Genomic DNA, 48,649 nt, shown 5'->3' with positions numbered 1-48,649 from the left:
AATCGAAGAATAGTACCTGTTTTTCGTTTTTACCCTTTATATACTTTATTTATAAATCCAGACATGTCGAAAATACGAGAATTTAAATAGATAACAAACATAACAACCAGCTGTTATTATACTCATCCACTTCATATCTATCCTGTACGACGAAAGGTCGCATAGGATAGTGATAGAATGGAAAGAACGATCACGATGAGGGGCAGGGCTACGGTCACCGCCCCTTCGGACATAACTGTTGTATCGATGAGGGTCTCCGGCAAGGAACAGACCTTCGAGGGCGCCGTGAAGGCGATGACGGAATCCACCGTGAAGCTAAAGGATGCCGTCGAGGATGCGGGGATCCCCAGGAAGTCATTCAAGACCTCGGAGCTCTCCGTGGACCTTGCATACCGCAAGGAAAGGATTGGGAAGGACAAGTACGGAGACGACAAATACAGAGATGTGCCAGATGGCTTCAGTTACAGTCAGAAGGTCTTCTTCGAATTCAAGAACGACAACGAGAAGCTCTCCAAGGCCCTGTCGAACATCATGGACTGCGGGGTGACCCCGAGGATCGACTTCTACTTCAAGAGCAGTAACGTTGAGAAGATGAAGAACAAGGCGCTCGCAGAGGCATGCAGGCACGCTCAGGAGGAGGCTAGGACAATAGTAGAATCCGTGGGCGCGAAGCTCGGGAAGCTCATCCGCGTGGACAGGAACTTCAGCTACAGGGATTACGACGAGGAGGAATGCGACTGCAGGATGCCCACGGTCGAATGCTGTGCGAACACGGCCCTCGACATCGATCCCGAGGACACCTCTGTGGAGCAGTCGGTCACGATGGAATGGGAGATAGAGGGCTGAGCGCTGCGCTTATCTCTCCGTCGTCCCATTAGGTGGCATGGGCCCGATGACCGATTTTGAGAAGAGGATGATGTGCAGGATTGCAGGATACGAGCAGCTGCGCATAGCGGTGGACGATGCGGTTGTATCGCGCATCGCTTCCCCTTCATCATGGTTGGATACGGGCTGCGGTACCGGGGGCTCCATCCGCCTTTCCGTCGAGAGGCATCCCGGTACCCGTTTCACCCTTGCGGATCCGTCCGAGGACAATCTAGCGAAGGCGAAGGAGACCATCGGTGCATACGGTTACGCCGCCGGTCCGACCCATCTCCTAGACTTCCCCGATTCATCCTTCGATGCGATCACATCGATCCTCTCTCACCACTATTATTCCGATAGGGAGCAGAAGAGGAAGGCGGTATCGAACTGCTTTAGGATGCTCAGGGAAGGCGGCGTATACGTCACTGTAGAGCATACGGTCCATTCCGGGGAACAGGACTCCTACGACAGGGAATGGGCCTCCTACATGAGGGGGAGGGGACTCCCCGAGGACAGGATCGAGGAGATGTTCGAAAGGAGGGATACGGTGTATTTCCCCATGTCCGAGGATGAGCTAAAAGCATTGATCCTCTCATGCGGTTTTTCGGAAGCGGAGGTATTTTGGAGGTCCTGCTCCGACGTAGGGATAGTCGCTGTCAAGTGATTTTTCCCTGTTCTAGAGAACCGGATTTTTCATGAAATTTTTTTATTGAAAAATTGCCAAAAATGACCTTGAAATAAGCATTTTAGAGAGGCATTCCGAACCCCTAATTTTTCTTCTCGAAAAATGTATTTTTCTGCCTTTTGAAAATTCGATTTTCACAGTCATTTCTGATATGTGAAAAACCCTTTTGGATCGATGCAGAAAATGTACATCCAGCATATTTTATGAAATGTATTTTTCAACGGTTTCAAAAATTATATTTCTGACATTTTTAGCAAAGAAAAAAATGTGCAGTTTATGACCCTTGAATTTTGTATTTTTTACCCTTGAAAAAATTGATTTTCCGAGCACTTTTTTTCATGAAAAATATGACCCCGAAAAAATAGTAAGTAACGGTGTTTTTACAACCTGTTCTTCGTAATTTTTCATTCTCGGAAAATTCAGATTTTTCAATCCTTCTTCTCGTATGCGAACCTGTATCTGTATTCGGTCTCCTCCGGTCTGATGAAGATGAACTTCACCCATTCCTTCAGCGGGGGCACCTTCCTCATGGGAGGGGTGTGATACCTTCTGACGCTCGGAAGGAACATGATCCCTATCGATACGGACATGATGATCAGGAGCACCCACGGGCTGATGAAGAAATAACCGAATTCGAAGACATAGTAGATGACTGTCATCGGTATCAGTATTATCAGCGTCCTGACCGTCGACCTCCACGAATATCTGTCCGATGACGGTATGCCTATCATCGCCCTGATGGTCAGTGTGGTCATGGCGATCACGATCACTATGAGGGCTGTGTTGCGTACCCAATTATCTCTCCAGCCGGAGACCTCGAGATAGTAGAACAGATTCATGTTGCGGATCAGGACGTATGTGAGGATGAATTCGACCACGTACAGTATTGCGGGCATGTTGAACGCCTTGACCCGCTTAACTATACTGTCGAATAAGTTCATGAATGCGCACATTTTTCTATTTCTATAAAGGGTTCGGTCAATCATGGCGATTCCGGGGGCGGACAGATTCCTCAACTGCGTGCTCAACCGCAGCAAGAAGGACATCATTCTGAAGATACTGGTCCTGCTGCTGGTCGTCCTGGGTACGCCCGCCTACATGCTCAACGGGATAGTGAGCTATCAGCTCGGCACAGAGTTCGATCTTTCCCAGTTCTTCAATGTCGTGCTCTTCATGTGCGTGGTGGCAGCCTATGTCATGTACAGCATCGTGAAATCGCTGGTGCAGCACAAGGAACGCGATGTCGAGTGGATGTCCGCGCTCATAGAATATGCATCGTATTTCGGAGGGGATACGCAGAAACTCTCGGACATCAGGGACGATCTCCAGGGTCTGGTCACCAGGAATTATCAGAGGGGGCGTTCATCCTATTCGTCGCCATATCTGTAGCGATCGTGATCCAAGCAGTATTGGATATGCTATGGCTGATCCAATTCGAGCAGCTCGGTATCTTGGAGGTATTCGATATGGCGTTCATATTCGTGATATTGAGCATCATATGCCTCATCGTGCATGACAGGATATCCATGATCGACGTTCTGCAATACAGATTCACCCTGGTGTTCTCGAAGATGATGAATGACGAGGATCATCATTTGGACCCGATGCCGAAGATCGTCTGGAGGAGCAAGCCTCTGAGGCACATGTTCCTGATGATGGCCACCTTGGGATTCTACTCCATCCCGTATGCGCTCTGGACGGTGCACCAGACGAATCTGCATATCAAGCGTCAGTGGACGTACGAGAGGGCCGCGTTGGAATGGATGGCCCGCAGGGACGGTGCAGTAGCGGTGGAGAAGTTGGAGACCGTGACCAGGAAAGGTATACTCCACAATTTTAAACGCGTCATATGATACTATCCCAGTCTCGCCACATGAGCCGTCTTCTCTTTCAGGCTTCGTAGAAATGTCAGTTTTAGACACGTCCGTTCAGCAATCGTCAACGATATATCATTCTCAGCAGATGTCGGCTTCATGGCAAAAGGAGTCCTTGGGATCATCATATGCCCGATGCTGGATGACAATCTCGTCTATAGTCTCAACAAGGATCCGGAGGAGAAGGACATCGTCCTTGCCGACTCTGGGAATCAGGGCCCTATCGCCAGGAAGTTGGAGAGGTTCGGAATTCCCTACCGCACATCCAGTTGGGATGACATAATTTCAGGGAAAACCGCACTCGATCGGAACAGATATTCTGTATTAGTGTACGCATTGAATCTCGGGCTCCATGCAAGACCCGATGTACTGAGGGACAGAGTGGAGAGTCTCTCCAAGCAGATGCAGCCTGTCGTGGACGCCATAGGTTTCTACCTCGGGTCGTGCGGGAATGAAAAATGGGACATTCCTGCATGGTGCAGTAGCATGGGATTCAAACCGTCCGCAACATTCCGCGACCCGCAGAGGAACCCTTGTCCCGACTGTGTAGGCGTCAACATCGCCGGGGGCCCGAAATATCAGGATCTGTTGAAAAGGTATCCTAAGCACATCTATGTCTTCCCTGCATTCGCAGTGAACAAGGATGAATTCAATGAAGCCAACCGCATGGGGTCCGAAGAAGCCTTGGGCGGTCTGGACGAGGAGATGTTGAAGGAACTGGGAATAGAGCCGGGACCTAACGCCTATGAAAGATGGCTGTTAAAGTCCGGGGGCTACGAACATTATCTCAGGATTGATACCGGTCTCGGGGACAGGGATGAATTCGAAGCCGCCCTTAAGGAGTTGCAGAGGACCTCTGGACTGAAGGAAAGGGTTCCCGATGAGAATTGGGGAAGCCTTCAGCCTACCGACGATCTTTATTCCGAATGCAAATCATTCCTCGGATGATCGGATAATACAATCATGAATTCCGCAGGGGCCATTTGCATTCGGCCAATAACCATTACTAAAGCGGCGGGTTAGGATATAATTTCATAAAATGAAGAGGGGTTGTGCCCCCTCGTTTATCAGAAGATCTTGATCTTCTCGTTCGTTACGCTTACGTACTCGGCGCTTCCGCCCTCGAGTGTGAAGAATCCTAACGTCCAGCCCATCTCCTTGTACATGGCTGCGAGCTGGGGCATGACGTTCTCGACGACAGCCATGAGCCTTGCATCGTCGCTGAAGACCGCCTTTCCGTCCCAGCGGATGAATTCCTCTCCGACGTATGCGAGGATCTCGCACTTGGGGTTGGCCTGGAGCTGTTTGTATACGTCCTTGAAGGTTCCCACTGCGAAGTAGATCTTTCCGTCCAGGAGGATCTTCAGTCCGAGGACCCTCATCCTGGGCTGGTCGCGGCAGGTGGTAGCGAGGGTGAACACTCCCGCCTTGTCCAGGAATCCGTTGATGTACTGCATGGGGTCGATCTCGAGCTGGAGAGGTTCGATGAGCTGCTTGATCCATTTCTTCTCGTCCTCGGTGATCTCTCCGTCGATGCCGCAGACCAGGAGACAGATGAGGATGATGTCGTCCTTCAGCTTCTCGTCCACCATTCCGAAGATGTCCACCATGAGGTCGATGACCTTCTGGTATGCTCCGGGCTTGTTGAGGCCCATGGCGTTGAACATCTCAATTCCGTCCTCGTAGGTCGTCTCCTTCTCCGCGATCTGGTCGAAAATAGGCTTCAGCAGGAGGTACTCGTTGGGGGACAGCTTTCCGTCCGCAGAGACGGATGCCAGGATGAATTCCATGTAGATGGATACTCCGTCCTTTCCGTCGGCCGTCAGGCTCGACAGCTTGGATATGACGTCCACGGACTTCTCGTTGAACAACTGAGCGAACTTATCGGGGTCCATCTCCTCGATTTTCTTGCATAGAGTGTCGAAACTGCTCATGGACGATGTAACCAAGTTATTCGGTATTAATGGGTTGCTAATTATGTGTTGGAAAGGGTTTTTTAAAGTTATGTTTGAGGGACCGTTTTTCTTATTAAGGGTGGACAGAACTGCCCAGTCTACAAGATTCCCGTTTGTTGACCGCAGTATGCATGTTTTATATTGCGTTCAAAAGCGTAGCCATCTGGTGTTAGATTTTGAAGAACGATGCCGATGAAGAAAAGAAGCAGCTGTATTACGATCAGCCGTTCAAGAGGATGATGGCAAACGGGGTGTTCACATCCAATATCCTGGGCGGATTCATCGAGGAGTTGGAAGGGAAGGATCCCGAGTTCATTATGTCATGTCTAGACCTTACTGACGAGAAGATGATCAGGATGAGGAATTCCGAATCCTCATCAGTTAAGAACGGGGCAATCTACAGGGATGTGATATTCGACCTCACCGTCCCCGGCGAAGGCGACATCAAAGTCAAGTCAATCTGGAGGCGCAGATAGACCCCCGTCCGAAATATCCTCTTGAGGCGAGGGCCGCATACTATGCAAGCAGGGCACTGAGCGATCAGAAGGATGAGATAGGAGACAGGTACGGAAAGCTCTGCAAAGTCTACTCAATATGGATAGTCATGCAGCCTCTGGCCGATTTCAGGAACACTGTATGCAGATACAAGATGGAAGGTCTGTATGATCCGGACTATATGGGGACGCAGCCTATTCCGCCATGCGATTACATGGAGATCGTGATGATTGGTCTTGGTGCTCCGGGTGAGAAGGGATGCACCGCTTTGGGCCTTCTCAATACGGTCTTTTCAAAGGGCTTGGACCTGGACGAAAGAAGGAGACGCGTCGAGGAAGATTATAAAATCAAAGTCGGTCAATCTTTCTATAAAGACATGGAGGCGATGACCACGAACCTAGATGAGGAACTTGAGGCCTATTACAGAAAACTAGGTGCGGAAGACCGTGATCGCAAATGGCTAGATGGTTCTATGAATCTGATATCAAAGGTCATGGAAGCCTGTTCCGTATCTTTCGAGGAAGCACTCATTATGTCTGGATTTGATGATGAAACAAGTCAGTTGCTGAGAGAAGAAGCTAAGAAGAGAACCTCATATTGAGGAGATAATATGAACCTAGATGAGGAACTTGAGGCCTACTACAAAAAACTCGGAGTGGAAGAGACCATCCCCATGTTGGCTAACATCATCATAGGCATAATGGAACGTGATTCAATCTCTTTTGACGAGGCTTTTTCTCTGGGATTTGACGAGGAGTATCGTGATCTCATCAAGTTGGAAGTGGAACGCCGTAACCTCAATCGAAGGACGAATTACAATGAGCGAAAAGGTCCCCGTATATGACAACCACATTCACATGAGCCCGTCCGGCAGGAACGTCGACGCTCTGAAGGAATATCAGGCAGCAGGAGGGACCGGTCTCACTCTGGTGACACTTCCCCATAAGGAGGTACCTATCGCATGCGGGAAGGATTTCGCGAGATCCTACGAGGTCACCTACAGTCTGGCCGATAGGGCGAAGGAGGAGACCGATCTAGAGATCAACATCGCTGTCGGACCCTACCCCATTCTTTTGATATCTCTGGCAGAACGGTACGGCCTGCAGAAGGCGGAGGAGATCATGATCGAGGGCATGGAATATGCCGCGAAGGATGTCGCAGAGGGCCGTGCGTGCGCCATAGGTGAGATAGGAAGGCCCCATTTCCCTGTCGACAAGGAGATATGGGACGCATCCAACAGGGTCCTGCTCAGAGGCTTCGAATTAGCAAGAGAGAACGATGTGCCAATCATCATACATTGCGAGAACGAGCCCGACACGAATGAGTCCCTCGCGCAACTAGCCGACAAGGCAGGTCTCGACCGCGGTCTCGTCGTCAAGCACTCCTCCCCGCCCCTTGTCGCCCCCGAGGAGACTCACGGCGTCATGCCGTCCATTCCCGCATCCAAATCCAATCTCAAGGAGGCCCTGTCCAAAGGTACCGACAGATTCATGATCGAGACGGATTACATCGATGATCTGGAGAAGCCCACTGCAATAATGGCGGTCACCACCGTCCCGAAGAAGGTGTCCGCATGGGTGGCGAACGGCCAGGTCCCCATGGAATCGATTTATAGGATATGCAAGGATATACCGGACTCGCTATACCATCGCTGAGGGAAGGAAATGACCACGAGGATCACATGCGTTTACGACGAGGGCTCCCAGCCCTACACCAGTCTGATCGGGGCCAAAGGCACGGCGCTCCTGGTCGAGAAGGACGGCAAGAGGGTCCTCTTCAACACCGGTCTACGCGATAGATACCTTATCCATAACATAGAGCATCTGGAGCTGGATTTCGATTCGATAGATGCAGTCGTGGTATCTCAGAGCAATCCCTGCGATTCCGCAGCCTTGAACGGTCTCCTGAAGAGGAGGGAGAAACCCGTCGACGTGTACTGTCCCGAAGGACTGTACGGGGACAGATCGTTCTTCTCCAGGGGAGTCGGTCTCTCCCAAGAGCACAAGGACAAGGCGGTCTTCCACCCGATAGGTTCCTGGCAGGAGATAATCCCGGGGATCTTCATCACGCCTTTCTACAAGGATGAGAGGGGGTACGGTGAGACGTTCCTGGTCGTCACTGAAGGCAACAAGGCCGCGCTTCTCAGCGGACGCTGCTCATGCTATCCCGATGCGGTCATCGCGGACGCCAAAGGCATGACGGGTAAGACCCTGAAGGCGTTCATCGGCCCGGTCTGTCTCGAGAAGAGGAAGAAGCCTGTTGCGAAGGCATACTCTGAGATGCTGGCCGAGATTCCGGATCTCTACATCAACCACTGCGTCGGCAGGGACGGCATCGTGAATCTCAGGGTGAACCTCGGTCTCGAAGGCGTGAAGGACTTCTACGTCGGCGACGTGTACACCTTGGAATGATACGATTCAGTATTCGAAGGCGTAGCGGTATCTCTTATCGTTTCTTATCGAGAAGATGTACAGCGTCCAGTGCTTGATGTCAGGCATCTCCACCAAGGGCGGGGTGTAATACCTCCTGATCTTCGGCAGGAACATTATCAGCAGGCTGACCAGGCACAGGCCGGCGATCGGCAGTTCGGTAGGCAGGATCGTTCTTATGAATGAGAATCTCAGCACGAATTCGTTCACCATTATGAATGCGATCTGGATCAGCATGGTCCTGCAGACCAGTCTCCATGATTTCTTCTGGGCGGAAGACATGTTGATCATGGACCTTATGCTCATCTCCGCGGATATCATGTTGGAGATCAGGATGAAGATGTATCTGGCGGCAAGCTCGGGTGTGGACAGGTTGAAGCTCACCGCAAGGGAGGAGTATGCGAAGAGGTTGGTCGACAGGTTGTAAGCCAGCATGACCTCTACCAGATACAGTATGACGGGCATCTTCCCGTTCTTGGCCCTCTCCTTGTCCGTTAACTCGGGCTTCATCATCGATAAGGGTTATAATTCGGCTGATTATAATCTGTTCTCATGGAGAATGCGGCATTAGATAGGTTCCTGAACTGTGTTCTGCAGCGTTCGCGGAAGGATAGGTTTCTGGATCCGTTGGTCATACTCCTCATTATACCGGGATCCCTGTTCATGGAGGGCATCATCATGCTCTCCATCTATCTGGATTGGGGGGTCGTTCCGAAGCTCTCCGTTTCTGGCCAATTATGTTTGGTGATGTTCCTGGTGATGGAGGTGTCATTCATTCTCTATATCCTGATGAAATCGATGACCTTCCATACCAGACGCGATGCGGTCTGGACGGAATCCCTCACAGAATATGCCGAGGGCAAGGGGAAGGATGTTTCGGAACTCAGGAGGCTCTCCGACGATATGGTATCGAATGTGATAGAGAGAGGGAGCCTTGTGGCATTCTTGGCATTCTTGGCAATCTCGTTTTTCATGTTATTGATTTTCTTCCTGATAGATCTCATAAGAACCCCTGAGGACACCCTACTGCTGATAGAGAACATCTTCATCATCGCGGTAATAGCTGAGGCCCTTGTCATCTTCATGCTCATCACTTTGAAGATGGACAGGCTTGACAGCACTCAATGCAGATTCACCGTTCTGTTCGAAGAGCTGATGGGTGATGAACTGATGGCCGGATGCATGTACCTCAAAAGAAGGGATATCAAGAAGGTCCAGGCGGTACTGCTGGTCCTGTCCTTCCTACTTTTCTTGACTGTGATAGTGACCCATGATATCCTGGAGGATTACGGGATAGTTCTGTACCATACGTCCTCCCCGATAGTTCTGTTCCTGATGATCTATTCTGTCCTGCTGTTCTTCTACACTGTCTACGTGATGAACAGGCATCTCAGGGCTCAATGGGGGTACGAGAGCAAGCTGCTGGCGATGATCTCCGTACACGAAGGCGTGAAATCGGTCAAGAGGGTCCAGACAGTATACGATGAGGACGATCAGGGGGACCGTCCAGCGGGCCGTTTCATCAAAGTGAAAAGAATGTTAAGACGTCTAGTCGACGAGATCTGAGAGTAGTATCCGGACAGGATTCTACATGCGGCGTCGGTACAGCGGAATCATCCTGATGTTTAGTTTCTATCTGGATAGCGTCGCGTTATATAGTATCAAAAAGATAGTATGTGCATGTCATCAACTATCGAGACTAAGATGAGCATCTGCGATAAGTACATCAGAGTCATCGCGGACCAGAGAGAGGACGGGACCATAGGGATCAAGGTGGAATCTGACTGCGATGCCCTACAGGGTTTCGCCGAGAATTTGACCATGGTCACCATGGACGATATCCTCAACTTCGAGACCAGCAACATTAACAAGGAAGAGGTGCGCGGGAACATGTCCATGATATGCGTAGCGCCGATCATGGTGTATCAGGCGGCATGGATGGAATGTGGGATGCTGTCCAGGAGGATATTCCCCAAGACTGGACCTATCATCATCGACATGGGCAAGGACGAATGATCGTCCTGTCCCTTCTCCCTTAGTAATAAATCATCATAGTTTGCATTTGCAGCAGTTGAGCTTCTCGCAGGGCTTGTTGTCTATCTTCCATTTGAGCGCCCACATCTTGATATCCAATATGATGTCCGTGAGTTCGAACCCGGCCGGGGTGAGACGGTATTCGCTCCTGATCGGTACCTCGGATGAGTCCACCCTGTGCTCGATCAGCTCCTCCTGTTCCAATTCCTTTAATCTCTCCGTGAGCACCTTGGGGGTGATGCTGACCATCCTCAGATGGAGTTCGGAGAACCTTATCCAATCACCGGATCTCCTCATTTCGAAGAGGATGACCATGGCCCATTTCTTTGAAAGGTAATCGAGAGTGTTGTACACTGTGCAGGTCTCGTGCATGCTTTCTGCTTAGAAACTCGGTGCTATTTATAGTCTAGTATCTATTTGAAATCTAATATCAAAAAGATATCGGAGAATGAGAAAATGAAATGCATGCAGTGTGAGGAGAGCATCGCCGGTACGGGATGCACCAAGAACGGTATTTGCGGAAAGAGCGGAGAACTGGCGGACAGGATGGATAAGCTGATCGCCTCCCTGATAGAGCTGTCATCGGCCACCATCGGCTGCAAGAATGAGGGATTCATCATGGAGATGGACGAGCACGTAGTGGATTCGCTGTTCATGACCCTGTCTAACACCAATTTCGATATACAGAGGATCGATGCCGCCATATCTGTCAGCGATTCCCTGATGAAGAGGGCGGGAAAGCAGTATTCGCTCTTCAATGGCGATTATTCCGTCGATACCTATGATTCGAATGAGGATCTGAAATCCCTGAAGCAGCTTCTCCTATTCGGACTGAAGGGACTTGCCGCATATTATCATCACGCCTACGTTCTGGGCGCATCAGACGCATCTGTCACCGCATTCATCAGGAAGGCGCTGGCGGCGATCAAGAAGGACCTGTACGCAGAGGAACTGATCGCACTGAACATGGAGTGCGGAGAGGTCGGTGCGAAGGCCATGGCCCTTCTGGACGAGTATAACGTTAAGTGCTACGGGAACCCCGAGATCACCCAGGTCAGGACCGGAGTGGGAAAGAACCCCGGTATCCTGATAACCGGACACGACCTAAAGGACCTGGAGCAGCTCCTGGAGCAGACCAAGGGCACCGGGATCGATGTCTACACCCACGGAGAGATGCTCCCCGCCCATGCCTATCCCGCATTCAAGAAGTATGACAACCTGGTAGGCAATTACGGTAACGCTTGGTACCTCCAGAAGGACGAGTTCGAGAAGTTCAACGGACCCATCGTCGCCACCACCAACTGTGTCCTCACCCCCAAGGACGGATACAGGGATAGACTGTTCACTACCGGCACCGCCGGTGTGGAAGGCGTCAAGCACATCCCGGAGAAGGATGGTAAGAAGGACTTCTCGGAAGTTATTGGCATGGCAAAGGGATGCTCCGCACCCACCGAGATAGATGACAAGGTCCTCACCATCGGATTCGCCCATGAGCAGACCCTTGCACTCGCTGGAAAGATCATAGATGCTGTCAAGACCGGGGCGATCAAGAGGTTCGTCGTCATGGCCGGATGCGACGGAAGGGAGAAGGGAAGGGAGTACTATACCAGATTCGCTCAGGAGCTCCCCAAGGACACAGTCATACTCACCGCAGGATGCGCCAAGTACAAGTATAACAAGCTGGACCTAGGGGACATCGGAGGCATCCCGAGGGTCATCGATGCTGGACAGTGCAACGACTGCTACTCCCTCGTGGTCATCGCAAACGCCCTCGCCGAGGCATTCAGCACCGATGTCAACGGACTCCCCCTGTCCTTCAATATCGCATGGTACGAGCAGAAGGCCATCCTCGTGCTCCTCGTGCTCCTGAAGCTCGGTGTCAAGAACATCATGCTCGGCCCCAGGCTCCCCGTGTTCCTTTCACCCGGAGTGACCAGCGTCCTGGTGGAGAACTTCGGCATCAAGGCTAACAGTGAACCTGCGGCCGACAGGATCATCCTCAACATAGAATGAGTCCATACCAGACAAAGACAAACCTTTTCCCGCAGTCAGACGGCTGCGGATCTCTCTTCTCCCGTCACGAGTTTTAACGGATTTTTGCAACAATCGTTCTCAACACCTAAATACAGGGACGATTAGTTGACAGTCGTGATAACATGCGTGCATGGCGTTTCAGAACTGCTGTGATGTTCGTTGCGATGACAGGCCTGCTTGTTGCCTTGGGTTCGATCGTAGGATACATTTTCAAGAATGTATGGACCGGATTCTACATCATGCTGGCCCTGTCACTGGTGATCACATTCGCATCGTTCTTCTTCTCGAAGAAGATGGCCCTCGCGGCCAACAAGGTGCATCTGGTCACACGCGAAGAGGAGCCCAGGCTCTACAACACCGTCGAAAGACTGGCCAACAAAGCAGGCCTTCCGATGCCTGAGGTAGGGGTCTCCGAAGTGCCCATGCCGAATGCGTTCGCAACCGGGCGCGGTCCGAAGGATGCCGCAGTGGTAGCTACAAGACCGCTTCTCAACCTGCTCAGCGATGAGGAGCTGGAAGGGGTCCTCGCCCACGAGCTCTCACACGTGAAGAACAGGGATATCTTGGTGATGTCCGTGGCAGCCGCCCTGGCATCGATCATATCGTTCGCGGCCAGGATGGCAATGTGGTCCGCCTTGTTCAGCGATAACAGGAATGCAGCGGGATTGGTGCTCCTGATCCTTGCCGACATCACCCTGCCCATCGCGGCGATGCTCATCCAGCTGGGTGTATCCAGGAACCGCGAGTACCTCGCGGACGAGACCGGAGCAAGGCTCACCGGCAAGCCCATGGCATTGGCCAGCGCACTGATCTCCCTCGAGAGGGGATGTTCCTCATCACAGAACACATACGACAATCCCTCATGCGCCAGCATGTGGATCTCGAGCCCTTACGGTAAGAAGAAGAGTTCCCTGACTGCCGCCCTGTTCAGGACACACCCTACCACTGAGGACCGTGTCGCCAGGCTCAAGCAGCTCGATGAGGAGATCAACGGAGTCCGTCACGCTTACTGAACGGGCTCCCATTTAGACAATTCATTTACCTTCGAGAGAGTGGATCCGCGTTTGATCTCCTCTCTCGTACGGTTCTCCCTTTCATGGACATCAAGCGAACGGTTCGCGACCTCCACGGCCACTTCCTTGGGAACGACTACTATTCCGCTCTCGTCCCCTATGATCCAATCCCCGGTGCGGACCCTCTGCCCGCCCACGGTGACCTCTATGCCGATTCCGCCGTAGCCCTTGGGCTCTCCGGCGCACGGAGCGACGGTCCTTGAGAATGCGGGGAACTTCAGGTCCCTTATGTCATCGATGTCCCTGATGGCCCCGTCTATGACGATACCGTGAGCGCCCATTACCATCGCCGAGCATGTTGCGAGCTCTCCCCAGACCGCTACGGGTGCGCCTCCGACATCCACGACGATGACGTCCCCTTCCTTCACCTTGTCGATGGCCTCGACAGGCTTCGCCCAGTCCCCGTTGGTGGTCTGGACGGTAAGGGCGCGCCCGACCATCCTCTGCCTGTGCTGGAGGGACTGGGGGACGATACCTATCATGACTCCCTGCTTGTGGAACGCATCGGATATGTTGCATGTGGACACCTTGGAGAAAGCCTCGAACAGCTCGTCCTCGGTGTACTTCTTCGAGATACCGGTATCGATCTTCGCTCCGGCCATGGCCTTCTTCACGTTCTCGGCGGCACCTTTGATGTCCCCGGTCTTGATGATGGCCCCGCCGACGATGATGTCCGTTGCACCAGCTTCTGCGTAGAGCCCGGCGTTCTCAGCGGTTATGCCTCCGGCGACCGCTACGGGTATGGAGACGGTCTCCACGACCTTTTTCAGGATGTCTATGGGGGGTTCCTCTCCCTTCATCTGCGTGTCTATGCCCATGTGCAGGCAGATGTAGGACACTCCGAGCTTCTCCACTTCCTTGGAGCGGGCGACCTTATCGGGCACGTTGATCATGTCGACCATTACCTCTGCGCCGTATTTCCTTCCGGCCATGACTGCCTCCTCGATGGTGGAGTCCTCAGAAAGACCCAGCACCGTGATAATATCCGCTCCGGCCTTGGCCATGATCTCCACTTCGACCCCTCCGACGTCCATGGTCTTGGTGTCGGCGATGATCTTCCTTCCGGGGAATTCCCTGCGCAGAGTGCGCACCGCCTCGGCACCTTCGCTCTTGATGAGGGGAGTACCTACCTCCACCCAATCCGCTCCTCCGTCCACGGCCTCGTGGGCGATGACAACGGCTCTGTTCAGCTGCATTAGGTCCAAAGCGATCTGCAATACGGGCATGTTCCATGATTAATCGATGCACCCTATATACCGATTGGGTTCGACATATTATGAACATGTTAGCAAAGAAAGCCACTCAGCTCGCCCGTCTATCATCACATTCAGCTCGATAAAACGATCATCATCGTGGCGGACCATCATCGTCATGTCCGCTAAAAAGCTAACCGCGAAGGATGGTCGGCAAATCCTTTAAGAATGGGAGCACATGACGTGACACCCGTCACGGCACAGCCCGGAGGACCTAGCATGTTCGGTTTGAAGAAGGAAGCAGAGAAGACAAGTCAGATGACAGCCGAGGAAGTCTATTCCATGGTCAGGTCAGCCTTCGACAAGGCCGAATTGAAGTACGGAGTCATCCCGGAGAATAAGATCATACAGACAACCTTCATGGGCGATGACCTTCCCATCAAGATGAACATCATCGTCGACGACATGGTCATCCGCTTCGTATGCCTCCTGGATTTCAGGGCAGCCTCTGAGAACTTCAGGGAGGTAGCATGGCAGCTCAACTGCATCAACAAGGAGCTGGTCTTCGGAGGATTCTATCTCGATCCCGAGGACGGTTTCGTGATGTTCGAGGATGCCTTCCCTTACAAGGAGGCCAAGGTCTCCGAGGAATTCATCCTCGCATTCTCCAAGCTCATGGGGCAGACCGTGGACAAGTACGACGGCGACCTGAAGAAGATAGCCGAGAAGGTTCAGCGTCCCTTCGACGACGCCATGTACGGATGATTTCTGGTGATGATGATGTTCGGTAAGAAGCTAGACAAGAAATTGCGCATACTCTTCCTCGACAGGAAGAACGATTACGTCTCGCAGGTCGCCGAGTATTTCGCCAACGAGATGTACAGCAACACATACGAGGTCTATAGTGCCGGTTTCGAGCACGATATCATAGACTGCGACCTCATCTCCGTGATGTATCAGAACGGGGAGGACATGAGAAGGCAGATCGCCAAGGACCTCAAGGACGATGAGCATCTCCCCAAGGACGACAACTACGATTACGTCATCTATCTGGAGCAGCCGATCTTCGACGAGTTCTCAAAGAAGTCCCCCTGGCAGGGACATCAGATTATCGCACCCATGAAGCTGAGGAAGGATTTCACCGCCACCGACGATGCCGAGCTCTACGACGAGTACGTCGAGGTCATCAATCAGGTCAAGGAATGGGTGAAGGAGAACCTCAGGGATCCCGAGAACCTTGCCAAACTGGTATCAGCATGATCCCGGTGATCATCTACGACAAATGTCAGTGCGACCCAAAGAAGTGCACCGCGAAGAGGATGATGAAGTTCGGCCTCGGAAAGGAGGCCAAGACCCTCTGGGCGATCCCCAAGGGATCGATAGTACTCTCTCCATTTTCGGATAAGGCAATGTCTCCGGCGGATATACATCACGCAAGGAAGGGGCTCGTCGTCATGGACCTCACATGGACGAACATCGACGAGTTCCCCAGGCTGAAGAATGTGGAAGAGAGGGCACTGCCGTATCTGCTGGCATCCAATCCGATCAACTGGGGCCGTCCGATGGAGCTGAACAGCGCTGAGGCCGTCATGGCCGCTTTGTATATCCTGGGCGAGAAGGAGCAGGCCGCACAGTTCTTAGAGAGATTCAATTGGGCACCGGAGTTCATGCGCCTGAACGGCGAGATGCTCGAGGATTATTCCAAGGCAAAGGACAGCACCGAAGTGGTCCGCATACAGAACGAGTATATCGAGGCCGTGACCAGACAGCGATCAGTCGCTCGACAGTATCGCATACAGCCAAAGATCGCTGAACGTCCCGTTGGGATTGCGCTGCGCATCGCGCATCACACCCTCGAACTTCATCCCGATCTTCTCCAGCACTCTTTTTGATGCTACGTTCTCAGGATGATGCGAAGCCTGGACCCTGTGAGCGAAAAGACGGTTTATCGCGAATTTCACCACAGCTGAAGTGGCCTCTGTTGCATATCCGTTGCCCCACCATTTGCTCCCAACGCTGTAACCTAGCTCGCAGGATTCCGATTCGTGGTCGATATCGAACAATCCTATCGACCCTATCACTTCGCCGTCGAGCGTTATCGCCCACCCGTAGAAATCCAGATTGTTGTCGTATTCCCACAGATGGCGCCGTATGAACTCGTATGTTCCTGCCAATGTCTCGCACGGACTGAAACTGATGTACCTGTTCACGAGAGCATCCTTGCCATAGTTCTCGTAGGTCTGTTCGGTGTCCGATTCGCGGAAACGCCGAAGCACCAGTCTGTCAGTGACTATATCCATAGTTCCTAGACGTCTCATCGTCATCCCCTCCAGATGACTATTGGAAAATTATCGTCGTCTCGGTTATATAGCCGTTTTGCGAAAAGTGAGATTCGCAGACGCAGGTTGTCATTCCTTGAATCTTGACCGAACTTTTTCTCTAATATCGGAAGGTATCATCTGAATACTTTTATCAAGAGTCCATCCATCGGCAATCATTCTTTTGACGATTTCAACATTGCTTTCAATCAGAAGCTCCTTTTGTTTAGACATCTGTTCAGCGGTATAGAGCTCTCCGGATTCCAGCATCTTTTGTATCTTTTCCTCCACCCTGTCCTCGATGATGGCCTCTCTGAGATCGCTGCCCATGCTCATCTAATCACTTTCCAGATTCCTTCTTTCACTCGCTTATGATCCTTTTTCTGACTTCGCCCTGGTATTCTTCAGGGATGTATTGAAGACTCTTGTCTAAGGCTATTCCGTCATCCATCATCTTTTTGACGATTTCGATATCATTCTCAATTTGTTCCTTTCTTTTTTGTTCAGCGGTATAGAATTCCCCAGCTTCTATTCTTTTCTGGATCGCTTCCTCCACCCTGTCCTCGATGATGGCCTCTCTGAGATCGCTGCCCATGCTCATCCTTATTCGCTCCTTATTCGCAAACAACAAAAAAAGATCAATTGGAATCTGTAATCCTCTTTTCAACTTCCTCTCTGATGTCGGAAGGTATCATCTGAAGACTTTCATCGATAGGCATCCCTTTGTTGATCAGTTTTCTTACAGTCTCGGCATGGCTTTCGATCAGAAGTTCCTTTTGTTCAGCCATCTGTTCAGCGGTATAGAATTCCCCAGCTTCCAGTCTTTTCTGGATTGCTTCCTCCACCCTGTCCTCGATGATGGCCTCTCTGAGATCGCTGCCCATGCTCATCCTTATCCTCTCCAGGCTTTCGGATAATTCATTGTCGATTCTGATTTTAAAAGCGTCGGCGATACGATTTTCGCGCTCCTTCTTCCCCAGTTCGTCTGTGAATATGGTGTTGAGGATGCCCAGCATGTCATTCGGGACCTCCGAATCGGGGCTCCCTATGTTCACGAACAGTATATCGACGAGATCCATCTCCGGTATCCTGATCCCGGTGTCGGATGGCCATTCGCACACACCTTTCATTTTGTATCTGATTATTTTGTTCCTGTAGTCCGCATTAGGATGCAGCATGATCCATACCGCGTACACCTTCTTCACCTTCCCGTACTCCTGTTTCCTGAAGTCCTTGTCCTTCTGGTCGCTGAGCAGGTATGAGGCGTAGACCATGGCCCTGTTCGTAATCGGATAGCCGGGATTGCTCCTTCCCTGCCCTTCCACACCGAGTATGAGCCCCACCCTGTCCTCCTTCGAGGGGAACCTGATGTCGAAGATGCAGTCGGCGTTCACCATGCCCATATGGCTGTTCCTCAGCTCGGTCTCCCTTCCGGTGATGTACTCCATCCCATCAGGCGAGAGGCATCCCTTGATGTAGTCCAGATCTTTGTCCTTCAGTTCGGGGATCCAGTCCCTCACGAGTCTCGCCAGAATATCGGTTCTGTGCATCACCGATTTGAATGCCGCGTCGAATTCGTTCTCGTTCTTGTCAATCGTGTCGTGTTCCGTGTTTTTGTCCATCGAAGTCACGGACACATGTTGTTGTTCTTCGGAATATAAAGGGCCGATACTGCGGTCAATATGACAATTATTAACAGTGTTAATAATCGGTGTGAAAAATGCGTGTTCCGACCTCATCCGATGCATTCTTAGGTTACCCTTTCCGACGTCGGAGACAACGTATCATATACTTCGGCGATGTATTCCGAAGGGCGCATGAACGACAGCACTCTAGAGATGATATGGGAAGCCCTGGGGAACGAGAAGATTACCACCAGGGATGCCAGCGAAAGGCTCGAGAATCTATTCGGCTACCGCTGCCCTGACGATCTGGCCAAGACCCTTTCCAAATACCGCAAGGAAGGGACCGTGAAGGGAGAGATCTCCATGGACCTCGGCGGATGGGTCTGGTGGGTGGATGACGAGTGCCGTTCAAAGGGGGGATTGCAGTGACATACGAGGACAGCGAGATAGCGAAGGTATGGGAGACGGTGCTCTCATCCGACAAGTACCGTGTTATGATAGCGGATATCAGCGATAACTATCCCCAGAAGAAGAGCGTGAACGTCGATTACGACGACGTGAACATGTACGACATCTCCTTCGCATCGTATCTCCTCGAAGAACCCGACAGGTGCCTCGAGATCGGAAGGAAGGCCGTCATGGACCTTGTCCCCAACATAGACCGCCCCGGCCACGGCATAAACGTGAGATTGTTCAACCTTCCGAGGGACGCGAAGGTCGACATCAGGAATCTTAGGGCGGACCATCTCGGAAGGCTAGTAGCCGTGGAGGGATTGGTCAGGAAGGTCACCACCGTCAAGCCCCGTATCACATACGCTCTTTTCAGATGTGCCAGATGCGGTTCGGAGATATGGATGGAGCAGACGGGGATGATCCTCAAGGAACCCCTCATGTGCAACAATCCCGACGGGAGCTGCAACAAGCAGGCGACGCGTTTCATACAGGATCTGAAGCAGTCCACCTATACCGATACGCAGAAGATCGAGATACAGGAGAGGCCTGAGGGTCTCAGGGGAGGTTCTCAGCCCGAGAGGCTGGTCGGTTACGTCGAGGACGACATCGCAGGAATCGTCACCGCGGGTAACAGCGTCACGCTCAACGGTGTGCTTCGCTCGGTCGAGAAGTACGAGAGGGACAAGTCCACAGTGTTCGAGACCTATCTCGATGTCATATCCGTCGATTTCGAGCAGCACGAGTACGACGAGATACAGATCACGGAGGAGGACGAGAGGAACATCATCAGCATGTCCAAGGACCCCAACCTCTACAACAACATCATCAAGTCCATCGCGCCCTCCATCTTCGGTATGGAGGAGCAGAAGAAGGCCATCGCACTCCAGCTCTTCGGCGGATGCCACAAGGAGATGGACGACGGTACGAATCTCAGAGGGGACATCCACATCCTCATGATCGGAGATCCCGGAGTCGCCAAATCGCAGATCCTGAGGTATATGAGCAGTCTTGCTCCCAGAGGAATCTACGCATCCGGTAAGTCCGCATCGGCGGCAGGATTGACGGCAGCGGCGGTAAGGGATGACTTTGGAGACGGAAGATGGACGTTGGAGGCGGGTGCGCTCGTCCTGGCCGATAAGGGTTTGGCATGCATCGATGAGTTGGATAAGATGACGGACCAGGACAGGTCGTCGCTGCACGAGGCGATGGAGGCCCAGAGGATATCCGTCGCGAAGGCGGGAATCAACGCAACCCTCCAATGCAGATGCTCCATGTTGGCAGCCGCCAACCCCAAATACGGAAGGTTCGAGGAGGAGACCAGCATCTACGACCAGATAGACCTGCCCGCACCTCTGGTGTCGCGTTTCGATCTGATAGAGATCCTCACTGACAAACCCGATAAGAAGCACGACCAGCAGCTGTCCTCACATATCCTGGACACCCAGAGGAGAGGAGAGGCCAGGATGCTCCCTGAGGGTACGGAGATAGAGGACCTCGACATCAACGACATCATGACCAGGACGAACATCCTGAAACCAGTGTACGACATCGAGACCCTGAGGAAGTACGTCGCGTACTCCAAGCGCATAGTCCCCGTCATGACGGAGGATGCCCAGAGGATCATACAGGAGAGTTTCCTGAGGATCAGGGGTCTAGGGAGCGGAGGGTCCGTCCCCATCACCGCCAGGCAGCTCGAGGGATATGTCCGTCTCTCCGAGGCATCTGCCAGGATGCGTCTGTCACGCACGGTCACCGAGCAGGATGCGAACAATGCCGCGGAGCTCATCGAGGCCTATCTGAACAGGATCGCAGGGAACGGTGACGGAACATACGATATTGACAAGATCGCCAGCGGTGTTTCCACCAAGGACCGCAACAAGCTGGACATAGTGCGCGGAATCCTGAGGGAGTTCGGAGCGGACGGTCTGACCACCGAGGAGATAATCCGCCATGCCGAAAGTCAGGGACTCCAGCCCAGCGAGGTGGAGCGCACGCTCAAGACGCTCAACGACGGCGGGGAAATATTCAAGAGTCCCTCAGGCATCTATAGGATGGCCTGATAACATGTTCGCGAAGATCCACAGGAACGAGAGGGACACCATCCTTGCTGCATGCGACGAGGAACTGGTGGGCAGGTCCTTCAGGGACGGCACAGCCAGACTGGATGTCAGCGAGATATTCTACAAGGGAGAGGTCCTGGACAGGACCGGTATGGCGGAGCGTATGAAGAACGTCTCCATCATGAATCTGGTCGGATCCGAGGTCGTGGCGATAGCCATCGAGGAGGGATACGCCTCCGCCGAGGACGTCATCGAGATCGACGGCGTCAAACACGTTCAGGTAGTGTTATTGTGAGCTTCTGCGTCAAGTGCGGCCGCGACTGCGAGGAATCCCTGAACGGGATGTGCATCGACTGCTGGCTTGACGGCCGTAAGCTCACCGAGCTCCCGCACCATGTGGACCTGAAGGTCTGTACGAACTGCGGGGAGTTCCTTTTCGGTGACAGATGGGTAAAGAAGGAGCTCACGGAAGCGGTCCAGGATGCGGCCGCGGACAGCCTGAGCGTCATACGTGATGCGAAGGTCGTCGGGGTCAGCACCGAATACGAATGTCAAGACCCCTATGTGTATGTGGTCAACGTCTACACCGAATGCGACGTCATGGGCTACATCGCTCAGGACAAGGCATCTACGATCGTCCGTATCAAGAATAATGTCTGCAAGAGGTGCTCCAGACAGCTGGGCAGCTATTACGAGGCGATCCTCCAGATACGCACGGGGGCCAAGGGAGGTCTGAAACCGGAGCAGAAGGAGGAGGCGCTGGCCTTCACCGAGGAATATGTCGCAAGGGCGGTATCGACCAACAAATCACTGTTCATCACGAAGATGGAGCTCGTCACCGGAGGTGTCGACGTCTATCTCTCATCAATTTCTCTGGGAAAGAATCTGGCGAAGGAGTTCTCGGAGGTGTTCTGCGCAGAGACCAAGGAGTCCCCGAAACTCGTCGGTCAGACCACGGATGGGCAGGACATGTACCGCCTCACCTATCTGGTCAGATTGCCGGAGTACCATGTCGGGGATGTCGTGATATTCGAGAACAGGTACTGTAAGCTCACTCGTGTCTCCGGGAGCGGAGGACGTGTGCTGGACCTCATGAACTTCAGGGAGAGGTCTGTGAGGAAGTCGGATATGCCGGACATTAAGCTGTACGAGAAGGCAGACGATCTGAAGGAGGCCACCGTCGTCAGTCCAGGCGCAGGGGAGATACAGGTACTCCATCCCGACAACTATTCCACCGTAGATCTCAGGATCCCCGAGGGATACGAGGTCGGGGAGACCGTCAGGACTGTCGTCATCGACGACGTTCTCTACCTGGTCCCTTGAAAATAATATTTTTCTACTGAATAGTGTTACCACCGATCATGAAGGTAGGCATCGCTCTCTTGATGGCGGCGGTATTGCTGGTCTCGGCAGTGTCGTTGGATGATCAATCCGATGCCTCATCTATCATAGTGACCGATGGAATCGGGAACACCCTCACCTTGGACCACCCGGTGGACAGGATAATCACCGTCGGTACGGGGATCACAGCTACTGTGATCGGCATAGGTTCGCTCACGAAGATCTCCGTATGCGACAACTATGCTTACAACAACAAGGATCCGATCTTCGACGGGTTGAGGGAGCTGGTCGCAGAAGGAAAGGTTCTGGCAGGAGGGAACATCTACTCCAGCGGAATTGATCAGCTGAAGAAGGATATCATATATGTGGCGGATCCGGAATCCGGGAACTTCGACAGGGAGAATGATGTAGTGGTCGTAACCGGCTCCGAGACGTACCGCAATAACATCGTCCCTTACCTGAAAGAGAACAAGTTCAGGAATATCATGCAGTGGTCCGATATCACTGAGTATGACGACATCATAGGTTTTGCGGAGACCGTCTCCATGGTCTGCAGCGGAAAGGTCGTCAAGGCCGTGGACGATATGCGTTTTGTCACGGAATATGTGGAGGACACGCTCGAGCGCGAGAAGCCCGTGCAGAAGAATGCTTTCTATGTGACGTTCTCAGCGAACGTCTTCAAGGTCGGGAACAAAGGGTCTCTGGCGACATCGATGATAATCGAGGCTGGAGGGAACGCATTCACAGTGGATCCCTCGCAGAAGGCCAGCACATACGAGGCCAACATCACCGACCTGGTATCCAAGCATCCCGGATGTCTGGTGTTCGTTGACAATTCCATCGTATCGGATCAGGATAAGCTCAAGATGCTGACCGCGCAGGTCGGCGACAGCGCGAAGCTGGTGCCCCTGCAGAGCATTTGGAATAACTACACCCTGAAGAGCTCAGAGGGCCTTTGGACTATGGCTTGCGCCATGTACCCCGATCTCTTCGAGGGGGATGTGCCTTCGATAGACGATTACGACGAGGTAGGGATGACAGGATACTTCCTTTCCGGATTGGCGATGGTCTGCATCGTCATCGGGGGTTCGTATCTGCTGATCTGGAGGAGGCCCTGACATGGATGTGAGGATGAAGACCGGGATTGCATTGGTCGTCCTGATCATGGCTGCGCTGTTCTGCATCTTCAAGGACCTATCATGGGTGTCCGCCAACATCTCATACAGCTTCCAGGAGGTCTGGGATGCCCTTATCGGGAACGGATCGTGGGCATCCGAGAGGATCATTCGCGATCAGAATGCGCCCCGTGTCGTGGCCGGCATCCTCGTCGGTGCGGGACTGGCGGTCACCGGTTCCGCGATGCAGGCAGTGTTCAGGAACCCGCTCGCTTCGCCTTACATCCTCGGACTGTCATCGGGAGCCTCCCTGGGAGCCGCGGCAGGGATGATATTCACGATTCCGTTCATCCCCGCGGTACTCGTATCGCCGATCCTGGCGTTCGTGACCTGCTTCCTCACCATGATATTGGTCTATTCCATGGCCCGTGCCGGCGGGAGCGTGCGCACGGAGACCCTCATCCTTTCAGGAGTTGCAGTATCGGCCCTGATGTCCGCTCTGGTCTCTTTCATGACATTCATCGCCGGGGACAAGCTGGAGGGTATAGTGTTCTGGTCGATGGGTAATCTGGGCAACGCAGATTGGAATGAGATCGCATTCATGATCCCGGTGATCATCGTCTGTCTGATATTGCTGATAACTCAGGCCAAGCCCCTCAACGCCATGATGATCGGCGACATACACGCTATGGACTTGGGAGTGGACGTGAAGAAGACCAGGCTGTTCGTCCTGATCCTTTCCACGCTGATGGTGGCCGCTGCGGTATCGTTCGTCGGTGCGATTGGATTCATCGGTCTGGTCATTCCGCACATAATAAGGATACTGATAGGTCCCGACAACCGCCGTATCATGCCCCTGAGCATCATCGGGGGAGCATGTTTCATCCTCATCTGCGACTACATATCGCATGTCATCGCACCCCAGTTCGGTACCCTGCCGATAGGGGTCACCACCGCACTGATAGGAGCGCCGATCTTCGTCTATCTCCTGATCAGAAGGCGCAGGGAGGTGGGTTGGAATTGAGTTTCGAGGTCAAGGCACTCAGGTACGATTACGGGGACCATATGGTCCTCGACGGCATCGACCTGCCCATAGTGGAGGGGGAGATCATAGGCATCCTAGGTCAGAACGGATGCGGCAAGACCACCCTGCTGAAGAACATGAACAGGAATATCAGGCCGCTGAGCGGATGCGTCATGCTTGACGGGGAGGATATACAAGACCTCACCAAGAAAGAGATCGCGTCCAAGATAGCTGCTGTTCCGCAGACCAACGAGATACATTTCGCATTCACCGTCAGGGACATAGTCGCGATGGGCAGGATGCCCTTCCAATCGATGATGGGAGGGGAATCCGCAGAGGATTCCCGCATAATCGATGAGGCTATAGAGAAGACCGGCCTGACCGCTTACAGGGACAGGCACATCAACACGATGAGCGGAGGGGAGAGGCAGAGGGTCATCATCGCAAGGGCCATCGCCCAGACACCGAAAATCCTGCTTATGGACGAGCCCACCCTGCATCTGGACATCAGCATGCAGATAGACGCGCTGAAGCTGGTGCATGCCCTTTCGAAGAATATCGGGATGACCGTAGTCATCGTCTCTCACGATCTTCCGTTGGTCTCCAGGTACTGCGACAGGATCGTCATGATACACGACCACAAGATCTTCGCCGTGGGAACGCCCGAGGAGGTGCTCACGCCGGAGAACATGCGCACCGTCTTCAACGTGGATGCCGAGTTGATGAAGGACAGCAAGACGGGCATGAACACCGTGGCCATCCATGACTCCCTCAATGAGCTTTGATAGTTCAGTATCATCTGAGCGACAGATAAAATACAGGCAAAATTGTGCAGTGTATCATGATAAAACTGCCTGAGCCCGTAGAGGACGTCGTATACAACCTCCTCCGTCTGGCGAACACCAAGCTTCCCGAGGACATCGGATGGGCCATGGAGGCCGCCTCCGGATGGGAGCAGAATCAGATCGCGTACACTCAACTCGGTGCGATCATGGATAACGTGAAGAAGGCCGAGCACGCCGGAATCCCGATGTGCCAGGATACCGGTATCCCAGTGTTCTATGTCAGGGGAAAGTTCGATTCTTCCATCGGAAAGGATATCGCGAAGGCAGTTGAGAGGGCTACGAAGGATATCCCCCTCAGGCCCAACACGGTCGACCCGATCACTCGTGAGAACTGCGGTCTCAATCTCGGTCCCGGCATGCCGATCATCCATTACATCCCGACCGACGACGATTTCACAGAGATCACCGTGCTCCCCAAGGGAGCAGGCTCGGAGAACATGACCCGTCTGGCCATGCTCAATCCCGCCGACGGTATCGAGGGGATCAAGAAGTTCATCATAAACTCCGTACTTGACGCCGGAGGGCGTCCCTGTCCGCCTACGGTCGTGGGCGTGGGCATAGGAGGGACATCCGATGTCTGCGTATCCATGGCGAAGGAGGCTCTGCTCATACCGATAGACGAGGAGAACCCCGATCCCGAGCTCAGGAAGCTGGAGGAGGACATCTTCATAGCATTGAACAGCTCCGGTCTGGGCCCCATGGGCCTCGGAGGTTCCACCACATCCCTCGGAGTGAGGATCAAGAAGTGCGCATGCCACACGGCAAGCCTGCCGGTCGCGGTCAACATCGGATGCTGGGCAACCCGCCGCGCATCCGCCAAGATCACCGACAACGGTGTGGAGTACTCGCAGGGGGTGAAGTTCTGATCGGACTCACAGCCCCTCTCTCGGAGGATGCCGTCAGGTCCCTGAAGGTCGGGGACACTTGTTATCTCAACGGCCCCGTCATCACAGGGCGCGACGAGCTGCATATCAGGGCACTTGAGTACGATATGCAAGGCAAAGAGGTGCCTAAAGATCTGGACGGTTCCGTCCTGTATCACTGCGGCCCTATCATGAGGCAGAGGGAAGACGGTTCCTGGGCGGTCGTCGCGGCAGGACCAACAACATCCGCCAGGATGAACAAGCTCGAGCCTGATTTCATCAGAAGGTTCCATATTCGTGCGGTCATCGGTAAGGGAGGCATGTCTAAGGAGACCATCGACGCCATGAAGGAGGTCGGATGCGTCTATCTCGCAGCGACCGGAGGCGCGGCGGTCAGCCTCGCAGAGGGTCTGCGCAAGTGCACCGGAGTGGACTGGCTGGACCTAGGCATGGCAGAGGCTATGTGGAGGTTCGACACCGAGAAGCTTGGACCGTTGGTGGTCGCCATAGATGCGAACGGCAACAGCCTCTACGATCAGGTTAACAAGAATCTGGTAAGGCCTTAATCGTCCTTCTCTTCTTCGCGCTCTTCCTCGATGGTGACCACAGGGAGGTCGTTGATGACGGCCAGACCTTCGACTTTTGTGGGCTTCCTTATCAGGTAGACCGCAAGGATGGCGACCATCAGAAGTATGAGGAGTCCGAAGAGCTCCAGCGTGTGCGCCAGATCGAGTCCGAAGATTAGGATGTGGCTCTTCTCCTCGATGGAGATGTTCATCGATTCCTTGGAAGGTTCGATACCTTCTTCCGTCCAGGTCACGAATCCGGATGCGGTGACCGTCATCTTGTAAGAGGTACCGCTGGGGCAGCTGATCGAATAGTAACCGAACTCGTCCGTCTTGGTGGTCAGGATGGATGTGGACGATTCCAGCGTGACCGTCGCATCCTCGATAAATACCGTGCTTCCGCCGATCTGACTGCTGACCGTTCCGAACATCGTTCCGATGGTACGGGAGACAAGTGCGGTGTATCCTGAATCGTCGTAGAGGCGATGGCGGCCGTCCACTGTATGATTGTCGATGAGCTCCAGCCTGTAGAGGTCTGAATCCCCGGCCTTATTCAGTTCCGAGCTCCATCCCTTCACCGTGAAATCATCGATGTTGAACGAGATGTATTGGATTGAGGGGTCGTATCTGATCTCGAAGTATCCGTCATCCTTAGTGAATGTGTGCGCGTAGGGCTGACTCATGGAATACCAGACGGTGACCTGGACTTCGGCGATGGGTTCGCGTTCCATCTGCGGAGGGATGTTGAAGACGTATCCTACCAAGTAATCAATCGGCTGAGGATCGTCCTCGTCGCCCTCTTCGGCATCGAAGGAGGCGGCCGCTGCGAACGAAAAGACCATCGCCACCGCTGCAAGCAGTGCCAATGTGATGCCGCACACCTTCGTATTCATGAGGTTCCGAAGCATTTTGTTAATATTTATGTGGCTCGTATCGCGGAATCCGTCAGATGTCGACAGTGAGGTGCACCTTCTCTTTTCCGAAAACCGTGGAAAAAACGGTCAAAAGCTAAAACGGTGATGTTATCAAAAAAGATGCTGGCTTAAGGTTCTAAGTCACAGTTTTTTAGGGTTGACTAATAAAAGTTTTTATTCTAGCTCGTATTGGGTTAAACGATTGTTTCCTATGGTTGACAGAGTAGACAGGACATATTCAAAAGACGAGGTCATGAACATGATGGAGCCTCTGATCTCCACATGGTTCAATGAGAAGTACGACGACCTCACCATACCTCAAGCGAAAGCCATACCTGTCATCCATCAGAGGCGCAACGTCCTTGTTTCTTCCCCGACGGGGTCCGGAAAGACCCTGACGGCATTCACCAGCATCATCAACGAGCTGACCCGCTACGCCAGGGAGGGCACGCTGGAGGAGCGCGTCTACTGTATCTACGTATCCCCGCTGAAGGCTCTCGGTAACGATGTCAACCGCAACCTGAATACACCTCTGGCCGAGATGAGGGAGGTCGCCGAGAGGCACGGTATGAACATCCCGAACATCACCGTGGCCGTGAGGTCCGGGGACACTTCGCAGGCGGAGAGGCAGAAGATGGTCCGCCATCCGCCGCACATCCTCATCACGACACCGGAGAGTCTCGCCCTGATCCTCGCCGCTCCTAAGTTCAAGGATGCGTTCAAGAAGGTCGAATGGGTGATCCTGGACGAGATCCATGACATATGCGATTCCAAGAGGGGAGCGTTCCTCTCGCTGACATTGGAGCGTCTCAGGAACCACTGCGAGAACGATTTCGTCCGTATCGGACTGTCTGCGACCTTAGCGCCCATAGAGGAGATAGCAGCGTATCTCGTGGGATGCAATCCGGACGGCACCCCGAGGGACGTAGCATTGATCGAATCGGGTTCAAAGAAGACACTGGACCTTCAGGTCATCTGTCCGACGAGGGACCTCACCGCACTGTCATCGGACATCGTCAACTCGATGATGTACGACACGCTCAAGGAGCTCATAGACGCCCACGACACAACACTGGTGTTCACCAACACGAGGTCGGGAGCCGAGAGCGTCGTATACAAGCTGAAGGAGCGCGGACTGGAGAACATCGAGGTCCACCACAGCTCCTTGGGAAAGGATATCAGATTGGACGTGGAGGAGCGTCTGAAGCACGGGGAGATCAAGTGTGTGGTTTCGTCCACATCCCTTGAGTTGGGAATTGATATCGGTTCCGTCGATCTGGTCTGTCAGATCGGATCCCCCAAGTCGGTCGCCAAGGGACTCCAGAGGATTGGAAGGAGCGGTCACAGCTTCGGAAAGGTGGCCAAGGGAAGGCTGCTGGTGTTCGATCCCGACGATCTCGTCGAATGCGCAGTGATGTGCCGTGCGGCGCACAGGGGCGACATCGACCGCGTGGGGATACCCGAGAACTGTCTCGACGTCCTCTCACAGACCGTCGTCGGTATGAGTCTGGACAACAGATGGGACATCGATGAGGCATACGACCTGATCAAAGGTTCCTATTGCTATCGCAACCTCCCGAAGGAGAGCTTCATGCAGGTCATCAGGTACCTGGGGAGCAAGGATGACTTTGAGGGAGTGTATTCCAAGATATGGTATGACGAGGAGGAGAACCTGTTCGGTAAGAAGAAGGGTTCCCGTATGATCTACTTCATGAACCTCGGAACGATCCCGGAGGAGGCCAACTACCGTGTCATCAACAACCACGGAACTGTCGCCGGGGAACTGTCCGAGAAGTTCGTCGAGAGGCTGTCGCCCAGGGACGTCTTCGTCCTGGGAGGGAGGTCCTTCGAGTTCGTCCGCTCCAAGGGTATGACCGCCTATGTGAAGGAGGCCAACGGAAGGAAGCCCACCGTTCCCTCATGGGCGGGAGAGATGCTCCCCAGGTCTTTCGACCTGTCCATGGACGTCGCCATCTTCAGGAGGGAGATGTCGCAGAGGATCCTCCAGGACGAGAGGGAGGCGATCAAGGCCATATCGGAGGAGTTCGATGTGGACGAGGGTTCCGCAAGGAGCGTATATTCATATTTCAAGGAGCAGGACGCCGTCGCAGGCTTCATACCCGACGACAAGAAGCTTGCAGTCGAGGAGTACATCGACCCTTCGGGCAACCAGAAGCTCGTGTTCCACTTCCCGTTCGGACGCAGGGTCAACGATGCGCTGTCCCGTGCGTACGCCCACAGGCTCACAGGGATGCTGGGGGCCAACGTTTCCGTTACGATATCCGATGACAGCTTCATGCTGGGATGCCCCAGGACTTTCGATCTGGACAAGCTTCCGGGATTGATCAAGGCCAACGAGCTGGAGACCGTCCTCAGGAAGTCCCTGAAGGATTCGGAGATCTTCAAGCTCAGGTTCAGGCACACCGCCGCCAGGAGCTTCATGATCCTCAGGAACTACATGGGCCGCCCCATATCGGTCAACAGGCAGCAGATCCGTTCCACCTATCTCCTGGAAGCGCTGGGAGGCATGGAAGGCGTCCCTGTCATCGAGGAGACCTACAGGGAGGTCATGGAGGACGACATGGACATCAAGAACGCCAAGTACGTCCTCAATCTGCTGGATTCCGGAGATATGCAGCTCAACCTCATCCGTTTCTCAGGTACGCCCTCCCCGTTCGCACATTCAGCCATCCTGTCGGGATTCTCGGACATCGTGCTGATGGAGGACCGTTCCGCACTGCTCAGGGAGCTCCACAGGAAGGTCCTGTACCGTGCCCTCGGTGACAGCGTCAGCGAGTTCGAGTTCGACGAGGACCAGATTGTACCGTATTATGCCCAGAAGCCCACGCGTATAACATGCAAGGACGACATACCGAAGCTCCTCATGGAGACGGGTCCCCTGCAGGCTCTGCGCGAGAGGGGGAGGAACATCTACTCCTACACTGACGAAGACAGGAAGACCGTCGACGGCTGGGTTCGCGAACTTATGCATTCCGGCGAGATAGGCACCGTGTTCCTGGACGACCCCCACATCATGGTGGCCGACGAGCTTCCGTTCTATGCCGCCGCTACCAGGAAGGAGCGCGAGCTCAACGAGACCGACAAGGACGTCTACGGCGCCATAGACATGGACACCCCGATGAGCGAGATCGTGGAGAAGCTGGAGATCAGCGAGGATATGACCGTCAGGTCCCTCAGGAAGCTGGAATCCATGTATCTGATCACCAGGTCAGACCTCTCCGGAGGGAAATGGCTGTTCGGACGCGTGGAGTATCCCGAGATCGACAGGAACGACGCCACCGACCGCATAGTCATGAGGTACCTGGACTGCTTCGCACCCGCGACAGTCCAAGAAGTGGCATTCTCATTATCAATTACAGAAGAACAGGCCAAGGCATCGCTGGAATCCCTTGTTGCCAACGACGATGTCGTGAAGGGCAGGTTCCTGGTATCCGAGAACGACCAGTACATGCTCAAGATCGACCATATGAGACTTAAGGCCGGTCATGACAACATCTACAGCTACGAGGCTGTGGAGCGCTACAGGCTGACCAAGGGCCAGCATTTCAAGACTATCAAGGAGTTCTTCGACTTCCATGGCTCCGCGGGCAACGAGCTGGACGTCTACAACAGGGTGGACGGGTTCGACCTCAGCGAATGGTACGAGATGAGAAAGAACGGAGACATACAGCTGGGAAGGTTCGTCAGAGGCAAGGTCAGGTTCGTGATGAGCGACGATGCCGACAGGTACGCCGCCATCAGGACCGACGAGACATCCCCCGGCGACGAGGAGCTGCTTGATGTCATCGACCGCATGGGCACCGCCACTCTGAGGCAGCTGGTGGCGGAGACCGGCAAAGAGAAGGATGTCATCCGCGACACCGTCATGCGCCTCGACCGTTCCCTGCGTATCATCCGCGCCTTCAGCGAGAAGGAGGACTGGGGTACCGAGAACACCTACGCCGTGTTCTATCCAGGCGATGTGGAGGGCGATCCCGCCAAGGACCTCATAGCGAAGGCCATCAGGGCGTACGGCCCGCTTCCCGCTTCCGCTCTGCGGTACATCGTCGGTGTCCCGCTGGACGTCATAGAGGAATGCGCCGCGGACATAGGCGCGAAGGTCGTGAGCGTAGGGGAGGGCCAGAGTCCCATGTACATCATGGAGGACGAGATCCCCGCATTGGAGCACGTGGAGGAGCAGGAGTACCCCATCAGGCTGCTTTCCCTGTTCGACCCCGACCTCGGTTCCAAATGGGCCGAGATCTCCGCGCGTTACGGCGACAGATGGATCTTCCCGCTGGTCAAGGGCAACAACATAGTCGGAGCGCTGGAGATCTGGGAGATGTCCGGTGTGATCGAGATCCGCTCCATGGACCTGGACGACCCCGCGATGCTTCCGGAGGTCCTCGATGCCGTGGACGGAATGATGGGATTCTACAAGCAGAAGAACATCGAGATCGTCCGCATAAGGGAGGTCATGGGCACCGACACCGAGAAGCTGGAGGACGACGTCAGCAAGGTGATGGAGGATCACGGATACGTGCTCGTCAACGGATTCTACGCGAAGGGACGCTTCGATCCCTGGACGATGACCGAGGAGCAGATGATCACGTACGTCTTCACCAAGCAGAGGGTGTCCAAGGCCAATAAGTATAGGACCGTGGACGAGTGTGTGGAGGTCCGCGGATACATCAGGGGCGACCAGGAGGTCATGACCCGTGTGGCCGAGAAGACCACCATGAAGAAGCAGATCGAGAAGGGCAACCTCATGAAGATGACATTGGTCCCCGGATACCAGGGATACACTAATGCGGAGCACGGAGCCATCTTCAAAGCCATGAAGGCATATGAGCCAGATGATGACGCGAAACTCATGATGAAGCTCATCGCCAAGATGCAGCCCGTGTCCAAGAAGAAGATAGTGGAGGAGTCCCCGCTGTCCCTCGAGAGGACCAACGAGTTATTCTCCGAGTTCAGCAAGAACTCCGTGATCTACCAGGGAGCGGATTCGACCTACAGTCTCGTCCCCGACAACGGTATGGATCAGCTCGAGGCCGCCAAAGAGGTCGCCAAGATGCATTTCCGCGATTTCGGAATTTTCTCCGCCGAGGACATGTCCACGTTCCTGTCCAGCAGGATGGGGTTCACCAGAGAGGTCCTGAGGGCGCTAGAGGACGACGGATTCGTGAAGAAGGGATTCTTCGTCAAGGACGATCCCACGCTCAGATGGATGCTGGCCGAGGATATCGGTAAGATGATGCGCAGGGCAGGGGAATCCCTTATCATCAATTCGCAGGACAACCTCAACCTGTACTTCCGCGATATGTTCAAGACGGAGACGGGAACGACTAGGTCCGTCATCATCGCGAACAACAAGGTCATAGGATCATTCATCGGCAAGATCACCGTCGCAGGCGCGAAGGTCGAGGAATTCCAAGGCAACGAGCGCGCCGAGCGTATGATGAAGGAGGCCGCGCAGTCGGTGGGGGCTAGGCTAGACACGCAGCGTCAGAGAGAGGACGAGGATTGGGACGTATCCGAGTTCTACACCAAAGTGAACACAGGAGCCTGACCAGTCAAGTGTCAGACGGATGAAAAAAACTTTGGCCAGGTTAAATTAACCAGTGTTATTGCCAATGTCTATATACTGACATTTTGTGCTCGACACCATGAAGATTCCCTGCGAGATTATCGTTTGGTACGTTCTTCCGATTGTTAGGAGGGAGGTGGCCAATGAATTGGTCAACGTCCACCATATGTCGCAGGCCGAAGTGGCTAGGAAATTCGGTGTAACCGATGCGGCGATCTCCCAATATCTGAAGAAGAAGAGAGGAGACAGCGCCATCATCGAGAATTCCATCAAATATCCTGAGTTCATCGGAAAGATCAGGGAATCCGCGAGCGCCATCGCTGAGGGTAAGAGCACCTTCGAGATGGAGATGTGCAGGGTCTGCCGCACCGTCGGTGAGATGGGAATCATCGATGAGATCTATCAGCAGCTGTTCGGTACGAATGCCATCAAGTGCGAAGGCATGTGCCGCGGCGTACTGCCCGAGATCTGAATTCATTCTATGAAGTCAGCGTGATAGAGGAACTCCTGCGCGTATCCGGCGTATTTTCCGAACAGTCCGCGTCCGTATGACGACACGGTCTTGTAGCTTCCCGTAACTCCGTATCTGGTCTCCATGACCTTCGATATGCGTGCATCTATCGGGAATGCCTCCATGTGCTCGAATGCGAACAATGCGACGCAGTCCGCCACCTTCGGTCCTACCCCGTTGATACCCTGAAGGTTCTGGATGCAGTCCTCGTAATTCATTTCAGAGAACGCTTCCACGTCCAGATCTCCCGATTCCACCCTTTCGGCGAGGGTAATGAACCTCTGTTCCCTGAATCCCAATCTGCATTCGGATATGCATCCGCAGTTGTCCAGGATCTGTTTTGGCGTGGGGAAGCCGTGTCTCCTTCCGAGATCCTTCCCGAAATGATCGCAGACGGATTCCACCATCTGACCGATGCGTGCGACGTTGGCGTTCGTCGCCAGAAGATATGTAGCGAGGCATTCCCAATGGTCCTGGCGCAGGATGCGCATCCCGGGACATCTTTTTGCGAGACCTGCGACGTATTCGTCGCGCTTGGAGATCTTCGATATGATCGCATCGAGATCGTCCTCTCCGCCCAGGTATCTTGTGATTCCTTTGCGGTCGTCGGTCCCTTTGACCTCCACGGATCCCGGCGACAGCTGCCTCATGGTGATGACCTGGTCCCTCCACACTCCCTCCCAGTCGCCGTTGTCCAGCTTATGCCACCTGTGTGCCTGGCCGCATCCCAGGGTAGGGTCCAAAGAGACTTCCAGATCGATTCTCATCAAATCGGACATGCGTTTCCAGATAATCATTTATTCGGTCATCCCCATCACGCGGTCATGATGAGATTCGGTCCCGCAGGATACCCCTCGGCAGGAAAGACGCCCGAGGGTTCGTTGGAATACACTAAGAACCTTGGCCTGAACGCCCTGGAGGTGGAGTTCGTCCGCGGAGCACGCATCAAGCCCGAGAGGGCCCAGGAGGTCGGAGCGAAGGCGAAGGAGCTCGATATCAGGCTCAGCTGCCATGCGCCGTATTTCATCAGTTTCAACTCGGATACGATGGAGACCCGCGAGAAAAGCATCGATTGGGTGATGGATACCGCACGTGCCGCACACAACCTCGGTGCCTACATCATAGTCATCCATGCTGCCGCTTATGGAAAATCCCCAGAGACCGCCCTACCCAACGTCATAGACGGGCTGAGGAAGTGCAAGGACCTTCTGGACGACGAAGGGATCAAAGATGTCACCCTCGGAGTGGAGACCATGGGAAAGCTCGGTCAATTCGGTACCCTGGACGAGATCGGGAAGGTCATGGACGAGGTCGACGGTGTCCATCCGGTGCTCGACGTTGCACATGTACACGCCAGGGGACACGGGTATCTGAAGACCGAGGACGATATGAGAGGACTCATCGACCAGTTCTTTCCTCTGGCGGGAGATATCGCACATTTCCACATCAGTTGCATAAAGTACGGCGACAAGGGAGAGATCTCGCATCTGCCCCTTGAAGCCAAGGATCCCGACCTTCAGATGCTGGCGAACGTTCTAGCGGATACGAAGCAGGAATGCAACTTCATATGCGAATCGCCGCTCATCGAGAAGGATGCGGTCGTCTTCAGGGACATGTTCCCGCAGTACCGCCAGAACTGATTATACCTTGACGTAAGGGTTCCTGTACTGACCGTGCTCCCTCGTTTTTCCATCACCGTATTGGATGGCGAACTGGGGGCAGTGGTGCAGGCATCTCAGGCAAAGTTCGCACTGTTCCTTCACCCAAACGGGTTTGCCATCCTTTATCTCGATGGCCTGAGCCGGACATCTGCTGGCACATAGGCCGCAGCCGGTGCATCCGTCATCGAGGAAGAAGTTCTTCGTACGTCTGTCTCTGTCGAACATGGTGTTCGAAACCATGCTCGTTATGCTCGGTTTCTCCTTCTCGATGTAGTTGCCCTTGGCTTGCTCCTGCACCCTCATGATGACCCTGTCGATGTACGCCTCCGCGTCATGGTTCTATTCCGCCACGAACTGGGGGTCGCTGAGGTCGAACATCGGCGTCCAGGTGTCGGGCATCCTTATGTCGAATGCAGCATCGATCTTCACTCCGTTCTTGGATAGGATCTTTGCAGCGTTGGCGCGGCAGGCGCCGGTGGTGGTCCCGTAGGTGATCACCAGGAAAACGTATTCGGGATCGTTCAGTTTGACCTGCTCCAGGAATCTCGAAACTATCTTCGGCAGGGCCCAATAGTACACAGGGGTGACCAGACCGAAGATCTTTTCTCCAGATAGTGTAGAAGGGTCCAGTCCTTCTATCGAGGCGGAATCCTCTCCGATCGCCGATGATATCCTCTGGGCAACGTACTTGCTGTTGCCTGTTGCGGAGAAGTAGCAGATCATATTGAAGAAACGGTGTTAAAGATATAAATCAGCAGAGTCGAAAAGATGTTTTATACGACAGCCGTTTAAACCTCGTTATATTAGGGGCGCGCGCGAATATGGGTTTGGATGAAGCGGTCAAGAAGAAACTGCCGGCATTGTTCCTGTTATCTCTCAGTACTTTCGTCGTCTGCGTTCCCGCAGCGATGACGCAGATCATATCGTTCGATCTGATGTTCGACCTCGATTCATTCCCGTCCAAGGGTTATGCCTGGACGTTCCCGATGTTCGTTGCGGGAGAATGCGCTTCCATGGCCCTGGCCGCCTGTATTATCGATAGGTACGGAAGGCGCATGCCTTATGCGTTGGGAGCCGTTCTGTTCATCGTAGCGACATGTTTCTGCGCCATGTGCACGGACATGAATCTTTTCCTCATAGGGCGTGTCGTTGAGGGATTCGGAGCCGGACTGGTCATCGTCACATGCATCGCACAGATCTACTTCGACGTGCCGGACAAGCAGAACCGTTACATCGCGAACGGTATCATGTCCCTGGGATTCGGAGCCGGAATGCTCTTCGGTCTGTTCGCAGGGAAGGCTTTTGTTGAAACTATCGGTTGGCCGACTGCGTTCTGGATCCTGGCCGTGGCGCAGGCCGTCATGACCTATCCTGCATTGCAGATACTCAAGAACGGAGAGACCAGCAAGCTGAAGGCGGATATCCCTGGAGCCATCATCGCAACCGTCTGGGCCGGTGTCCTGGTATTCCTGCTTCAGAAGCTCTATCTCGAATGGGATCTGGAGAACCCTGTCGCGATGGAATGGATCGCATTCCTGATCATGATGACAGTCCTGTTCATCTTCGTCGAGATAGTCAATCCCCACTCAGTCTTCCATCGGAAGATCGACAACGGCCGTCTGACGACCGCTTGCATGGTGTTCATCATCCTGCTAGGACTGATAAACATGGCCACCGTGGGATACATGGTCAAGATCGCTTTCTTCACCTACGGGATGACCGTGGGCGAGGCCGCGCCGTTCTTCATTATCTTGGTGTGCGGTGCCGCCATCACGGCCATAACGATCTCCAAGGTGATCCATAAGACGGGACATCTGCCGTGGTTCCTGCTGAGCGCCATCCTGACCCCGATTGCTCTGATATCCATGGTCTTGGTCAAGGAGGACGACCCATCGGTATTCTTCGCATTGCATCTGTTCGTGCTCGGACTGGCGATAGGATGTCTGGTCTCGATGCTCAACGCCACCATCCAGAACAGGACCACCAAGGACAACAACGGTGCGATAATGTCGTTCGCCATCATGATCCGTACCGTGGCGCTTTGGGCAGGTTACAACTGCTATCAGGCGTTCTCCGATTACTACATGAGGGAGGCCATGGCGGAGACCATGGAGCATTGGAACGAGATCCTTCATCTCGATCTCCCGGCCGACAGTTCGTTGGCATCGCTTCTGCTGACGCCTCTGGGGGACTTCGTCAGACTGGTCCCCGGGCTCTCGGAGAAGATAGCCTCGGCGTTCGCCGAAGGTGTCGGGCTTACGCTGACAGGGGGAGCGATAGTCTTCGTCATCGTCGCCATCCCCATGATCATACTCGCAGGAAGGAGGAATACGATATGAGCTTCCGCAAGGCCTTCCTGCTCACATTCATACTTCTGGCTGTGGCATTCGCCGCGGTCCAGCTATCCGATGATTCGTCGGCAGATGTCAAAGGTATCAAGGACATCATAGACCTCAAGGGGAACGTCACCCTCACCGACGATATAACATACAAGGACGGTTCCGTGATCGTGGTCCACAAGGACGCCGTGATCGACCTCGGCGAATACACGATGGATTTCGGTGCCGAGAGCAGCGTCACCGTTATCGACAGGGCGTCCTTTGTCAGCTCCGGAGGCAGCATGGTGTTCGGAAAGGATACGGCACTGGTCCTCATCGGTGCCGTACTGCCCGTTTTGGGGGCCGAGCTCGAGGTATCATTCGACGGTACCGTGGTCCTGGGAGGTATTCCAGCCATAAAGGACGGTTCCGAGATGAGGTTCACCCCGAACGGGGAGGACCATAACATGTACTTCGGCTGGAGCAGCTTCCAGGCGATCGTCCAGGACCCGTATGCCGCACATCTGCTGTCCAAGCAGGGGATCGAATACCAGATAGATTTCAACAAGCTCACCTATATCAGCAAGTCCTCGGATGACGAAGGTGTCTATTTCGTGGAGACCATGCACGTCTATTCCGATCTGTCCAGGCATGCCGTGGACATGAAGATCCCGTTAGAGGGCAATCCCAAGATCACTATGGATTTCACATCCGTGACCGTGAAGGAGGATTTCCCCAGATCCGGTGTCGAGGAGACCAAGAACTTCAACGACATGGGATTGATCACTATGGAGATGGACAGTGATTTCTTCGTGGAGGTCAAGGCCTCTGCAGGACAAGTCACCACCCAAAGGACCGAAGGGGACAAGATCCTGGATTCCGCCGTCTTCACCGATACCGACCTCTACATGAAGTCGGACCTCAAGGTCATATGGTTCATCCTGAAGCAACACGACATCAAGGAGACCGAGGACGTCAACATCATCAAGAAGCTCAACATCACAGCGGAGACAGGGGAGTTCTACGTCTCCGACGTCAAAGAGGTGGACAGGTACTTGGAGCATCTTTACGTCACCATTGATGCGGATGAGGAAGCGGAATGGTTCCTGGTCGCAGGGTTCACCGAGGATAATGTCGTCAATACGCTGAAGGCGGATGAGGCGAATTTCCAATCCCTGGGCCTCACCACGGATTACAAGCTCACGGTGGATGTCGTGGTGCCCATGCTCGTGTACACGAGGGAGTCCGGGGATGCCATAGTGTTCAAGTTGGATGCGGCCCTGGTCCATCTGCAGACCGAGAATCTCGACCTTGCGAAGCTGTATTCGATATACTGCGTAGAGGGCGAGATAACCCTCCAGGAACTGCTGGATTACAGCGGTATCGTCAAGGGCGATGTGCACTACCTCTTCGCGGATTACGACGGGGACGGGAAGATAGACCTGAAGATAGAGGATATGTCCGCCGTTCTGGAGCAGGATGCCAGGAAGCACAACACTCTGACCGTCAGTTTCGAATTCATCGAGACCGAGACCGAGAAGGAGGATGAGAAGCTGGGCCACACGGTCACCGATTACAATCTCCAGGAGACGATGGTCTACATCGACACAGTGGGCAACATGGACCAGGTCATTAAGGCCTTCACGGAAGGGATACAGTTCACCGACGATACCGTTGCCGAGATCCAAGTCTCCAATTCAGGATTCGATGTCGTATCGACGAGCGAATCCAACCGTCTGCAGGTCACCGGTACCGCGATGTCGGAAACATCGCCGACCAGCATGACGCTCTCGGTATTGGTCTCGTATTCGAAGTACACCGACACCACGACTGTAGCGGCAAGGGCCAATTCGGTCGGATACAAGGTAGTGGTGGACGATACCATTCAGCATACGGATCCCGTCGGTACCACCGAACTCGTCCTCACCCTCACCGAGCTCAGGGGAGAACTGGACCTGACATTCGATGAAGGTATAGGATACACACTCGATATCCACATGCCTTGGGACCTGTCCGTCGTGCATTACGACATGGACTTCAGGCTGGTCAACGACGATTCGGGCATATCCGTTACCCATGGTACACTGGACATCGAGGGTTACGACGCCAAGGAACAGGGGATATTCGCCATCGTCAACGCTCTGAGGACAGATGACTTCGTCGTCGACGGAAGGCTGCTGTTTACATCATCGGAGCTCGTACTGAGCAGGGATTCGGTCCAGGTGTACAATACATACAGGGATGTGGAGCTCACGATAAGGAGCTTCGATGTGGACGTCGAGAGAGGTGTGAACATCGGGATCAATCTGGTGAGGATATACCTCGACCTGATCAAGTCAGACGGTACCGAGTATGAGAAGTCCCTCAATAAGCTCAACATCAACCTAGACCAGTCAGGGATAGTGCCTGGACCGACCGTCATGGAGCTCACGGCCAAGCTGATGCTGATCATCTTCTCGGTGGCATCCGCGGAGCTGGTGGTGACCCTCATAGTGCTGAGGATAAAGAGGCCTCATCTATTCAAGTTCAACGAGTGAGCGCACATATAAAACCGAAAAAGGAGTCACTGTCGCATGATCTATAACGGCATCCGCAACGGAATGAGGTTCGTCATCGACGGAATTATGGCGAACATCACAATCCTGATGGGTGTCGTGATGGTGATCTACGCCTCACTCGGACTGTATTGGGATTTCGAATTCGGCAACGATATGCTGGCCAGCGTAATCGTATACATATTCCCATTGGCCTTGGGATTAGCGATTATCCTGGATAGGCACCGCAGCATATTCTTCGCTGTGGGGATGTACGCCATTGCCTTGGGAATCGCCAGGTTCCTGAGCTACTGTCCGATGATATTCAGCAACAGCATGGTTGACGAGATCTCGGGACTCGCCCTCACGATCATGGCCGGCAATTTGGTCTATTCCGGATTCAGATACCTCCTGAGCAATTCCAGAGGAGTGTTCTGGGTGTGTGTCGGTTCGGGAATGTTCGCGGCGCTGCTGACCATTGAGCTCATAACATATGTAATGACGTCGGACAACCTCAACAACTTCCTGTTTGACGAGGGTGACAATGCGGTCACATTGGCCATGATTATTCTTTATCTGATCCTCGTCTCGTCACACCCTGTCCGCTACTCGACGGACATCGCCCGTATGGCCCGTGCGTTCGCCGGATTCAGGCTCACCAACGTCAGCGGTCCGGACATCTCGATAGACCCGGAGTCGGTCGCATTCATACTGCATTTCTGCGACGGTACCATGCCTGAATCCAAGATGACCGGTTTCAGGGAGGGTCCCGTCCAGTACGAGTACATATTCCCGTTCCACGACGGTATGAGATACGGGACCGCATTCCTCCGCAGGTGGTACGGGCCGGACGGGCCTGTGTACATGACGTTCTCGGAGCATAGGGACGGTTCCGTCATCGGATCTAACTCCATGCGCATCATAGACATCGCGGTGACTAAGGACCATCTGATCGTGGGCTTCGAAGGTCCGAAGACCGGTGTGTTCAGGATCAGGAGAATGGAAGAGGATAACGGCCCCCTGTTCTACAGGGACAGGTTCAGGAGGGTGGCCTGATGAACAACAAGAGCAAGAAGCTTTTGACGATCATACTCCTGATGCCGATCTTCGCCGTCGTCCTGTGGTATATGGATGCCGCTTTCACGGAAGAGCTCAGCGACATCGATGTGATCATCCCCATAATCGTGATGGCATTGGGATCGCTCATCAGCCTGCGCGCGATGAAGGACAGCGTAAGCGATGTCATGGCGGTGCAGACCTTGTTCTTCGGCCTGTACCTGCTCGCAAGAGGGATCTCGGACATCCTGTACGATCACAGCATGATCAGTCCGGGCCCCGGTTTCGTTCAGATCGTCATAGGGATCCCGCTGATATTCATGGGCCTTGCCCTTTGGCTGAAGATGGAGATAAGCATCGCAGGGATCAGGAACACCATACTCATATTCGTCCTCTTGGCGATATGCAAGGCAATCCTCTTCAACCACCAGCCGATGGATCTTCTGATCTCGGAGACCGGGGTCAGTCTGATGGTCGTATGCATGTCCGTATGCATCCTCATAATATCACAGGACAAGTCCATATCGACATACAGTTTCATTCAGGCCTCGGTACGCAGTCTGGAAGGGATGGAGATGAGGATGTCCAGTGTCGATGATGCGTACATCCTAAGCTCAGGAGCGGGAGAGCTCAGGCAGATGCTGGATTCAGGCTCTACGGAACCGGTGCGCCTGAGGCTTTACAGCAACAAACACGGCGAGAGGCAGATAGCATTCAAGAGGGGGGACAAAGGCGTGAGGATGGAGATCTTCACCGCTAAGCAATCGATGTCCAACCCGTACTATCAGATAACGGTGCAGGATATAGTCATCATGCAGGATCACCTGTCCGTTTATGCGGCGGACGGAAATTGGTTCAGGATATTGGTGTACGATAGCAAACTGCCCAATTACGACAACGCGCTCATCCTGGGCCACGAGGTGGACCTCAGGAAGTATGCGAACTCCTTCAGTCGCATGTGGCTTCTCAGGAAGAACAGGCATAAGAAGGAGGAGGCGGAGCAGATGTCCCTTCCGGCCGCCAATTACTATCCGGTACAGAACGGCATGCCGCCACAGGGACAGGAGATGAGGAACCCGGACGGCAGCGTGTACAGGGGAATGCTCGACGAGAGGGGACTGTTCACGGGTCCCGGGGTGTACTTCTATCCCAACGGGGACCGCTTTGAAGGCGTCCATGTAGGAGGAGTGAGGAACGGTCCCGGATGCTACTACTGGGCCGACGGCTCGTGGACCAGGGGCAATTACAACAACGGCGTCCGCGGAGGGCCTACTACCATGTTCACGGCACGCGACGGGTTCTTGTACGAAGGAATCGTCGAGAACGACAGATTCGTCGGGAACATCAGGATAAGCCGCGAAGGAAGGCCGGTCTACGAGGGAGGATGCGATGACACCCGTCCATGCGGTAACGGTATCCTGTACGTCGACGGAGGGCGCATAATCGGTCAGTGGAATCCAGACGGCACATGTGTCGGTACGTTCCACGGTCAGGACGGAAGCGCGATGCCCACCGATCCCGGCATGAGATACATCTGATGCACGTCTGAACGGTCCATCCGCGTCCTATTTATAGAGTAATAATATCACTAGTCTTGACGCCGCTGTGGCTTAGTGGTATAGCATCTGATTCGTAACCAGAAGGTCGAGGGTTCAAATCCCTTCAGCGGCTCTCCTTTTATTCTATCAGCCACTGTGAGATTTGTTGTTTTAGCACTCATTGCTTTTTCCTTGTCCTTCTTGAGTTTACCAGTTACACTGCTATGAGTAAACTGGAATACTCATGCCCCTGCCAAGATGACGGGGCTATTTTCTCTTCTGACGCGAGAGAGGGGTTGTCGGTCAACCCAAGGCGGAGTATATTGATAGATGCGTTCAGATCGCGGTCCATTATTAAGCCGCATTGAGAGCATTTGTGCATACGAGCACTCAGTTCCTTATGTACAATTGCCCCACACCTTGAACACATTTGTGACGTATTTCTCGGATTGACTAAGACTATCTGGCGGCCAGCTTCTATTGCTTTGCAGCAGATTCTTTGTCTCAATCTACCCAGAGAACTGTCAATGTAAGAGATGGTCATAGAAGGGGATTTGGAGATCGATCTCAATCTATTTACTGAAAGGTCTTCCATGACAATTTTGGTATGCTTCCTTACTATCTCAAGAGATGTCTTCTCCTGATAGTCTTTCCTCTTATTGATTATTCTCTTGTATTTATGGTTCAGACGACTTTTCTTCATATTGTAATTCTTTGTGTTTGGTAACGTGTTGGACAATTTCATCTGATTTTCGCGGAACTCGTTCAGCATCATTGTGTATTCACGTATGTTGTTGTACACGGTGCCGTCTGAAAGGGTTGCAACATTTGTGATTCCTACATCGATTCCTACAGGTTTTGGAAATGTATACATGTTGAAAACCATGGTTTCGAGTTCTAATTCAGATTCACAATCATCTGCAAAATGTCTGCATGTTATGTTTTCCTATTCGAATTGTATGGTTGTGTAGTATTCATAATGAGTTCCGAGATTTCTTCTGGTAATGATTACTGCCTTTGGTTTTCCAGGTATGGGTGTGGATTGGTTGTAGCATCTGAGGAGCCCTTTCATTTTTCCGAGGGATAGTGATCTGCGATGTTTTCCTTTGTCATCGATTGAATTGACCACTTTGAAAGTATTATTGGAAATGTATCCGAAAGTGTTGGAACGGTTGAGTTTCTTGTATCTAGGAGACCTTAGAACGAGGGCACCCGCGATATTTCCGCTCTTTCTTTTTCTGGAGATTTGCTTTATCTCTGGATTGCATGACTTAAATGCATCAAGAACACGTTTGGCTGTCTGATTCATAGTGTTTTGATAGATGCCGTGCATCCAATGATTGTTTTGCCAGATTTGGGTGCATACTTTGTTAAGTTCATTATGGGAAGGCAGGTTTCCATGATATGAAAAGTACAACTTAGTAGCTGTGATCAAGGCATTGTATACGTAGTGATGTACTTTGATGCTTTCATCCAGGAACTTTCTTTGTTCTGCTTTGGGTTCCACTCTCATGGTGATCGATCTGTACATCTACTTTATCTCCCGACATACTAACCTTGATTTTTGTATATAAGTCTCTGAAAGGGGTCACCGAAAATACCCGAAAGTGGAGATTGGACTGAAATCAGTCCTGCGTTACATGTACTCCCTTTATTGCAGGATATAATCAGGTTGTCATAACGAATCGCTGTTTATGGGGAACTTGAAATAGGTGTCTGGGAAGGGCTCATCTTCCAATGTGAAATGCCACCATTCTGTCTCCAGGGGCTTGAACCCGTGATTAATCATGGCTTCCCTCAGCAGCATGCGGTTGGCGAACTGTTCTTCGGTGATGTACGGATAATCGGGATGGCTGAGCTCCCCGAAATAGTCGAAGGTACCGCCCATATCGACCTCTTTCTCAGTTCTCATATCGAATAGCGTGAGGTCCACAGTACTGCCCCTGGTGTGTCCGGACCTCTCCATGATGTACATCTGGGGGAACAGATCCGCCTTCTCCAGTTCCGGATAGAAGTACTCCTTCATTCTCACGTCATCCACGTCCTTTGCCCACCTCACGAAATGGTCCACGGCCATCTGGGGGCGGTACGCGTCGTAGATCTTGAGGCGGTATCCTTTCTCCTTCAGCTCATCGCTGACCTCGCGGAGGGCCTTGGCGGCCTCCTTCGTGAGGAATGCTGTCGGTTCCTCGTAACCGTCAATCCTGTCCCCCACAAAGTTGTATGTCGAATAGTAACGTATCTCGAGGATGGCATCGGGGACGGCATCCGTCAGCAGTACGAAATCTGACGAATCCATGGCAGGATCCTTCCTGTCATCAGCGAATGTGTTGAAGCAAAGGATGCAGACTATGGCGATGGCTGCTACGGCAATCGCTGCGTACAGGAGCTTTGGATTATCCATGCAATGCCTCCGACGGTACGGGGTCAGCAGTCTTCCTTGGGGTCGTCCTTCTTGTCGGGCTTGTCCTCGTTCATGTAGATGTTGACGATCTTGATTGCGCAGACGTCTCCGCACATGGAGCATCCTTCGCTCTCCTCGGTGCAGCCTCTCTTCCTGTACCTGCGGGCCTTCTCCTCGTCTATGCAGGTGTCGAACATCGTTGCCCAGTCGAGCTTCTTCCTGGCGTGGGCCATGCGTGTGTCCCTTTCCCTTCCGATGCCTCTGGAGAGGTCTCCAACGTGCGCTGCGATCTTGGACGCGATGACCCCTTCCCTCACATCATCGATATCGGGCAGGGAGAGGTGCTCCGCGGGTGTGACGTAGCAGAGGAAGTCCGCACCGTTCTGTGCCGCTACGGCACCGCCTATCGCTCCGACTATGTGGTCGTATCCGGGGGCTATGTCCGTGACCAAGGGTCCGAGGACGTAGAAGGGGGCGTTGTCGCACATCTGCTTCTCAAGCTTCATGTTCATGGGGATCTGGTCCAAGGGGACGTGTCCAGGTCCTTCGACCATGCTCTGAACCCCTGCCTCGCGTGCTCTCTTCACCAAATGACCCAGTGTCATCAATTCCGATATCTGTGCCTGGTCGCTCGCGTCGTCTATGCATCCGGGCCTGAAGCCGTCCCCGAGGGACAGCGTGAACTCGTATTTCCTCGCCATCTCCAAGAGATAGTCGAAGTTCTTGTAGAGCGGATTCTCCTGCTCGTTGTGGAGGATCCATGCCGTGAGGAACGATCCGCCCCTTGAGACGACATCGGTGATCCTGTCGCTCTTCTTCAGCCACTGCACGGTCTCCTTAGTGATTCCGCAGTGGACGGTCATGAAGTCCATTCCGTCCTTGGCGTGCTTCTCTATGCCGTTGAAGATATCGTCCTCGGTCATCTCCACGATGGCGTTCTTTCTAGCCGCCAGGACACCCGTCTCATATATGGGTACAGAACCCATCATCACTGGGCATTCCTTCAGCAATCTGGCTCTTATGGCGTCTATGTCCCCTCCGGTACTGAGGTCCATGACCGCATCCGCACCGTATTCGAGGGCCACCTTGAGCTTCTGCGATTCCGCTTCGATGTCCACCATGTCGCGGGATGTCCCGAGGTTCACGTTGATCTTTATCGACATCCCCTCCCCTATCGCTCCGGGGACCGGGTCGTGAATGGGGTTGCAGGGCACGCATATCCTTCCGGAGGCTATTCCGTTCCTTACGAACTCCTCGCTTACCTTCTCCTTCTTCGCTATCTCTCTGATGAGCGGTGTGACGCCCCTGCGGGCTTCTTCCATTATGGTGGCCATCTTGATCGTCCAGGAATCTCATTCGGTCGTATATCAAAGTTGGTGGCTATTGTTGCGCATATGCGCGCACGCGCATCGCGTGCGTTATATTATATATGTAAGTAGGCTACGGATAAGTATGACCATGGATGGGAACATACAGAAGGCCGAAGAGGAGTACAACGCAGACAGTATCGTCGCGTTGAAGGGACTCGAGGCCGTCAGGAAGAGACCCGGAATGTACATCGGGTCCACAGATACGCGCGGACTTCACCACTGCGTCTACGAGGTCGTTGACAATGGTATCGACGAGGTCATGGCAGGCTTCGCTACCAAGGTCGAGGTGACTATCAACGAGGACGGCTCCATAACCGTAGTGGACGACGGAAGGGGAATCCCCACGGAGATCAACCAGGAGGAGGGCAAGTCTGGACTCGAGATGTGTCTTACCGACCTCCACGCAGGAGGAAAGTTCAACCAGAACTCCTACAAGGTTTCCGGAGGACTCCACGGAGTGGGAGTATCCGTCGTGAACGCACTGTCGAAGAAGCTCATCGCCACCGTTGACCGTATGGGTAAGAGGTGGAGACAGTCCTATCAGATAGGGATACCCGACGGACCCGTCGAGGAGATAGGTCCATCGGACAGGCACGGAACGACTATCCAGTTCTGGCCCGACGACGAGATGTTCGAGACGGTGGAGTTCGATTATTCAACATTACAGAACAGGTTCAGGAACCAGGCTTTCCTCAACAGCGAGGCCACCATCACATTCGAGGACAAGCGCACGGGCAAGCAGGAGACCTTCCACTACGAAGGCGGTGTCTCCGAGTTCGTGCAGTACCTCAACAGGTCCAAGACACCTCTGCACCCCCAACCCATCCGTATCTCCGGTGAGAGGAACGGCGTAAGCATCGACATCGCCATGCAGTGGACCGACGGATACAACGAGGAGATCGACTCGTTCGTCAACACCATCTACACCCCCGAGGGAGGAACGCATCTCACGGGATTCAGGACCGCCCTCACCAAGACGGCCAACGACTACGGCAAGCAGAACAACCTGCTGAAGGACCTCACCCTCGAGGGATCCGATATCCGTGAGGGACTGACGGCCATCGTCAGCATCAAGATGTCCGAGCCCCAGTTCGAGGGTCAGACCAAGGCCAAGCTGGGAAGCAGCGTCGCACAGGGTGCTGTGAGCGCCCTGATGAACGAGAAGCTCGCCGAATACATGCTCGAGAACCCCGCCACGGCCCAGCTGATCATCAAGAAGGCCGTGCAGGCCTACGAGGGAAGGGAGGCCGCCAGGAAGGCCAGGGATGCCACCCGCAGGAAGGGTGTGCTCGAGACCACCAGCCTCCCCGGAAAGCTCGCCGACTGCTCCGAGAAGGACCCGTCGCTCTGCGAGCTGTACATCGTCGAGGGAGACTCCGCAGGAGGATCCGCCAAGCAGGGAAGGGACCGTGCGTTCCAGGCCATCATGCCCATCAGGGGAAAGATCCTGAACGTCGAGAAGGCCCGTCCCGACAAGCTCCTCGACCACGAGGAGATCAAGAACCTCGCCATCGCCATCGGCGGAGGTATCGGAAAGGAGTTCGACATATCCAAGATCAGGTATCACAACATCGTCATCATGACCGATGCCGATGTGGACGGAGCGCACATCTGTACGCTCCTTCTGACCTTGTTCTACAGGCAGATGAGGCCTCTGATCGAGAACGGGCACGTGTACATCGCCATGCCCCCTCTCTACAGGGTCTACAAGGGAAAGAAGCAGATCTACTGCTACACCGAGGAGGAGATGGCCAAGGCCGTCGCCGAGATCGGACAGGGATGCAACGTATCGAGGTACAAGGGTCTGGGAGAGATGAACCCCCAGCAGCTGTGGGAGACCACCATGGACCCCGCCAACAGGATGATGAAGAAGGTGTACATCGAGGACGGGATGCTCGCAGACCAGC

Annotated in this window: 51 protein-coding genes and 1 tRNA gene (1 of these 52 only partly in view); 35 read left to right on the top strand and 17 right to left on the bottom strand. The window is 53.6% G+C overall.

Features of this window, described 5'->3' with window-relative positions; translation table 11 throughout:
* The first annotated feature begins 177 nt into the window (after window positions 1-177).
* Both E7Z62_01390 and E7Z62_01385 read left to right on the top strand, forming a co-directional pair.
* On the top strand, window positions 178-846 hold the full coding sequence (locus tag E7Z62_01390) for a DUF541 domain-containing protein (protein MBE6521775.1): 669 nt from the start codon (window positions 178-180) through the stop codon (window positions 844-846).
* A gap of 37 nt (window positions 847-883) precedes the next feature.
* On the top strand, window positions 884-1,528 hold the full coding sequence (locus E7Z62_01385; GenBank protein ID MBE6521774.1) for a class I SAM-dependent methyltransferase: 645 nt from the start codon (window positions 884-886) through the stop codon (window positions 1,526-1,528).
* Between the two features lie 449 nt (window positions 1,529-1,977).
* On the opposite strand, the gene E7Z62_01380 is transcribed toward E7Z62_01385, so the two are convergent.
* The gene (locus E7Z62_01380; GenBank protein MBE6521773.1) at window positions 1,978-2,490 is read right to left on the bottom strand and encodes a hypothetical protein; all 513 of its coding nucleotides are present in this window, start codon (window positions 2,488-2,490) and stop codon (window positions 1,978-1,980) included.
* A gap of 43 nt (window positions 2,491-2,533) precedes the next feature.
* On the opposite strand from E7Z62_01380, the gene E7Z62_01375 reads away from it, so the two are divergent.
* From E7Z62_01375 to E7Z62_01365, 3 genes are all read left to right on the top strand, one after another.
* Entirely contained in the window at window positions 2,534-2,938 is a 405-nt protein-coding gene (locus E7Z62_01375; GenBank protein ID MBE6521772.1) for a hypothetical protein, read from the top strand.
* Between the two features lie 5 nt (window positions 2,939-2,943).
* On the top strand, window positions 2,944-3,402 hold the full coding sequence (locus tag E7Z62_01370; GenBank protein MBE6521771.1) for a hypothetical protein: 459 nt from the start codon (window positions 2,944-2,946) through the stop codon (window positions 3,400-3,402).
* 120 nt (window positions 3,403-3,522) lie between these two features.
* Entirely contained in the window at window positions 3,523-4,371 is an 849-nt protein-coding gene (locus E7Z62_01365) for a DUF1638 domain-containing protein (GenBank protein ID MBE6521770.1), read from the top strand.
* Between the two features lie 119 nt (window positions 4,372-4,490).
* Here the strand turns inward: E7Z62_01365 and E7Z62_01360 are convergent, their stop codons facing one another.
* Entirely contained in the window at window positions 4,491-4,889 is a 399-nt protein-coding gene (locus E7Z62_01360) for a pyridoxamine 5'-phosphate oxidase (protein ID MBE6521769.1), read from the bottom strand.
* A gap of 665 nt (window positions 4,890-5,554) precedes the next feature.
* Between E7Z62_01360 and E7Z62_01355 the strand changes: the two genes are divergently transcribed.
* The 5 genes from E7Z62_01355 to E7Z62_01335 all read left to right on the top strand — a co-directional run bounded on the left by E7Z62_01355 (window position 5,555) and on the right by E7Z62_01335 (window position 8,284).
* Window positions 5,555-5,854 carry a hypothetical protein gene (locus E7Z62_01355; GenBank protein ID MBE6521768.1) on the top strand — a complete coding sequence of 100 codons (300 nt, stop codon included), beginning with the start codon at window positions 5,555-5,557 and terminating at the stop codon, window positions 5,852-5,854.
* Window positions 5,855-6,027: 173 nt separating this feature from the next.
* Window positions 6,028-6,474 carry a hypothetical protein gene (locus tag E7Z62_01350; GenBank protein MBE6521767.1) on the top strand — a complete coding sequence of 149 codons (447 nt, stop codon included), beginning with the start codon at window positions 6,028-6,030 and terminating at the stop codon, window positions 6,472-6,474.
* Between the two features lie 9 nt (window positions 6,475-6,483).
* Window positions 6,484-6,717, top strand: a complete 234-nt coding sequence (locus E7Z62_01345; protein MBE6521766.1) for a hypothetical protein — start codon at window positions 6,484-6,486, stop codon at window positions 6,715-6,717.
* Window positions 6,692-7,528: a metal-dependent hydrolase gene (locus E7Z62_01340; GenBank protein MBE6521765.1), complete on the top strand. Its 837-nt coding sequence runs from the start codon at window positions 6,692-6,694 to the stop codon at window positions 7,526-7,528. Before E7Z62_01345 ends, E7Z62_01340 begins: the two co-directional genes overlap by 26 nt.
* A 9-nt stretch (window positions 7,529-7,537) precedes the next feature.
* The gene (locus tag E7Z62_01335) at window positions 7,538-8,284 is read left to right on the top strand and encodes an MBL fold metallo-hydrolase (GenBank protein ID MBE6521764.1); all 747 of its coding nucleotides are present in this window, start codon (window positions 7,538-7,540) and stop codon (window positions 8,282-8,284) included.
* 6 nt (window positions 8,285-8,290) lie between these two features.
* Here E7Z62_01335 and E7Z62_01330 read toward each other — a convergent pair whose 3' ends face one another.
* Window positions 8,291-8,815: a hypothetical protein gene (locus E7Z62_01330; GenBank protein MBE6521763.1), complete on the bottom strand. Its 525-nt coding sequence runs from the start codon at window positions 8,813-8,815 to the stop codon at window positions 8,291-8,293.
* Window positions 8,816-8,854: 39 nt separating this feature from the next.
* On the opposite strand from E7Z62_01330, the gene E7Z62_01325 reads away from it, so the two are divergent.
* Both E7Z62_01325 and E7Z62_01320 read left to right on the top strand, forming a co-directional pair.
* Window positions 8,855-9,868 carry a hypothetical protein gene (locus E7Z62_01325; protein MBE6521762.1) on the top strand — a complete coding sequence of 338 codons (1,014 nt, stop codon included), beginning with the start codon at window positions 8,855-8,857 and terminating at the stop codon, window positions 9,866-9,868.
* Between the two features lie 114 nt (window positions 9,869-9,982).
* A complete protein-coding gene (locus E7Z62_01320; GenBank protein ID MBE6521761.1) occupies window positions 9,983-10,318 on the top strand; it encodes a hypothetical protein in 336 nt (111 codons plus the stop codon).
* 33 nt (window positions 10,319-10,351) lie between these two features.
* Here the strand turns inward: E7Z62_01320 and E7Z62_01315 are convergent, their stop codons facing one another.
* Window positions 10,352-10,708, bottom strand: coding sequence for a helix-turn-helix transcriptional regulator (locus tag E7Z62_01315; GenBank protein ID MBE6521760.1), 357 nt, complete (start codon window positions 10,706-10,708; stop codon window positions 10,352-10,354).
* Between the two features lie 84 nt (window positions 10,709-10,792).
* On the opposite strand from E7Z62_01315, the gene priS reads away from it, so the two are divergent.
* On the top strand, window positions 10,793-12,349 hold the full coding sequence (gene priS / locus E7Z62_01310; protein MBE6521759.1) for a hydroxylamine reductase: 1,557 nt from the start codon (window positions 10,793-10,795) through the stop codon (window positions 12,347-12,349).
* A gap of 143 nt (window positions 12,350-12,492) precedes the next feature.
* A complete protein-coding gene (locus E7Z62_01305) occupies window positions 12,493-13,383 on the top strand; it encodes a protease (GenBank protein ID MBE6521758.1) in 891 nt (296 codons plus the stop codon).
* Here E7Z62_01305 and E7Z62_01300 read toward each other — a convergent pair.
* Window positions 13,377-14,669, bottom strand: coding sequence for a bifunctional hexulose-6-phosphate synthase/ribonuclease regulator (locus E7Z62_01300; GenBank protein ID MBE6521757.1), 1,293 nt, complete (start codon window positions 14,667-14,669; stop codon window positions 13,377-13,379). The two genes, E7Z62_01305 and E7Z62_01300, sit on opposite strands and share 7 nt — an antisense overlap.
* Before the next feature lie 195 nt (window positions 14,670-14,864).
* Between E7Z62_01300 and E7Z62_01295 the strand changes: the two genes are divergently transcribed.
* The 3 genes from E7Z62_01295 to E7Z62_01285 are packed head-to-tail and all read left to right on the top strand — an operon-like array spanning window position 14,865 to window position 16,528.
* Window positions 14,865-15,401: a YbjN domain-containing protein gene (locus E7Z62_01295; protein ID MBE6521756.1), complete on the top strand. Its 537-nt coding sequence runs from the start codon at window positions 14,865-14,867 to the stop codon at window positions 15,399-15,401.
* A gap of 12 nt (window positions 15,402-15,413) precedes the next feature.
* Window positions 15,414-15,896 carry a hypothetical protein gene (locus E7Z62_01290; GenBank protein MBE6521755.1) on the top strand — a complete coding sequence of 161 codons (483 nt, stop codon included), beginning with the start codon at window positions 15,414-15,416 and terminating at the stop codon, window positions 15,894-15,896.
* Complete coding sequence (locus E7Z62_01285; protein ID MBE6521754.1) at window positions 15,893-16,528, top strand: DUF367 family protein; 636 nt, start codon at window positions 15,893-15,895, stop codon at window positions 16,526-16,528. The genes E7Z62_01290 and E7Z62_01285 overlap by 4 nt, the downstream gene beginning before the upstream one ends.
* Here E7Z62_01285 and E7Z62_01280 read toward each other — a convergent pair.
* The 4 genes from E7Z62_01280 to E7Z62_01265 all read right to left on the bottom strand — a co-directional run bounded on the left by E7Z62_01280 (window position 16,409) and on the right by E7Z62_01265 (window position 18,576).
* Window positions 16,409-16,960, bottom strand: coding sequence for a GNAT family N-acetyltransferase (locus E7Z62_01280; protein MBE6521753.1), 552 nt, complete (start codon window positions 16,958-16,960; stop codon window positions 16,409-16,411). The genes E7Z62_01285 and E7Z62_01280 overlap by 120 nt on opposite strands.
* 84 nt (window positions 16,961-17,044) lie before the next feature.
* Window positions 17,045-17,290, bottom strand: a complete 246-nt coding sequence (locus E7Z62_01275) for a hypothetical protein (GenBank protein ID MBE6521752.1) — start codon at window positions 17,288-17,290, stop codon at window positions 17,045-17,047.
* Window positions 17,291-17,315: 25 nt separating this feature from the next.
* A complete protein-coding gene (locus tag E7Z62_01270; GenBank protein ID MBE6521751.1) occupies window positions 17,316-17,549 on the bottom strand; it encodes a hypothetical protein in 234 nt (77 codons plus the stop codon).
* Window positions 17,550-17,592: 43 nt separating this feature from the next.
* The gene (locus tag E7Z62_01265) at window positions 17,593-18,576 is read right to left on the bottom strand and encodes a hypothetical protein (protein MBE6521750.1); all 984 of its coding nucleotides are present in this window, start codon (window positions 18,574-18,576) and stop codon (window positions 17,593-17,595) included.
* A 195-nt stretch (window positions 18,577-18,771) separates the two neighbouring features.
* On the opposite strand from E7Z62_01265, the gene E7Z62_01260 reads away from it, so the two are divergent.
* The 9 genes from E7Z62_01260 to E7Z62_01220 all read left to right on the top strand — a co-directional run bounded on the left by E7Z62_01260 (window position 18,772) and on the right by E7Z62_01220 (window position 26,846).
* Window positions 18,772-19,008 (top strand): hypothetical protein, encoded by a 237-nt coding sequence (locus E7Z62_01260; GenBank protein ID MBE6521749.1) that lies wholly within the window; start codon window positions 18,772-18,774, stop codon window positions 19,006-19,008.
* Between the two features lie 65 nt (window positions 19,009-19,073).
* Entirely contained in the window at window positions 19,074-21,092 is a 2,019-nt protein-coding gene (locus E7Z62_01255; protein MBE6521748.1) for a minichromosome maintenance protein MCM, read from the top strand.
* Complete coding sequence (locus E7Z62_01250) at window positions 20,983-21,387, top strand: DUF424 family protein (protein MBE6521747.1); 405 nt, start codon at window positions 20,983-20,985, stop codon at window positions 21,385-21,387. Before E7Z62_01255 ends, E7Z62_01250 begins: the two co-directional genes overlap by 110 nt.
* Window positions 21,381-22,415 carry a hypothetical protein gene (locus E7Z62_01245; GenBank protein MBE6521746.1) on the top strand — a complete coding sequence of 345 codons (1,035 nt, stop codon included), beginning with the start codon at window positions 21,381-21,383 and terminating at the stop codon, window positions 22,413-22,415. Before E7Z62_01250 ends, E7Z62_01245 begins: the two co-directional genes overlap by 7 nt.
* A gap of 38 nt (window positions 22,416-22,453) precedes the next feature.
* Window positions 22,454-23,551 (top strand): ABC transporter substrate-binding protein, encoded by a 1,098-nt coding sequence (locus tag E7Z62_01240; protein ID MBE6521745.1) that lies wholly within the window; start codon window positions 22,454-22,456, stop codon window positions 23,549-23,551.
* A gap of 13 nt (window positions 23,552-23,564) precedes the next feature.
* Entirely contained in the window at window positions 23,565-24,572 is a 1,008-nt protein-coding gene (locus tag E7Z62_01235; protein ID MBE6521744.1) for an iron ABC transporter permease, read from the top strand.
* A 41-nt stretch (window positions 24,573-24,613) separates the two neighbouring features.
* Window positions 24,614-25,357: an ABC transporter ATP-binding protein gene (locus tag E7Z62_01230; GenBank protein ID MBE6521743.1), complete on the top strand. Its 744-nt coding sequence runs from the start codon at window positions 24,614-24,616 to the stop codon at window positions 25,355-25,357.
* Window positions 25,358-25,413: 56 nt separating this feature from the next.
* The gene (locus tag E7Z62_01225) at window positions 25,414-26,283 is read left to right on the top strand and encodes a fumarate hydratase (protein MBE6521742.1); all 870 of its coding nucleotides are present in this window, start codon (window positions 25,414-25,416) and stop codon (window positions 26,281-26,283) included.
* Window positions 26,208-26,846 (top strand): fumarate hydratase, encoded by a 639-nt coding sequence (locus tag E7Z62_01220; protein ID MBE6521741.1) that lies wholly within the window; start codon window positions 26,208-26,210, stop codon window positions 26,844-26,846. The genes E7Z62_01225 and E7Z62_01220 overlap by 76 nt, the downstream gene beginning before the upstream one ends.
* Here the strand turns inward: E7Z62_01220 and E7Z62_01215 are convergent.
* Window positions 26,843-27,754 carry a carboxypeptidase regulatory-like domain-containing protein gene (locus tag E7Z62_01215; protein MBE6521740.1) on the bottom strand — a complete coding sequence of 304 codons (912 nt, stop codon included), beginning with the start codon at window positions 27,752-27,754 and terminating at the stop codon, window positions 26,843-26,845. The two genes, E7Z62_01220 and E7Z62_01215, sit on opposite strands and share 4 nt — an antisense overlap.
* Window positions 27,755-27,971: 217 nt before the next feature.
* Between E7Z62_01215 and E7Z62_01210 the strand changes: the two genes are divergently transcribed.
* Window positions 27,972-33,332, top strand: a complete 5,361-nt coding sequence (locus E7Z62_01210; protein MBE6521739.1) for an ATP-dependent helicase — start codon at window positions 27,972-27,974, stop codon at window positions 33,330-33,332.
* Window positions 33,333-33,429: 97 nt separating this feature from the next.
* The gene (locus E7Z62_01205; GenBank protein MBE6521738.1) at window positions 33,430-33,822 is read left to right on the top strand and encodes a transcriptional regulator; all 393 of its coding nucleotides are present in this window, start codon (window positions 33,430-33,432) and stop codon (window positions 33,820-33,822) included.
* A gap of 2 nt (window positions 33,823-33,824) precedes the next feature.
* On the opposite strand, the gene E7Z62_01200 is transcribed toward E7Z62_01205, so the two are convergent.
* Window positions 33,825-34,658 carry a hypothetical protein gene (locus E7Z62_01200; protein ID MBE6521737.1) on the bottom strand — a complete coding sequence of 278 codons (834 nt, stop codon included), beginning with the start codon at window positions 34,656-34,658 and terminating at the stop codon, window positions 33,825-33,827.
* Here E7Z62_01200 and E7Z62_01195 point away from each other — a divergent pair.
* Window positions 34,563-35,501, top strand: a complete 939-nt coding sequence (locus tag E7Z62_01195) for an endonuclease IV (protein MBE6521736.1) — start codon at window positions 34,563-34,565, stop codon at window positions 35,499-35,501. The genes E7Z62_01200 and E7Z62_01195 overlap by 96 nt on opposite strands.
* Here the strand turns inward: E7Z62_01195 and E7Z62_01190 are convergent, their stop codons facing one another.
* Together E7Z62_01190 and E7Z62_01185 are read right to left on the bottom strand one after the other, a co-directional pair.
* Complete coding sequence (locus tag E7Z62_01190; GenBank protein ID MBE6521735.1) at window positions 35,502-35,825, bottom strand: 4Fe-4S dicluster domain-containing protein; 324 nt, start codon at window positions 35,823-35,825, stop codon at window positions 35,502-35,504.
* A gap of 36 nt (window positions 35,826-35,861) precedes the next feature.
* The gene (locus E7Z62_01185) at window positions 35,862-36,245 is read right to left on the bottom strand and encodes a hypothetical protein (protein ID MBE6521734.1); all 384 of its coding nucleotides are present in this window, start codon (window positions 36,243-36,245) and stop codon (window positions 35,862-35,864) included.
* A gap of 98 nt (window positions 36,246-36,343) precedes the next feature.
* On the opposite strand from E7Z62_01185, the gene E7Z62_01180 reads away from it, so the two are divergent.
* The 5 genes from E7Z62_01180 (at window position 36,344) to E7Z62_01160 (ending at window position 43,101) form a co-directional block, all read left to right on the top strand.
* Window positions 36,344-37,861, top strand: a complete 1,518-nt coding sequence (locus tag E7Z62_01180) for an MFS transporter (protein ID MBE6521733.1) — start codon at window positions 36,344-36,346, stop codon at window positions 37,859-37,861.
* Window positions 37,858-40,377 carry a hypothetical protein gene (locus tag E7Z62_01175; GenBank protein MBE6521732.1) on the top strand — a complete coding sequence of 840 codons (2,520 nt, stop codon included), beginning with the start codon at window positions 37,858-37,860 and terminating at the stop codon, window positions 40,375-40,377. Before E7Z62_01180 ends, E7Z62_01175 begins: the two co-directional genes overlap by 4 nt.
* 36 nt (window positions 40,378-40,413) lie before the next feature.
* The gene (locus E7Z62_01170) at window positions 40,414-41,430 is read left to right on the top strand and encodes a hypothetical protein (GenBank protein MBE6521731.1); all 1,017 of its coding nucleotides are present in this window, start codon (window positions 40,414-40,416) and stop codon (window positions 41,428-41,430) included.
* Window positions 41,430-42,968: a hypothetical protein gene (locus E7Z62_01165; protein ID MBE6521730.1), complete on the top strand. Its 1,539-nt coding sequence runs from the start codon at window positions 41,430-41,432 to the stop codon at window positions 42,966-42,968. The genes E7Z62_01170 and E7Z62_01165 overlap by 1 nt, the downstream gene beginning before the upstream one ends.
* 61 nt (window positions 42,969-43,029) lie before the next feature.
* Window positions 43,030-43,101 (top strand) — tRNA-Thr (locus E7Z62_01160).
* Window positions 43,102-43,182: 81 nt separating this feature from the next.
* On the opposite strand, the gene E7Z62_01155 is transcribed toward E7Z62_01160, so the two are convergent.
* The 4 genes from E7Z62_01155 to thiC form a co-directional block, all read right to left on the bottom strand.
* Window positions 43,183-43,854: a transposase gene (locus E7Z62_01155; protein ID MBE6521729.1), complete on the bottom strand. Its 672-nt coding sequence runs from the start codon at window positions 43,852-43,854 to the stop codon at window positions 43,183-43,185.
* A gap of 60 nt (window positions 43,855-43,914) precedes the next feature.
* Window positions 43,915-44,499 (bottom strand): hypothetical protein, encoded by a 585-nt coding sequence (locus tag E7Z62_01150; protein MBE6521728.1) that lies wholly within the window; start codon window positions 44,497-44,499, stop codon window positions 43,915-43,917.
* Between the two features lie 144 nt (window positions 44,500-44,643).
* Window positions 44,644-45,372, bottom strand: coding sequence for a peptidase M15 (locus E7Z62_01145; GenBank protein MBE6521727.1), 729 nt, complete (start codon window positions 45,370-45,372; stop codon window positions 44,644-44,646).
* Window positions 45,373-45,395: 23 nt separating this feature from the next.
* Window positions 45,396-46,706, bottom strand: coding sequence for a phosphomethylpyrimidine synthase ThiC (gene thiC, locus E7Z62_01140; GenBank protein MBE6521726.1), 1,311 nt, complete (start codon window positions 46,704-46,706; stop codon window positions 45,396-45,398).
* Between the two features lie 124 nt (window positions 46,707-46,830).
* Between thiC and gyrB the strand changes: the two genes are divergently transcribed.
* Window positions 46,831-48,649 carry the 5' portion of a DNA topoisomerase (ATP-hydrolyzing) subunit B gene (gyrB, locus tag E7Z62_01135; GenBank protein MBE6521725.1) on the top strand. 89 nt of this gene lie beyond the right edge of the window, so 1,819 of the gene's 1,908 nt are visible here — the first part of the coding sequence; it begins with the start codon at window positions 46,831-46,833; the stop codon falls past the right edge of the window.

The sequence above is a fragment of the Thermoplasmata archaeon genome, assembly GCA_015063285.1.
GTDB lineage: Archaea > Thermoplasmatota > Thermoplasmata > Methanomassiliicoccales > Methanomethylophilaceae > Methanoprimaticola.
Note: the sequence above shows the minus strand (reverse complement) of the source record. Positions and strands in the feature narration are given on the sequence as shown.

Bases quoted from the DNA above. Each gene is read 5' to 3' on its own strand.
- E7Z62_01305 (MBE6521758.1), top strand. From the start codon at position 12,493: ATGCGTGCATGGCGTTTCAGAACTGCTGTGATGTTCGTTGCGATGACA.
- E7Z62_01295 (MBE6521756.1), top strand. From the start codon at position 14,865: ATGGGAGCACATGACGTGACACCCGTCACGGCACAGCCCGGAGGACCT.
- E7Z62_01250 (MBE6521747.1), top strand. From the start codon at position 20,983: ATGCCGAAAGTCAGGGACTCCAGCCCAGCGAGGTGGAGCGCACGCTCA.
- E7Z62_01260 (MBE6521749.1), top strand. From the start codon at position 18,772: ATGAACGACAGCACTCTAGAGATGATATGGGAAGCCCTGGGGAACGAG.
- E7Z62_01240 (MBE6521745.1), top strand. From the start codon at position 22,454: ATGAAGGTAGGCATCGCTCTCTTGATGGCGGCGGTATTGCTGGTCTCG.
- E7Z62_01380 (MBE6521773.1), bottom strand. From the start codon at position 2,490: ATGAACTTATTCGACAGTATAGTTAAGCGGGTCAAGGCGTTCAACATG.
- E7Z62_01200 (MBE6521737.1), bottom strand. From the start codon at position 34,658: ATGATTATCTGGAAACGCATGTCCGATTTGATGAGAATCGATCTGGAA.
- E7Z62_01195 (MBE6521736.1), top strand. From the start codon at position 34,563: ATGCCACCTGTGTGCCTGGCCGCATCCCAGGGTAGGGTCCAAAGAGAC.
- E7Z62_01335 (MBE6521764.1), top strand. From the start codon at position 7,538: ATGACCACGAGGATCACATGCGTTTACGACGAGGGCTCCCAGCCCTAC.
- E7Z62_01210 (MBE6521739.1), top strand. From the start codon at position 27,972: ATGGTTGACAGAGTAGACAGGACATATTCAAAAGACGAGGTCATGAAC.
- E7Z62_01270 (MBE6521751.1), bottom strand. From the start codon at position 17,549: ATGGGCAGCGATCTCAGAGAGGCCATCATCGAGGACAGGGTGGAGGAA.
- E7Z62_01290 (MBE6521755.1), top strand. From the start codon at position 15,414: ATGATGTTCGGTAAGAAGCTAGACAAGAAATTGCGCATACTCTTCCTC.
- E7Z62_01345 (MBE6521766.1), top strand. From the start codon at position 6,484: ATGAACCTAGATGAGGAACTTGAGGCCTACTACAAAAAACTCGGAGTG.
- E7Z62_01150 (MBE6521728.1), bottom strand. From the start codon at position 44,499: ATGTACAGATCGATCACCATGAGAGTGGAACCCAAAGCAGAACAAAGA.
- E7Z62_01255 (MBE6521748.1), top strand. From the start codon at position 19,074: ATGATAGCGGATATCAGCGATAACTATCCCCAGAAGAAGAGCGTGAAC.
- E7Z62_01235 (MBE6521744.1), top strand. From the start codon at position 23,565: ATGAAGACCGGGATTGCATTGGTCGTCCTGATCATGGCTGCGCTGTTC.
- E7Z62_01300 (MBE6521757.1), bottom strand. From the start codon at position 14,669: ATGCCCGTATTGCAGATCGCTTTGGACCTAATGCAGCTGAACAGAGCC.
- E7Z62_01165 (MBE6521730.1), top strand. From the start codon at position 41,430: ATGAACAACAAGAGCAAGAAGCTTTTGACGATCATACTCCTGATGCCG.
- E7Z62_01175 (MBE6521732.1), top strand. From the start codon at position 37,858: ATGAGCTTCCGCAAGGCCTTCCTGCTCACATTCATACTTCTGGCTGTG.
- E7Z62_01320 (MBE6521761.1), top strand. From the start codon at position 9,983: ATGTCATCAACTATCGAGACTAAGATGAGCATCTGCGATAAGTACATC.
- E7Z62_01275 (MBE6521752.1), bottom strand. From the start codon at position 17,290: ATGAGCATGGGCAGCGATCTCAGAGAGGCCATCATCGAGGACAGGGTG.
- E7Z62_01390 (MBE6521775.1), top strand. From the start codon at position 178: ATGGAAAGAACGATCACGATGAGGGGCAGGGCTACGGTCACCGCCCCT.
- E7Z62_01170 (MBE6521731.1), top strand. From the start codon at position 40,414: ATGATCTATAACGGCATCCGCAACGGAATGAGGTTCGTCATCGACGGA.
- E7Z62_01145 (MBE6521727.1), bottom strand. From the start codon at position 45,372: ATGGATAATCCAAAGCTCCTGTACGCAGCGATTGCCGTAGCAGCCATC.
- E7Z62_01265 (MBE6521750.1), bottom strand. From the start codon at position 18,576: ATGGACAAAAACACGGAACACGACACGATTGACAAGAACGAGAACGAA.
- E7Z62_01285 (MBE6521754.1), top strand. From the start codon at position 15,893: ATGATCCCGGTGATCATCTACGACAAATGTCAGTGCGACCCAAAGAAG.
- E7Z62_01340 (MBE6521765.1), top strand. From the start codon at position 6,692: ATGAGCGAAAAGGTCCCCGTATATGACAACCACATTCACATGAGCCCG.
- E7Z62_01215 (MBE6521740.1), bottom strand. From the start codon at position 27,754: ATGCTTCGGAACCTCATGAATACGAAGGTGTGCGGCATCACATTGGCA.
- E7Z62_01230 (MBE6521743.1), top strand. From the start codon at position 24,614: ATGGTCCTCGACGGCATCGACCTGCCCATAGTGGAGGGGGAGATCATA.
- E7Z62_01315 (MBE6521760.1), bottom strand. From the start codon at position 10,708: ATGCACGAGACCTGCACAGTGTACAACACTCTCGATTACCTTTCAAAG.
- E7Z62_01365 (MBE6521770.1), top strand. From the start codon at position 3,523: ATGGCAAAAGGAGTCCTTGGGATCATCATATGCCCGATGCTGGATGAC.
- E7Z62_01325 (MBE6521762.1), top strand. From the start codon at position 8,855: ATGGAGAATGCGGCATTAGATAGGTTCCTGAACTGTGTTCTGCAGCGT.
- E7Z62_01375 (MBE6521772.1), top strand. From the start codon at position 2,534: ATGGCGATTCCGGGGGCGGACAGATTCCTCAACTGCGTGCTCAACCGC.
- E7Z62_01225 (MBE6521742.1), top strand. From the start codon at position 25,414: ATGATAAAACTGCCTGAGCCCGTAGAGGACGTCGTATACAACCTCCTC.
- priS (MBE6521759.1), top strand. From the start codon at position 10,793: ATGAAATGCATGCAGTGTGAGGAGAGCATCGCCGGTACGGGATGCACC.
- E7Z62_01205 (MBE6521738.1), top strand. From the start codon at position 33,430: ATGAAGATTCCCTGCGAGATTATCGTTTGGTACGTTCTTCCGATTGTT.
- E7Z62_01330 (MBE6521763.1), bottom strand. From the start codon at position 8,815: ATGATGAAGCCCGAGTTAACGGACAAGGAGAGGGCCAAGAACGGGAAG.
- E7Z62_01190 (MBE6521735.1), bottom strand. From the start codon at position 35,825: ATGAGGGTGCAGGAGCAAGCCAAGGGCAACTACATCGAGAAGGAGAAA.
- E7Z62_01350 (MBE6521767.1), top strand. From the start codon at position 6,028: ATGGAAGGTCTGTATGATCCGGACTATATGGGGACGCAGCCTATTCCG.
- E7Z62_01280 (MBE6521753.1), bottom strand. From the start codon at position 16,960: ATGACGATGAGACGTCTAGGAACTATGGATATAGTCACTGACAGACTG.
- E7Z62_01185 (MBE6521734.1), bottom strand. From the start codon at position 36,245: ATGATCTGCTACTTCTCCGCAACAGGCAACAGCAAGTACGTTGCCCAG.
- thiC (MBE6521726.1), bottom strand. From the start codon at position 46,706: ATGGCCACCATAATGGAAGAAGCCCGCAGGGGCGTCACACCGCTCATC.
- E7Z62_01155 (MBE6521729.1), bottom strand. From the start codon at position 43,854: ATGGTTTTCAACATGTATACATTTCCAAAACCTGTAGGAATCGATGTA.
- E7Z62_01180 (MBE6521733.1), top strand. From the start codon at position 36,344: ATGGGTTTGGATGAAGCGGTCAAGAAGAAACTGCCGGCATTGTTCCTG.
- E7Z62_01385 (MBE6521774.1), top strand. From the start codon at position 884: ATGGGCCCGATGACCGATTTTGAGAAGAGGATGATGTGCAGGATTGCA.
- E7Z62_01220 (MBE6521741.1), top strand. From the start codon at position 26,208: ATGCTGGGCAACCCGCCGCGCATCCGCCAAGATCACCGACAACGGTGT.